The organism is Shimwellia pseudoproteus (assembly GCF_016415625.1).
Taxonomy (GTDB): Bacteria; Pseudomonadota; Gammaproteobacteria; order Enterobacterales; family Enterobacteriaceae; genus Shimwellia; species Shimwellia pseudoproteus.
In genome coordinates, this window is sequence record NZ_WBXP01000019.1 from 1 (window position 1) to 56,094 (window position 56,094).

Consider the following 56,094-nt stretch of genomic DNA (forward strand, 5'->3'; position numbering starts at 1 on the left):
ACGAAAGCAGGTATGCCTGAAAGTGTGCGTATTGCCTGAAAACACAACCCGCTACGGGGGAGACTTACCCGAAATCTGATTTATTCAACAAAGCCCCGGTGAATACCCCGCCGCTGACATTGTCGCGATCAAAATCATAATTCGGCGCTTTGCCGGCACTGTGACTGCTGGCATCAAAATAGTGCGACCAGCCAAATTTAGCGCCGCCATACCAGGTTCCCACATCAGCAGCGGCGAAAGCGGTTGATGCGTTACATGTATTTAAAATGATCAGTGCGATGAGCGTCTTTTTCATTATAGATCCTGTTATTCATCATCCTGGATAATAGAAGCCAGATGTATAGGAATTGGAAACAGGTCTACAATATCTATATTTTTTGATGAGGGTGATATTTTAGTTGTTTAAATTTAAATTATAGATTCGGGCGCTGAGGGGGATATTTGATATGGCCGGGTGGACGGCCATTAGAAATTTTCTGGTAATAGTTTTATTTCTACTAAATATCCACCACGGACAAAATCAATATATTCACCTTTTTTAAGGGCCGACAACACATTGAGAATACTACTGCGTGATAAATGTGTCCGGGCCTGGATATAGTCAAGAATTGTCATCTTCCTGCGGGTGTCTTCCGGCAGCAGCATCATATCCAGCAGGTGGTTGCGGATTACTGCGTAGGTTCGTTGCTGTAACACCAGCGTATCCCGGTAGCTCATATAAGCCGTGTGATAGGCCAGTACCTGGGTCGCGGACATCCACAGATTTTTAGCGGTGAAAATATCAGCGGCGCGCTCGGCATCAATACGCCATAACTCGGAAGGGGCCTCTGCCCGCAAAATATGCGCCCGCAGGGGCTGGAATATTTCAGCCACCCCGAAAACATGCGGTTCATGGACTGTCACAGTAACTAGCCGATCTGATGATCGCAGCAGTGATAATGCGCCTTGTTTAAATAAATATAGCTGGGTCTTATTTTTATAATCCCAGAGGATATTCTTACGGGGGACAACATTTACAGGTTCAGCATCAGGCGACAGTGCACTGATTAGCTGCTCCATAATGTCCGCCGGACGTTCTGGTGGGGTACTGTGCATAAGATCCTCGTGAATAAGCAACTGATATACTGAGGTATAAATATAGCCTGAACCAATAAATATAACTGCAAATCGCACGGAATGGCTATTCGCAGGGATATAACACAGGGCGGGGATCAAAAAGGCCCGGCGGGTGCCGGGCCAGTAACGCGGATTATTTCTCTTTGTTGTCCAGGCCTTCTACCTGGGGCAGACCCGTCGCGGTGGACGCAGACAGCAGCCCTGTTTTGGCGTAGACATTAAACAGCTTATCGCGGGTATCGGTGATATCCAGGTTACGCATGGTCAACTGGCCGATACGATCATCCGGCGAGAATACCGAATCGCCTTTCTCCATGGTCAGGCGTTCAGCCTGATAGGTCAGATTGTCAGACACGGTGTTCAGGATTGAATAGTCATTACCGCGACGCAACTCCAGCGTCACTTCACCGGTAATGGCACTGGCCACCCAGCGCTGTAAAGAGTCACGCAGCATCAGTGCCTGGGAATCAAACCAGCGGCCCTGATAGAGCAGGCGCCCCAGTTGACGGCCCATGGCGTGGTACTGTTCGATGGTGTCCTCGTTATGGATACCGGTCAGCAGACGCTCATAGGCAATGTGCAGCAGCGCCATCCCCGGGGCTTCGTAAATACCGCGGCTTTTGGCTTCGATGATCCGGTTTTCAATCTGGTCGCTCATGCCCAGACCGTGGCGCCCGCCAATGCGGTTAGCTTCCAGCATCAGTTCGACATCGTCGCTGAAGGTTTTGCCGTTCAGCGCCACCGGGTGGCCCTGCTCGAAACGTACGGTGACCGCTTCCGCGGCAATTTTTACGTTTTCATCCCAGAACTTCACGCCCATGATCGGGTTAACTATCTTGACGCTGGAATTGAGGAACTCAAGGTCTTTTGCTTCGTGGGTGGCACCCAGCATATTCGAGTCGGTGGAGTAGGCCTTTTCGACTGACATTTTGTAGTCGAAGCCGCAGGCAATCATAAACTCTGACATTTCCTGGCGGCCGCCCAGCTCGTCGATAAAGTCGGTGTCCAGCCACGGTTTGTAAATTTTCAGCTCAGCGTTAGTCAGCAGACCATAACGATAAAAACGTTCGATATCGTTGCCTTTATAGGTGCTGCCGTCGCCCCAGATGTTAACGCCGTCTTCTTTCATGGCGGCAACCAGCATGGTACCGGTAACCGCACGGCCCAGCGGTGTGGTGTTGAAATAGGTCAGCCCGCCGGTGGTATTGTGAAAAGCACCGCACTGAATAGCGGCAATACCTTCGGCAACCAGCTGTTTACGGCAATCGATCAGGCGGGCATTTTCTGCACCGTACTCCATGGCGCGGCGGGGGATCGCGTCATAGTCGTCCTCATCCGGCTGCCCCAGATTCGCTGTATATGCATAAGGGACGGCGCCTTTTTTTCGCATCCACAGCAGCGCGGCGCTGGTATCCAGACCGCCAGAAAATGCGATGCCAATACGTTGACCAACCGGAAGATGCTTAAGAATCGTCGTCATAAAATAAAACCCTGCCTGATTGACTAATATAGAGTGAGTGCTTTCTGCTCGTATTGCATGATTATGCAAAATAAGTGAGTTTTCATTTAAGCATCTTTTGCAGGTGACCGGAAGCATTTGCGCAATTTTTTGTAAAATTGTCCGCACGTATTGTTGCTGAGTATCCCGGCGCGCAATATGGGGTGAGGGCAGTGGTTGACAGCATGCGATAGCTAACACTATACTACAGGCCGATTTTACGTCCCGTCCTCGGTACCAAATCCCAGCATTATTTGCATTTTTTACTCAATACGAGTAAAATCTGCCACGTTTCGGACGCGGGGTGGAGCAGCCTGGTAGCTCGTCGGGCTCATAACCCGAAGGTCGTCGGTTCAAATCCGGCCCCCGCAACCACTTTCCCTTGGTGTTCTTTTTCAAATATACTAGTAAATAGTATGTCATCGCCCGGCGATGTATTTGGAAGAAAATTCACCGGAAGGTGCTCTGGCCGCGCGTTGCGGCATATAGGTTCAGTTATATAAAACCTCGATTTTTCGGGGTTTTTTGTTATCTGGCAGTAATATAACTGGGCTTTACGCCCTTTTTTTATGTCCTGGAGGTGGCGTTGTCCACATTAGAACAAAAGTTAACAGAGATGATTACGGCACCGGTCGAGGCACTGGGCTTTGAGCTTGTCGGCATCGAATTCGTTCGGGGTCGCACATCCACGCTGCGCATCTATATTGATAGTGAAGATGGCATCACTGTTGATAATTGTGCTGATGTCAGCCACCAGGTGAGCGCCGTGATGGATGTTGAAGATCCGATCACCGTGGCTTACAACCTGGAAGTCTCCTCACCTGGCCTCGATCGTCCCTTGTTTACCGCAGAGCATTACATCCGTTTCTTGGGTGAGGAAGTGACCCTCGTATTGCGTATGGCGGTACAGAACCGTCGCAAATGGCAGGGCATTATCAAGGCCGTAGACGGCGAGATGATTACAGTCACGGTCGAAGGCAAAGATGAAGTGTTCGCGCTGAGCAATGTCCAGAAAGCGAACCTGGTTCCCCACTTTTAACAGTCTGGATTGAGGCGAAGCCCAGGATGAACAAAGAAATTTTGGCTGTTGTTGAAGCTGTTTCTAACGAAAAAGCCGTTCCGCGTGAAAAGATTTTCGAAGCGCTCGAAACCGCTCTGGCTACAGCAACCAAGAAAAAATATGAGCAAGAGATCGATGTCCGCGTGGCTATCGATCGCAAAAGTGGTGATTTTGACACCTTCCGTCGTTGGTTAGTGGTTGAAGAAGTGACCCAGCCGACCCGTGAAATCACCTTAGATGCGGCACAGTTTGAAGATCCGTCACTGAACGCTGGCGACTACGTTGAAGATCAGATCGAATCTGTGACTTTCGACCGTATCACCACCCAGACCGCAAAACAGGTTATCGTGCAGAAAGTACGTGAAGCCGAGCGCGCGATGGTGGTTGATCAGTTCCGCGAACATGAAGGTGAGATAATCACCGGTGTAGTGAAAAAAGTTAACCGCGACAATATCACCCTTGATCTGGGAAGCAACGCGGAAGCCGTTATTCTGCGTGAAGATATGCTGCCGCGCGAAAACTTCCGCCCGGGTGACCGTATTCGCGGCGTGCTGTATGCCGTGCGTCCGGAAGCACGTGGTGCTCAGCTGTTTGTGACCCGTTCCAAACCGGAAATGCTGATTGAGCTGTTCCGCATTGAAGTGCCGGAAATTGGCGAAGAAGTGATTGAGATTAAAGCCGCAGCCCGTGATCCTGGGTCGCGCGCTAAAATCGCCGTGAAGACCAACGACAAACGCATCGACCCGGTTGGTGCTTGTGTTGGGATGCGCGGTGCCCGCGTTCAGGCCGTCTCTACCGAACTGGGTGGCGAGCGTATTGATATCGTGCTGTGGGATGACAATCCGGCACAGTTCGTTATCAACGCTATGGCCCCGGCAGACGTTGCCTCTATCGTGGTTGATGAAGATAAACACACCATGGATATCGCTGTTGAAGCCGGAAACCTGGCTCAGGCGATTGGTCGTAATGGTCAGAACGTGCGTCTGGCCTCTCAGCTGAGCGGTTGGGAACTCAACGTGATGACCGTTGATGACCTGCAGGCGAAGCATCAGGCGGAAGCCCACGCAGCGATTGAAACCTTTACCAAACACCTTGGCATTGACGAAGAATTCGCCACTGTCCTGGTTGAAGAAGGTTTCTCCTCCCTTGAAGAACTGGCCTACGTGCCAATGAACGAGCTGCTGGAAGTGGACGGCCTTGATGAGCCAACCGTTGAAGCGTTACGCGAGCGCGCTAAAAATGCGCTCACCACGCTGGCATTAGCCGAAGAAGAGAGCCTCGGTGATAACAAACCGCAGGACGATCTGTTGAACCTCGAAGGTATGGATCGCCCGCTGGCCCTTAAACTGGCTGCCCGTGGTGTATGCTCACTGGAAGATCTCGCCGAACAGGGCGTAGATGACCTATCTGATATTGAAGGGCTTTCCTCTGAGAAAGCGGCCGAACTGATTATGGCTGCCCGTAATATCTGCTGGTTCAGTGACGAGGCGTAATAAACTGTAGCAGGAAGGAACAGCATGACAGATGTAACCGTAAAATCACTGGCTGCAGAGATCCAGACTTCCGTGGACCGCCTGGTACAGCAGTTTGCTGACGCTGGCATCCAGAAGTCAGTGGATGACTCTGTAACCGCACAAGAGAAGCAGACTTTACTGGCGCACCTGAATCGCGAACACCACTCAGGGCCGGATAAGTTGACTTTACAGCGCAAAACGCGCAGTACTTTAAGCATTCCGGGTACCGGCGGGAAGAGTAAGTCGGTACAAATTGAAGTCCGCAAAAAACGCACCTTTGTAAAACGTGATCCGCAAGAAGCTGAACGTCTTGCCGCGGAAGAACAAGCGAAGCGTGAAGCGGAAGAGAAGGCCCAGCGTGAAGCAGAGGAAACTGCTAAACGTCAGGCGCAAGAAAAAGCGCAACGTGAAGCTGAAGAACAGGCAAAACGTGAAGCCGCTGAAAAAGCAAAACGTGAAGCTGCGGAAAAAGACAAAGTGAGCAATAAACAATCTGACGAAGTAAACCAGAGCGCCAACAACAATGAAAAGGCGCGTCGCGAAGCAGAAGCAGCAGAGCTGAAACGTAAATCGGAAGAAGAAGCTCGTCGCAAACTGGAAGAAGAAGCCCGCCGCGTTGCTGAAGAAGCCCGCCGCATGGCCGAAGCAAACTCCGCGACCTGGACTGAAACCCCTGAACCTGCGGTTGAAGAGTCTGGCGACTACCACGTCACCACCTCTCAGCACGCCCGTCAGGCAGAAGACGACAACGACCGTGAAGTGGAAGGCGGACGTAGCCGTACCCGTAACACCAAAGCGCCGCGTCCGAAGAAAGGCAACAAGCACTCTGAGTCCAAAGCCGATCGCGAAGAAGCCCGCGCCGCAGTACGCGGTGGTAAAGGCGGCAAACGTAAAGGTAGCGCACTGCAACAGGGCTTCCAGAAGCCTGCGCAGGCCGTTAACCGTGACGTGATTATCGGTGAAACCATCACCGTTGCCGAACTGGCCAACAAAATGGCGGTGAAAGGCTCCCAGGTCATCAAAGCGATGATGAAAATGGGCGCCATGGCCACCATTAACCAGGTTATCGATCAGGAAACCGCGCAGCTGGTTGCTGAAGAACTGGGCCACAAAGTTATCCTGCGTCGTGAAAACGAACTGGAAGAAGCGTTAATGAGCGACCGCGATATGGGTGCTCAGGCTGAACCGCGTGCGCCGGTTGTGACCATCATGGGTCACGTTGACCACGGTAAAACCTCGCTGCTGGACTACATTCGCTCAACGAAAGTGGCCTCTGGCGAAGCGGGTGGTATTACCCAGCATATCGGTGCGTACCACGTACAGACCGATAACGGCATGATCACCTTCCTGGATACCCCGGGGCACGCCGCGTTTACCGCCATGCGTGCACGTGGTGCTCAGGCAACGGACATCGTGGTTCTGGTTGTTGCGGCGGACGACGGCGTGATGCCGCAGACCATCGAAGCTATCCAGCACGCCAAAGCGGCCAAAGTGCCGGTTGTGGTTGCGGTGAACAAGATTGATAAACCTGAAGCCGATCCGGATCGCGTTAAAAACGAACTGGCACAGTACGGCATCATCCCGGAAGAGTGGGGCGGCGAAAGCCAGTTTGTCCACGTTTCCGCGAAAGCCGGTACCGGTATCGACGAACTGCTGGATGCTATCCTGCTGCAGTCCGAAGTCCTGGAGCTGAAAGCCGTACGCAGCGGCATGGCCAGCGGCGTGGTTATCGAATCCTTCCTGGATAAAGGGCGTGGTCCGGTAGCCACTGTGCTGGTACGTGAAGGTACTCTGCATAAAGGCGACATCGTACTGTGCGGTTTCGAATACGGTCGCGTGCGTGCGATGCGTAACGAACTGAACCAGGAAGTCACCGAAGCAGGCCCGTCCATCCCGGTAGAAATCCTCGGTATGTCCGGTGTGCCGGCTGCGGGTGATGAAGTTACCGTGGTACGTGACGAGAAGAAAGCCCGTGAAGTTGCGCTGTACCGTCAGGGTAAATTCCGCGAAGTGAAACTGGCTCGCCAGCAGAAATCGAAACTGGAAAACATGTTTGCCAACATGACCGAAGGTGACGTATCTGAAGTGAACATCGTCCTGAAAGGGGATGTTCAGGGCTCTGTGGAAGCGATCACTGATTCGCTGCTGAAACTGTCTACTGACGAAGTTAAAGTGCGGATTATTGGTTCTGGTGTGGGCGGTATTACTGAAACCGACGCCACTCTGGCCGCAGCGTCTAACGCCATTCTGGTGGGCTTTAACGTCCGTGCTGATGCCTCCGCACGTCGCGTTATTGAAGCAGAAAGCCTGGATCTGCGTTACTACTCCGTCATCTATAATCTGATTGACGAAGTGAAAGCCGCCATGAGCGGGATGCTGGCTCCAGAGTACAAACAGGAAATTATCGGCCTGGCTGAAGTTCGTGATGTGTTCAAATCACCGAAATTTGGCGCTATCGCAGGTTGTATGGTTACCGAAGGCGTGGTCAAACGTCACAACCCGATCCGCGTACTGCGCGACAACGTGGTTATCTATGAAGGCGAGCTGGAGTCCCTGCGCCGCTTCAAAGATGACGTTAACGAAGTCCGCAACGGTATGGAATGTGGTATCGGCGTGAAGAACTACAACGACGTTCGCACTGGCGATATGATCGAAGTGTTCGAAGTTATCGAAATTCAGCGTACCATTGCCTGATATTAGCGAATACTGCTAATGAAAAGGGGGGCCATGTGCCCCCCTGTTAGTCTGGAGAAAATATTATGGCGAAAGAATTTGGCCGTCCGCAGCGTGTATCCCAGGAAATGCAGAAAGAAATCGCAATCATTCTGCAGCGCGAAATCAAAGATCCGCGCCTCGGGCTAATGACCACGGTGTCCGGTGTCGAAATGTCCCGGGATCTGGCGTATGCAAAAGTGTTCGTCACCTTCCTGAACGATAATGACGAAAACGCCGTTAAAAACGGCCTTAAAGCCTTGCAGGATGCGTCTGGTTATATTCGCACCCTACTGGGTAAAGCGATGCGCCTGCGCATTGTGCCTGAGCTGACCTTCTTCTACGACAACTCCCTGGTGGAAGGGATGCGGATGTCGAACCTGGTCACCAGCGTGGTGAAGCATGACGACGAACGTCGTGTAAACCCGGACGACAGCAAGGAGGACTAATGAGTCGTCCTCGTCGTCGCGGCCGCGATATCCACGGCGTGTTATTGCTGGACAAACCCCAGGGTGCGTCCAGCAATGATGTGCTGCAAAAAGTAAAACGTATTTATAACGCTAACCGGGCCGGTCATACCGGCGCGCTGGACCCGCTGGCCACCGGCATGTTGCCTATCTGCCTCGGGGAAGCGACCAAGTTTTCCCGCTATTTGCTGGACTCCGACAAGCGTTACCGGGTGATTGCCAAATTAGGCCAGCGCACCGATACCTCGGATGCCGATGGACAGATTGTGCAAGAGCGCCCGGTGAATTTCAGTGCTCAGCAGCTTGCTGAGGCGCTGGACAGTTTTCGTGGCGATACCCTGCAGGTACCGTCCATGTTTTCTGCCCTGAAATACCAGGGCCGCAAGCTGTATGAATATGCCCGTGAAGGTATTGACGTCCCCCGGGAGGCTCGCCCGATCACGGTGTATGAGCTATTGTTTATTCGCCACGACGGGGATGAACTTGAGCTGGAAATCCACTGCTCCAAAGGCACCTATATTCGCTCAATTATTGACGATTTAGGAGAAAAGCTGGGGTGCGGGGCGCATGTGATTTATCTGCGCCGTCTGGCCGTCAGTAAGTACCCGGCAGAGCGGATGGTAACCCTGGAGCAACTTAACGCTCTGGTGGCGCAGGCTCAGCAGCAGGAGATTGATCCGGCAACCTTGCTGGACCCGTTACTGATGCCGATGGACAGCCCGGCAGTGGATTTCCCGGCGGTAAATATCCCTCCGGCAACGGCGGCATATTTTAAAAATGGCCAGCCAGTGCGCGCATCTGGTGCGCCTGCTGATGGCCTGGTGCGGGTTACCGAAGGTGACCAGCACGACTTTATCGGTATGGGTGAAATCGACGATCAGGGCCGTGTAGCTCCCCGCCGTTTGGTGGTTGAGTATCCGGCGTGATGGCGGTTACCTTGCGATAAAAGACGGCGACAGGTAGAATGTCCCGGCTTTATATTGGGGTGGCTGAATTAGAGATCGGCGCCCTGTCTTATTATCTATAATTTTGGAGTCAAAAATGTCTCTAAGCGTTGAAGCTAAAGCTCAAATCGTTTCTGAGTTCGGTCGTGGTGCTAACGACAGCGGTTCTACTGAAGTTCAGGTTGCTCTGCTGACTGCACAGATCAACCACCTGCAGGGTCACTTTGCAGAGCACAAAAAAGATCACCACAGCCGTCGTGGTCTGCTGCGCATGGTTTCTCAGCGTCGTAAACTGCTGGACTACCTGAAACGTAAAGATGTTGCACGTTATACTCAGCTGATCGAGCGTCTGGGTCTGCGTCGCTAATTCTGGCGAGTTTCTGAAAAAGGGGCCTTTACAAAAGGCCCCTTTTTTCAACCAAACGGCAGCAATTTGATACAAACTCATGTATTGTTGCCAAGTATGGATCTCCGTTGCAGAGGTTCGCGCGGCTATTGAGAGCGTTTTTCTGCCCCCGGTCATGGGGCTGGAATAGGGTTGTCATTAGTCGCGAGGATGCAACGGAGAGTAGATCCCTGGTGACGCGCTCAGTAGCGCGGAGCCGATTTTTATATAAAGGAAATTTACTTTGCTGAATCCTATCGTTCGTAAATTCCAGTACGGTCAACACACTGTGACCCTGGAAACCGGGATGATGGCTCGCCAGGCTTCTGCAGCCGTGATGGTGAGCATGGACGACACTGCGGTATTCGTTACCGTTGTTGGCCAGAAAAAAGCGAAACCGGGACAAGACTTTTTCCCGCTGACGGTTAACTATCAGGAGCGTACTTACGCTGCTGGCCGTATCCCGGGTAGCTTCTTCCGCCGTGAAGGCCGCCCGAGCGAAGGCGAAACCCTGACCGCGCGTCTGATTGACCGCCCGATTCGTCCGCTGTTCCCGGAAGGGTTCGTGAACGAGGTTCAGGTTATCGCTACCGTGGTATCCGTAAACCCGCAGGTTAACCCGGACATCGTTGCGATGATCGGTGCCTCTGCTGCGCTGTCCTTGTCCGGTATTCCGTTCAACGGCCCGATCGGTTGTGCGCGCGTAGGTTACATCAACGATCAGTACGTACTGAACCCGACCGCTGACGAACTGAAGACCAGTAAACTGGATCTGGTGGTTGCCGGTACTGAAGGTGCGGTACTGATGGTGGAATCCGAAGCAGACCTGCTGAGCGAAGATCAGATGCTGGGCGCCGTGGTATTTGGCCACGACCAGCAGCAGGTTGTTATCGAAAACATCAAAGCGCTGGTTGCCGAAGCCGGTAAACCTCGCTGGGACTGGCAGCCGGAAGCCGTCAACGACGCGCTGAACGCCCGCGTTGCTGCCCTGGCCGAATCCCGTCTGAGCGATGCTTACCGCATCACTGACAAACAGGAACGTTATGCTCAGGTTGATCTGATCAAATCTGAAACTATCGCTACCCTGAAAGCAGAAGACGAAGCCCTGGACGAAAACGAACTGGGTGAAATCCTGCACGCTATCGAGAAAAACGTGGTGCGTAGCCGCGTACTGGCCGGCGAGCCGCGTATCGATGGCCGCGAAAAAGACATGATCCGTGGTCTGGACGTGCGTACTGGTGTTCTGCCGCGTACTCACGGCTCTGCACTGTTCACCCGTGGTGAAACTCAGGCGCTGGTAACGGCTACCCTGGGGACTGCCCGTGATGCACAGACCCTGGACGAACTGATGGGCGAACGTACTGATACGTTCCTGTTCCATTACAACTTCCCTCCGTACTCTGTGGGCGAAACCGGTATGGTTGGCTCCCCGAAACGTCGTGAAATCGGTCATGGTCGTCTGGCAAAACGCGGTGTTCTGGCCGTGATGCCGACCATGGAAGAATTCCCGTACACCGTACGTGTGGTGTCTGAAATCACTGAATCCAACGGCTCCTCTTCCATGGCGTCCGTATGTGGTGCTTCTCTGGCGCTGATGGATGCTGGTGTGCCGGTGAAAGCCGCTGTTGCGGGTATCGCAATGGGCCTGGTGAAAGAAGGCGACAACTTCGTTGTGCTGTCTGACATCCTGGGTGACGAAGATCACCTTGGCGATATGGACTTTAAAGTAGCCGGTTCCCGCGACGGTATCACTGCACTGCAGATGGATATCAAAATCGAAGGGATCACCCGTGAAATCATGCAGGTTGCGCTGAACCAGGCCAAAGGTGCCCGTATGCACATCCTGGGCGTGATGGAACAGGCTATCAACGCACCGCGTGGGGATATCTCCCAGTTCGCACCGCGTATCTACACCATGAAGATCAGCTCCGATAAAATTAAGGATGTGATCGGTAAAGGTGGTTCTGTGATCCGCGCCCTGACTGAAGAAACCGGCACCACTATCGAAATCGAAGATGACGGTACCATCAAGATTGCGGCGACCGACGGTGAGAAAGCAAAACATGCTATTCGCCGTATCGAAGAGATCACTGCAGAAATCGAAGTTGGCCGTATCTACAACGGTAAAGTGACCCGTATTGTCGACTTTGGCGCATTTGTTGCTATTGGCGGCGGTAAAGAAGGTCTGGTACATATTTCTCAGATCGCCGATAAACGCGTTGAGAAAGTGACCGATTACCTGCATATGGGCCAGGAAGTTCCGGTTAAAGTGCTGGAAGTGGACCGCCAGGGGCGCGTTCGTCTGAGCATGAAAGAAGCCGTAGAACAGGCTCCGGCAGCTGATGCTGCAGCTCCAGCTGCACCGGCAGCAGAGTAAGCCCAGCCGTTTCAGCTCTCCACGGTTGCCGTGGGGAGCTGTTTGTTACGGGGCTGGATGCTCTGTATTACAACCGGGGGACCAGGACGTTCATCCAATTGTTGTCTTCGGGAGTGGGAAATGAAGCCTTTTTTGCGCTGGTGTTTTGTTGCGACAGCTATTACGCTGGCCGGCTGCAGCAACAACTCTGCCTGGCGTAAGAACGAAGTCCTCGCAGTGCCATTGCAACCGACATTGCAGCAGGAAGTGATTCTGGCGCGCATGGAGCAAATTCTTGCCAGTCGGGCTTTAACCGATGACGAACGCGCACAGCTTTTATATGAGCGCGGAGTGTTGTATGATAGCCTCGGTCTACGGGCACTGGCGCGGAATGATTTTTCACAAGCGCTGGCTATCCGACCCGATATGCCTGAAGTATTCAATTACTTAGGCATTTATTTAACGCAGGCGGGCAACTTTGATGCCGCCTATGAAGCGTTTGATTCTGTACTTGAGCTTGATCCAACTTACAATTATGCGCATCTGAATCGCGGTATCGCCCTCTATTACGGTGGACGTTATCGGTTAGCGCAAGATGATCTGCTGGCGTTTTATCAAGACGATCCCAATGATCCATTCCGTAGCCTGTGGCTTTACGTTGTAGAACGTAAGCTGGACGAGAAGCAGGCGAAAGACGCTCTACGTACCCGGTTTAATAAATCGGACAAAGAGCAGTGGGGATGGAACATTGTCGAATTCTACCTGGGCGACATTAGTGAGCAATCACTGATGGAACGTCTCAAGGCGGATGCTACGGATAACACCTCGCTCGCTGAGCATCTCAGTGAAACCAACTTCTATTTAGGTAAGTACTACCTAAGTCTGGGGGATAAGGACAGCGCTTCGGCACTGTTCAAACTGGCGGTTGCTAACAACGTTCATAACTTTGTTGAGCACCGATATGCATTGTTGGAATTAGCGCTCTTGGGCCAGGAGCAAGATGACCTGGCAGAATCGGACCAGCAATAGCTGACGAACACACATCAGCCCACAGTTTTTTTACTGCCATCACCTTCGCGGGTGAGGGCGTTGTTGTTCGTTAATACACCTACTTTGAGCCGGTTCACACTTTTCAATGAAAATTGCAGATCAATTTCACGATGAGTTATGTAGACTGGCCGCCAATAATTTTGAGGCACACGTACTACATGGCTGAATTCGAAACCACTTTTTCAGATCTGGGCCTGAAGGCTCCTATCCTTGAAGCCCTTAACGATCTGGGTTACGAAAAACCATCTCCAATCCAGGCAGAGTGTATCCCACATCTGCTGAGCGGCCGCGACGTGCTGGGTATGGCCCAGACCGGTAGCGGCAAAACCGCAGCGTTCTCCTTACCGCTGCTGAATAACCTTGATCCTGAGCTGAAAGCACCGCAAATCCTGGTGCTGGCCCCGACCCGCGAACTGGCGGTTCAGGTTGCTGAAGCCATGACGGATTTCTCTAAACATATGCGTGGCGTGAACGTGGTTGCCCTGTACGGCGGCCAGCGTTATGACGTGCAGTTACGCGCCCTGCGTCAGGGGCCGCAGATTGTGGTGGGTACGCCTGGCCGTCTGCTGGATCACCTGAAACGTGGCACCCTGAATCTGTCCAGCCTGCACGGCCTGGTACTGGATGAAGCCGATGAAATGCTGCGTATGGGCTTCATCGAAGACGTTGAAACCATCATGGCGCAGATCCCGGCTGAACATCAGACCGCGCTGTTCTCTGCTACCATGCCGGAAGCGATTCGTCGCATTACCCGTCGCTTTATGCAGGACCCGCAGGAAGTACGTATCCAGTCCAGCGTGACCACTCGCCCGGACATCAGCCAGAGCTACTGGACTGCCTACGGGATGCGTAAAAACGAAGCACTGGTTCGCTTCCTGGAAGCAGAAGACTTTGATGCTGCTATCATCTTTGTGCGCACCAAAAACGCCACCCTGGAAGTGGCTGAAGCCCTGGAACGTAGCGGCTACAGCTCTGCTGCCCTGAACGGCGACATGAACCAGGCCCTGCGTGAGCAGACACTGGAACGCCTGAAAGATGGCCGCCTGGATATTCTGATCGCCACTGACGTTGCGGCCCGTGGCCTGGACGTTGAACGCATCAGCCTGGTCGTTAACTACGACATCCCGATGGATGCGGAATCTTATGTTCACCGTATCGGCCGTACTGGTCGTGCCGGTCGTGCTGGTCGCGCGCTGCTGTTTGTTGAAAACCGCGAACGCCGCCTGCTGCGTAACATTGAACGCACCATGAAACTGACCATTCCGGAAGTAGAACTGCCGAACGCAGAACTGCTGGGTAAACGCCGTCTGGAAAAATTCGCCGCCAAAGTTCAGCAGCAGCTGGAAAGCAGCGATCTGGATCAGTACCGCGCACTGCTGACTAAAATGCAGCCGGAAGCCGCAGAAGGTGAACTGGATATTGAAACCCTGGCCGCAGCACTGCTGAAAATGGCTCAGGGTGAACGTCCGCTGATCCTGCCGCCGGATGCCCCGATGCGCCCGCGTCGCGAATTCCGCGATCGCGATGACCGTCGTGATGATCGTCGCGGTGAACGTGGCGAACGCCGTGAAGGTGGCGAACGTCCGCGTCGTGAACGTCGTGACGTTGGCGATATGCAGCTGTACCGCATTGAAGTTGGCCGTGATGACGGTGTTGAAGTGCGTCATATTGTGGGCGCCATCGCCAATGAAGGCGACATCAGCAGCCGTTACATTGGTAACATCAAACTGTTTGGTACTCACTCTACCATCGAGCTGCCGAAAGGCATGCCGGGCGATGTACTGCAGCACTTCACCCGCACGCGTATTCTCAACAAACCGATGAATATGCAATTAATCGGTGATGCACAGCCGCGTCCTGACCGCGGTGCCCGCAGCTTCGGCGGTGGTGAGCGTCGTGGCGGTGAACGTCGTGAAGGCGGTCGCGGTGGCTTTGGTGGCGAACGCCGCGAAGGTGGCCGTGGTGATGGTCGTCGTTTCAGCGGTGAACGCCGTGACGGCAACCGTGCCCCGCGTCGCGATGACGCAGCGGCACCGCGCCCTGCACGTCGTTTCGGCGGTGATGCTTCCTGATTGGCGCAATTTGTGCCATTAGAAACGCACTGACCCAGTGATAAAAGTCCCGGCATCAATTGCCGGGATTTTTTTGTTCTTTTTTGTACTCGTGTACTGGTACAATAGCAACATGACAGCGCCACGGTGGCGCAACGAAGGTGAATTGGTTATGGCAACAGTGGCAACAACAACCCGCAATGCTGCCCCGTTACTGGGCGGTGTAGTGATAATCGCAGGGACCATTATCGGGGCGGGGATGTTCTCTCTGCCGGTTGTTATGTCAGGGGCGTGGTTCTTCTGGTCCCTGGCGGCGCTGGTCTTCACCTGGTTCTGTATGCTGCATTCCGGGCTGATGATCCTTGAGGCCAACCTCAATTACCGGATTGGCGCCAGCTTTGATACCATCACCAGAGATCTGCTCGGCAAAGGCTGGAACCTGGTTAACGGTATCTCGATTGCGTTCGTGCTGTATATCCTGACCTACGCCTATATTTCTGCCAGCGGCTCGATTCTGCATCACACCTTTAGCGAGATGTCCCTGTCGGTGCCGCCCCGGGTCGCCGGCGGAGGATTCGCCCTGTTGGTGGGGTTTATTGTCTGGCTGAGCACCCGAGCCGTGGGCCGTATGACCGCCATTGTACTGGGGGCGAAGGTTATCACCTTCTTCCTGACCTTTGGCAGCCTGCTGGGCCATGTTACACCGGCCACACTGCTCAATACCGCCGAGGTAAATCCCAGTTACGCCCCTTATTTGCTGATGACACTGCCGTTCTGCCTGGCGTCTTTTGGCTACCACGGTAATGTCCCCAGCCTGGTGAAATTTTACGGTAAAGATCCACGCACCATTGTGCGCTGCCTGGTGTTGGGCACTCTGATTGCCCTGGGGCTGTATGCCATATGGTTGCTGGGCACCATGGGCAATATCCCGCGCCATGACTTTATCGCCATTGCCGATAAAGGCGGCAATATTGACGTGCTGGTTCAGGCCCTGAGCGGGGTGCTGAACAGTAAGGGTCTGGAGCTGTTGCTGGTTATCTTCTCTAACTTTGCGGTGGCCAGTTCTTTCCTCGGGGTAACGCTGGGGTTGTTTGATTACCTGGCGGACCTGTTTAAATTTGATGATGCCCCGCTGGGCCGGTTTAAAACGGCGTTAATTACCTTCCTGCCGCCGGTTATTGGTGCCATGGTGTGGCCGGACGGCTTCCTGTATGCCATTGGTTATGCGGGCCTGGCGGCGACAGTCTGGGCGGCAATTGTTCCAGCCCTGCTGGCCCGAGCCTCCCGTAAGCGTTTTGGTAGCCCGCTTTTCCGGGTATGGGGCGGCAATACGATGATTATCCTGGTACTGATCTTCGGCGTCGGAAATGCGCTGATGCATATCCTTTCCAGCCTGAATCTGTTACCGGTTTATCACTGATCGCCGGTCACCGGCAGTGATACAAAGGCCATGCGGGGCATCCCGGTGGCCTTTGTGCTTTTCTGCCTCCCGATAGGGGGGCGTGGGATTATTGCGTAATGTCCCGCAGGAACCGATCGCGCTGCTGGTCGCCCGCAGGAGGAGTGGTACTGTCGGGCTCTTTAGTGGATCTATTTGATGCGCCATGCACCGGGGGAGCGGAGGATGACTGACAGCAAAACGGGCAGCGGGCATGCCGCCAGCGTGACCCCGCATGATCTGGTGTTTAAACAGTTTCTTACCCACCCGGCGACGGCCCGGGACTTTATGGAATTGCACCTTCCTCCGGCGCTCCGGGCACTCTGTGATTTCAGGACGCTGCGTCTGGAGTCCGGCAGTTTTGTGGAAGAACAACTGCGGCCTTATTTCAGCGATGTGCTCTATAGCCTGAAAACCCGTAACGGCGCCAGCGGATATATTCACGTATTGATTGAGCATCAATCCACGCCGGACAGGCATATGGCCTTTCGGTTGATGCGTTATGCAGTGGCGGCGATGAAACGCCATCTGGATGCTGGCCATAAGACGCTGCCGCTGGTGATACCGGTATTGTTTTATACCGGCAAGCGCAGCCCTTATCCCTGGTCGACCCGCTGGCTGGACGGATTTGATACACCAGACCTGGCAGAGCAACTCTACTGTGGGGATTTTCCACTGGTGGATATCACCGTCATTTCTGATGATGAGATCATGGGGCACCGCAGTATGGCTGCCCTGACATTACTGCAAAAGCATATTCACCGGCGTGATCTGATGGCCTTACTGGACCGGCTGGCGACGGTGCTTTTAAAGGAATTCACGACAGAACAGCAGTTGGCTTCACTGATAAACTACCTTGTGCAGGTTGGTGAGACCACCAATGCGAAAACCTTTGTTCATACCCTGGCACAGCGGGTGCCACAACACGGAGGCACACTGATGACAATTGCGCAGCAACTGGAACAGGAAGGGATTGATATCGGTAAACGTACGGCGCTACTCAATGTCGCCCGGGCAATGCTGGATAGCGGTTTTGATCATGAGGTCGTGATGGCAATGACCGGGCTGACTGCGGACGATATTGCCCAGCTTCTCTGCTGATACCACCACCAATGCGAAAACCTTTGTTCGTACCCTGGCACAGCGGGTGCCACAACACGGAGGCACACTGATGACAATTGCGCAGCAACTGGAACAGGAAGGGATTGATATCGGGATTGGGAAAGGAATTGAGCAAGGCATTGAGCAAGGCATTGAGCAAGGTATTGATATCGGTAAACAGACGGCACTACGCAATGTCGCCAAAGCAATGCTGGATAGCGGTTTTGAGCTTGAGGTCGTGATGACGATTACCGGGCTGACCGCAGATCAAATCAAATCGCTCTGCTGATCGCAACCCGCGACACAATACCTCAAACCATATCTCAAACAATACCCCGCAGCACCTGCTGGCGGGGTATTGTTTTATCCACACGATTGTAGGCTCAGCGGTGGGTTTACGGTGCCAGCGCATCAGCGGCCAGATTAACCCTCAGGGTACCGCTGTAGCGCCCGGCAGTTTTACTGGCTTTGGCAAAGGGCAGCACTGTCAGATCTAGCGGCGTGGGGGTGCAGATTACCGGTACCCGAAAACCGGGGAGCGTTACTGGGCGGATCAGCGCGGTATTAACCCCGGTCAGGGTTATCGGTTTTTTATTTTCCACCTGTAGCGGCTGGCCGTTGTAGCGCATTGCCACCCGGTAATCGATACGGTTACGGGGATCGGTGGCGGTACTGCCGGTTTTGACCACCGAGAACAGATCCGCCGGGCGAGTCGGGGCATTGGCAGTATCGGACAGGGTTACCTGTAGCCACGGGCTGTTGCTGTTGTAGCCGTCATACAGGGCAGGTATCGATGGTTGTGCTGCCGCTCACCTCGCCGCCTGGAGCTGTGCTCAGCGGTGTCGTGCGCAGGTTCAGATCCACTAAGGCATCGGCTGTGCCAAAGGCGGGCAGATAGATAGCCCCGTTGTTGCGGTCGGTCACGTCAAGGGTGATTTGGGCGGTCCAGTCGGCGACATGTATATTGGGTGACCACTGGCGTTGTTCGATAATTAAATTTCCTTCCCATATCCCGCCGGCGGGGATTTTTCCCAGGTCCTCTGCTGTCAGATAAATCAAGAGTTTTTTCGCTGTGGTGCCTTGCGTCGATATTCCATCCTGTATTTGCTTATATGCGCCCGTTTCGGAAGACAAAATAGAGCAAGAGACTGAAGTAACGTAACGGCAGGCCGCATTTTGGCCTTTCAGAGGGATATCAACGGTAATTTTGCTTCTCTTTTCAGTAAAGCGGAGGTTTAGGTTGCTGACCACATATCCTCCACCCCATATCCACGCACGGGAGCAGGCGCCGGTGGCAGTGTTCGTGCTTGATTTACAGCGAAACCAGTCCCTGTTACGCAATGCGGGATTATCCCGACTATACCCGTTAGCGATGTCGTTCCAGATAATATATCTGGCCGGTGGGGCACTTCTGTCATATGAGATGGTGACTGCAGTGTTCATATCTACTGGTAGTAAGGCGTCGGCACGGGCGGTGTTACTGAGCAGAAGCAGACCGCAAAGTAGCGCAGCGGCCAGGGCACACGAAATAGAAAGCCAGCGGAAATGAAAAATACGGTGAAATAGCGATAATCTATATCGACTTAAGAAATATAACCTATTGTATTTTTGGTTTATTTTATTATCACACTGCGATTCAGTGATGCTGCAAACCATATCTGTATCCTTCCTGATGAAATCCTATTCTCCATTGCCCGCGAGCCTCCCGGGCTACGCTCCGGGCGGAAAATACTGGCAGAGGTACTGGCGAATAACCGCCAGCTACCAGACCATATCCCGCCCTTAAGGCCCAACTTAATTGATCTCAGCCATTCTTAATTTATGTGAGTATTGCTTGGGAAGAGAAGGGATGGCGTACGGTCAGCGCGGGCACAGGCCGCCCTCAGGGGACGAGGGCGTCCGCTGCCAGCACAATGCGCAGCGTGCCGGAATAGTGGCCGGGATTTTTGATGCTGGGGTTAAAGGGGGCGACGGTCAACGTCAGCGGGGCGGGAATACAGGCCACCGGCTGGGGAATGCCCGGCAGCGTGACGCTGTGCACCGGTGCACGGTCGGCATTGGCTAACAGCAGCGGCCGTCCGTTCAGCACGGACTGTTGCCTGCCGCCATAGTCCAGCGCGACCCGGTAATCGATACGGTTACTGGCGCTGGCAGGGCTGTGGCCGCGATGCACCACTGAAAATGTCGCTGCGCCGCGGCCTGTGGCGGGCAATGCGTCAGACAGCGTGACACTCAGCCAGGGACTATTAGCGTTATAGCCATCATACAGGCAGGTATCAACCACCTGCTGCCCGGCAACCAGATCCCGGTGGCCCGTCGGGTGCAGCCCCAGAGTGATCAGCGGCTGCGCGGTATCCATTCCCGGCAGGTAAATCGCGCCATTATGTTTATCCGTCACTTCCAGCGTTATGTTGGCCGCCCACAGGGCAACCTGGCTGGCGGATGACCAGGCGTGCTGCTGTAGCACTAACTGTGCCTGCCAGCGGCCGCCAAAGGGCAGGCGGGCAATCTGGTCTGCCGTTAGCGTCACCGACAGTACCTTGCCGTTGTAATACTTTACCGCCAGCCCGTCTTCACAGCCCAGCAACGACACCTGATTAATCGCTGTCGTTCGGCTGACCGTCGCGCAGTGGTGGGCGGGATCGGCATAGAATGCGCTACTGGCCGTCAGTGTCAGTACCGCTGTTGCCCCGCTGTGTTGCTCGGTAAAGGTGAGTGAAATCGGCGTGGTTGTTCCCCAGCGATAAGCCCACTCCAGATCGGTCGGACAGGCGCCGTGGCGCGGATCGCGCCGGGACAGGCACACCCAGCCATCGGTGCCGTGGCGGGAGGGATCTGCATCACTGCCGCCCCGGGCCTGGGCCCATATCGACAGCGCCGCCGGAGCTGCTTTATCCGTGCGGTGCTGCAGGGTGATAGTGTTATCCTGGGCGCCGCTGTCGGCGCGGGCCCGGGGGATAAAACACAGCAGGGGAATGCCCACCACGATTAACAGGCACGCCAGAAACCGCAGGCGGCCTGGGGCTGTATGGCAGGGGGCGTAAAACAGCGTGTGGGGTGGTGCGAAGGAGTGGGCCATTGTCACCGTTACGCAAAGTAATAGTTTGATATTCTGGTTTTATTTGTTGTTATCGGTGATGGTGCCACTATTCAGGTAAACGGCAGTGAAATTAACTAATTATTACGTTTTTTTTAGTCAATAAATCATAAGCGCGGGCCGGGGGATGGCCCGCGCAGGGGATCAGGCAAACAGGCTGCGGTGGATTTGCTGTGTCAGCGTAAAGGAGTACAGCCGCGCCTGGTGATCAAAGACCGGGCTGTTGATCATCAGCTCATCGGCCCGGGTCTGGTGCAGGATGCTTTCCAGCCCGTGGGTCACTTTGGCTTTGTCGCCCACCACGGACATCGCGAGGGCCCGCTCAACGGAATATTTCTCCGCCGGGTTCCAGTAGCTGTCCATGTCCTGAATCGGCGGCGGCAGTTGCACGCTGCCGTCCCGCCGCAGACGGGTCGATGCCTGCTGATGAGAGGTGAACAGGAATTCGGCATCCCGGTTGCTGTCCGCCACAATCACATTGATGCACACCATTGCATAGGGGGCCGCCAGACGAGCCGAGGGCCGGAACTGCGCCCGGTATAGCTCCAGCGCCTGGAGCAACATATCCGGGGCAAAATGGGAGGCAAACGCAAAGGGCAGGCCAAGCTGTGCCGCCAACTGGGCGCTATACAGGCTGGAGCCCAGTAGCCATACCGGGACCCTGGTGCCATAGCCCGGTACCGGGCGCACGGCGGGGTCGGGGTCTGCGGCATCGAACCAGTTAATCAGATCGTTGACGTCACCCGGAAAATTATCAATATCGCCGCTCATATGGCGGCGCAGGGCCATCATGGTGCGCTGGTCACTGCCTGGCGCCCGGCCCAGCCCGAGGTCAATACGCCCGGGGTAGAGGGTTTCCAGGGTGCCGAACTGTTCGGCAATCACCAGCGGGGCGTGATTGGGGAGCATCACACCGCCAGAGCCCAGCCGCAGAGTGGTGGTGTTTGCCGCCAGGTAGCCAATCAGCACTGAGGTGGCGGCGCTGGCGATCCCTTTCATATTGTGGTGCTCTGCCAGCCAGTAGCGGTGGTAACCCAGTTGCTCCGCTAAACAGGCCAGCTCACGGGAACGGTGAAACGCATCGGCAGCGCTGGCGCCTTCCGGGATCGGGGCGAGATCCAGCACGGAAAAAGGAACGGGGGAAATCTCAGACATATTGGCTCACTTTACCTACTTATCGTCCGGTTGAAGGTCGGCTTCTGGCCCGCGATGTGCTGGCCAGAATATTGGTTTTTAATAGTGCATTAAAGATTACCGATATTGATTAACATTGCGAGCCTTTGTGTTGCGCTCGGGGCGGATAAGCAGGCGTGGGATGAGGGCAATAAAAAAGAGGCCGTAGCCTCTTTGAGAGTGGTGAATAGCCGCCGGGGTCTACACCTCCAGTGCCAGCCCGGCCAGGCGCTTCCAGTAACCGTTGCAGTCACTGTGAGCCGCCAGCGGCAGAGGCGCAGCCCCTTGTTCGTTCGCGCGGAACTGTTCCACCAGATCCAGAGTCTCTTGGCCCATCGGTGACAGGCGCACAATATCGACCAGCCCCTGCATGCTGTTCAGCTCGTTGCCGAGGTTATACACATACCCGCTCATGGTCTGGATGCCGTTCAGCACAAACACCTGTTGATCTTCCTGGGAGCGCATGCTGCGGCCGGTGGGGTACTTAATGCAGCAGGTTTCGCACTCGTCTTTGGGCCTATCTTCCGAACGGGCAGTAAAGCAGCGCGCGGAGTAGGCCAGCGGCAGATGGCCGTAGCTCAGGACTTCTACCTCAAATTTGTCGCGGATCCCCAATTCTTCACACTGGGTTAGCACATTGGCCAGCCAGTCCCGGGAAAGCTCCACTGGCATACACCAGCGCACCATGCCCTGCTTTTGCAGCAGGCGCAGCGCCACGGCGTTGTAGCAGTTAAGGGCGTGGCCCGCCACAAACGGTAATTTGCGGTCGGCGGCGAGGTTTACGGTGCCGAGGTCGTTCGCTTCAATCAGGAAATCGCCGTTTTCCACATAGCGTTTGACTTCATTTAGCTCTGAGGATGCCTGGACCAGCGCCAGGGTCGACAGCACCACCTGTTTGCCGCTGGCGGCCAGGGACTTTGCCATATCCAGCCAGTCTGCCACTTTGGTGGCCCGGCGCTTGCTGCACACCGCTTCACCCAGGTAGACAATCTCTGCACTGCTGGCGGCGGCCTGATAAAACTGTTCCAGGGTCTCTTTTGGCCAGTAATACAGCACCGGCCCTAACGAATATTTCATGGTAATTCCTGACTGGTTATTGCCATTTACGGTGGTACGCACCGAGGGTTGTCTGGGTGCCTTCGGCCATAGAGCCCAGGGTTTCCATCCAGGTGCTCTGCGGGCTGTAGCTGGCGGGATCGGCGATGCAGCGATCGATAGCCTGGCGCCACACTTTCGCCACCTGGCTTACATAGGCCGGGCTGCGCTGGCGCCCTTCGATTTTCACCGAGGCAATCTTCGCCGCCAGCAGCTCCGGCAGCAGCTCCAGCGTGTTGAGGCTGGTGGGCTCTTCCAGGGCATGGTACGGACGATCATCAACCAGGTAGCGCCCTTTACACAGGGTGGGGTACCCGGCGTTTTCACCGTCTTTGTAGCGGTCAATCAGCACATCATTAAGCCGTGACTCCAGCCCTTGTGGGGTCTGCTGCCAGCGCACAAAGCGAGCCGGGGAACAGGCGCCCACAGTATTGGGGGATTCACCGGTCAAATAAGAAGAGAGGTAGCAGCGGCCCTCAGCCATAATGCACAGGCTGCCGAAGGCGAATACTTCCAGCGGCACCGGTGTCACTTTGGCTAGCTGTTTTACCTGGTGGATGGACAGTACCCGGGGGAGAACCACCCGGGCGACGTCGAAGTGGCGCTGGTAGAAGCGAATGGCTTCTTCGTTGGTGGCCGATGCCTGTACGGAGACGTGGCGCTCGATGTGGGGATATTTTTCGGCGGCATATTCCAGCATGGCCAGATCCGCCAGAATCAGGGCGTCTGCGCCCAGCTGCGCCGCCATATCCACGGCGCGCTGCCAGCGCTGGTAGCCGTCCGGATGGGCGAAGGTGTTAATGGCGATATGTAATTTGCGACGATGTTTATGGACGAAGTCCACCGCTTCCAGTAGCTTTTTCTCGGTGAAGTTGAGCCCGGCAAAGTGGCGCGCGTTGGTATCGTCTTTCAGTCCGATGTAGACCGCATCAGCACCGTTTTCGATGGCGGCCTTTAAAGCCGGTAGATTACCGGCGGGGCAAAGCAGCTCCATAATATATCCTGGTTATCCGGGCTGGTGCCCGTGCCGGGCCATAATGGACCAGCGTAATTATTAACGAACAGCGATTTTAATTAACCGGTTGATGGCAATTTTTGATTTGGGGCAGCTAATGACGTATTGGTACTCTGAAAATCGCATGATTAGACTATGTTATTAACCGTATCAATTTTGATTTTGAGCCAGCCGACAACATGATGTCTGTGGCACAATGTCGGGGATTATCTATTTCAGGGAGTAAAGTACGTGTTGGATAAACTGCGTTCGCGTCTTGTCCGTCTGGGCCCGTCATTCATTAGCACCCCCGTCCGCCTGGCGCCCTTTGCTCTGAAGCGCCACGTGCTGGAGCAGGTGCTGTCCTGGCAGTTTCGCCAGGCGCTGGAGGATGGCGATCTCGATTTTCTTGACGGCCGTTGGCTAAGTATTTCGGTGCGTGATATTGGCCTGGCGTGGTTTACCTCCGTTCAGGATGGCAAGCTGGTGGTGCGTGAACACGCCACGGCAGACGTGAGCTTCAGCGCTGATGCTAACGATCTGCTATTAATTGCCGCGCGTAAGCAGGACCCGGATACGCTCTTCTTCCAGCGCCGTCTGGTGATTGAAGGGGATACCGAACTGGGCCTGTACGTTAAAAACTTAATGGATGCCATTGAACTGGATGCGATGCCAAAACCGTTGCGTATCCTGCTTCTGCAACTGGCCGAATTCGTTGAGGCGGGGTTAAAAACAGCGCCCGCCGGGCGTGAACATTCAGTAGGTGAACCATGCTAATTCGAGTCGAAATTCCGATTGATGCACCGGGGATCGATGCGCTGTTGCGCCGTGCATTCCCTGGGGAAGGTGAAGCCCGTCTGGTACACGACTTACGTGAAGATGGCTTACTCACGCTGGGTGTCGTCGCCACCGATGACGACGGCCAGGTGATCGGCTATGCCGCGTTTAGCCCGGTCAGCGTGGCGGGTGAAGAGCTTCAGTGGGTCGGTCTGGCGCCACTGGCAGTAGATGACGCCTGGCGCGGCCAGGGTCTGGGGCGCCAGCTGGTCTACGAAGGGCTGGATTCTCTCAATGAATTTGGCTATGCCGCCGTGGTTACCCTTGGCGATCCGGCCTTGTATAGCCGCCTGGGCTTTGAACCGGCCGCACGCTACGATTTACGCTGCCGCTGGCCGGATTGCGAAGCCGCTTTCCAGGTACACCGCCTGGCGGATGACGCCCTGGACGGGGTGCATGGTCTGGTGGAATACGCCGATCACTTTAACCGCCTGTAATATCCTGCGTTTGGAGATCGGCAAACAGATCTTCAAACGCGACTTCCCCGCTGACCAGCTGTTCTTTCTGGCTTTTCTTTAGTTGCTTCATCCGGTACTCAAGGCGCAGCGCCCGCCCGTGATCCCCCACTTCGGTACTGAATACCAGCAGCAGGTTAGTTTTTCCGCGCAGCGCTTTGGCCCCTTTACCGGACTGGTGCTGTTTAACACGGCGGGGAACATCTGTGGTAATGCCGGTGTATAGGGCGTTATCCGGGCTGCGAATCATATATAAAAACCAGGGCGTCATGGTGGTGGCGTTATCAGAAAACATCGCCGCACCATACCATGTTGCACAGCGGGTTGCACCGCTGGTGGCCCCCGGCGAAAGGGGTTACCCTCAGGGGAGAGCATTTGAAAGGTAAATTCTTATGAGTGAGTCCCTTGCAGCGATCAGCCGCTGGCTCGGTAAACAACATGTGGTGACCTATTGTGTGGCCCGCGGTGACCAGCCCTGGTGCGCCAGTGCATTTTATGTTTATGACCCGCAGCGGGTGGCGCTGTACCTGTTAACCGATCCCGGCTCGCGGCATGGCCAGATTGCCGGGGCCTGCTGCCCGGTTGCCGGTACAGTCAGCGGGCAGAATAAAACCGTGGCTTTGATCCGCGGGGGTGCAGTTTGCCGGTGAGCTGCGCTTGCTGGAAGGGGAGCAGGCCCGGCAGCAACGCGCGCGTTATTGCCGACGCTTCCCGGTGGCGCTGGCCATGCCCATGCCGGTGTGGGAAATCCGCATGGATGAACTAAAATTTACCGATAACACCCTCGGATTTGGCAAAAAACTGTACTGGACGCGAGACGGGGAATAGCCCGAAAACCCACCACGGAGCCGTTGTTGTGAATAATGTACTGATTACCGGTGCCACCGGTCTGATCGGGAGTGATCTGCTGCGCCAGCTGGTGATTGCGCCGTCGGTGACCACCATTTATGCCCCTACCCGCCGCCCGCTGGAGGCGCAGCCCGGGGTGATCAACCCCTGTGATCCACAATTACTGGATGCGCTGAACACGCTGGATCAACCGGTCGACACGGTGTTTTGTTGCCTGGGCACCACCCGGCGGGAAGCCGGCAGTAAAGCGGCGTTTGTTCAGGCGGACTACACCCTGGTGCTGGAGACGGGCCAGGCGGGGCTGAGGCTGGGCGCCCGCCAGATGATCGTGGTCAGCGCCATGGGGGCGAACCCGCACTCACTGTTTTTCTATAACAAGGTCAAAGGCCGGATGGAGCAGGGGCTGATGGCGCAGGGCTGGCCGCAACTAACCGTGTGCCGCCCTTCAATGTTGCTGGGCGATCGCGGTAAGCCGCGGCTGAATGAGTCGATCATGGCGCCGCTGTTTGGGATCTTGCCGGATCGCTGGCGATCGATTCCGGCCAGGGATGTTGCCCGGGCTATGGTGCTGAGCGCCATGACCCCACCCACCGCGCCGGTGGCCATTCTTAATAATAGCCAGTTACGGGCCCTGGCCCTGGGGCAGGGATAACCCGGCGAGCGGTAAAAAAAGCGGACGCCGTGGCATCCGCTTGGTGGTGACTGACCCGGTTACTTGAGAAAGAGATTACTTGAGATAAGTAAACGCCGTGGTCACGTGTTTAACACCGCTCACCCGGCTGGCCATATCGGCGGCAGCCTTGCCTTCGGTAGGGGTCACCAGGCCGAGCAGGAACACTTCGCCGTTCTCGGTAGTGACTTTCACGTTAGAGGATTTGACCTGATCGCTGGCCAACAGCTGCGAGCGGATCTTGGTGGTTATCCAGGTATCGCTGGAGGCGACACCCAGGCCAATCGGCGCCCCCTGGCGGATTTCGTTATAGACCTCGGTCACGCCGTCGGTCCCCATGGCTATCTGTTTCGCATGGGCGCTCAGATCGGTGGTCGGGGCCTGGCCAGTTAGCAGCACTTTCCCCTGGTAGGCGGTAACGCTGACCCGGGCCTGTTTCTTCAGCTGTTCATCTTTCGCCAGGTTTTTATTGACCCGCAGCTCCAGCGTGCCATCGTCCACCTGAGTACCGACGGTACGTGGATCGGTAGCGGTTTTGGTGGCTACTGCGGCACTGCCGACAACGGCAGTCGCGATACACCCCTGAAGGAGCAATGCGGTTGCAAGAACTGCCAGCGGCTTGGTCGCCTTCATAAGTACTCCTTTTAATCGTCCTGATGTGGAAAAAGCGTGTTATCGATCAGGTCGCACAGGCAATTTACCGTCAACATGTGCATTTCCTGGATACGCGCGCTGCGATGCGACGGAATGCGGATTTCAACATCCTGCGGGCCAAGTAGCCCGGCCAGCTCACCACCGTCATACCCTGTTAAAGCGACAATCGTCATATCCCGGGTAACGGCCGCTTCTACGGCCTTGACGATATCACGGCTATTCCCTCGGGTGGATATGGCAAGCAGTACGTCACCGGCCTGGCCAAGTGCGCGCACCTGTTTGGCATAGATTTCTTCATGCAAACGGTCGTTCGAAATCGCAGTGAGGACCACATTATCAGCGCTGAGCGCAATCGCAGGTAAACCCGGGCGTTCGGTCTCAAAACGGTTGATCATGCTGGCGGCAAAATGCTGGGCATTTGCCGCAGAGGTTCCGTTCCCGCAACTGAGAATTTTATTGCCATTCAACAGGGAATGAACCATGGTCATCGCTGCGCGGGAAATGGCATCAGGCAGCGCTTCCGCCGCAGCTATCTGGGTCTGGATGCTTTCGGTAAAGCAGGCTTTGATTCTCTCGAGCACAATAATCCTTAAAATTAACCACCAGCCGGGCTAGCAGGGTCACTCAGATGAAAACGCATTGGTTAGCCATTCAATGTTATCGCCGGTGAAGGCTACCACATCAAATCGACAATCCACAGTATCAAAGCTCCCATTCTGGCGGGCAAGCCACCAGCTGGCGGTCTGGCGTATTTTTAATTGTTTGCGAGGTGTCACGCTAGCGGCCGCCCCGCCGAAGGCCCCGGACTTACGGTAGCGCACCTCAATAAACACCAGGGTCGTGGCCTGGTGCATAATCAGATCTATCTCACCATAGCGGCTGGTGACATTGGCCGCGATAAACACCAGCCCCTGTCGTTCCAGCCAGCGACGGGCCCGTAATTCATAGTCCGAGCCCTGCTGGCGGCGATTTACCGGGCGGAGACTATCTGCCCACTCTGGTAACGGAGCCATGTTAGTTTCCGGTCAATCACACAGTTATGATCTGCGCTCAGTTCACCGGTATTACCACTAATGTGGAAGCCCGGCACCTGGCGCATCTGGGCAAAGTTGTTGGCCAGGGTCCAGGCATCGGCCCCCATGGCGTACAAACGCGCCCGGTTGTAGTCATTGCTGGTGGTGCTCAGCACGCGTTGCATCAGGCCGATATTCTCCCCGGCCAGAAGCGGGATTTCACTGTATTGCAGCCCTTCCATTTCGAGGCGGAAGTCCGCGCCAGATCCACCCTGGGCGCTGCGCGAGCTGGCGTAGAGCACCGCGCTGTTCTGGCTACCGGTGCGCATGGCAATCATCGGTTTTATCAGCGCAACTTCCGGCTGGGTGGCAACAATATAGGCGGCATCGACGCTGCCGTCACTCGCGCTGGTGTCCCCGTAAGAGGGGCTACTGTTACCGGCGAGCGATACCGGGGTGCCGCTCAGGGCAATACCGGCACCGCTATTAATATTGCCGCGCAGTTCGGCCACGCTGCCAAAGCGCTGCTGGAGCACGGTACCGCCGCCCAGCTGGACCCACTTACTGGTGAAGGCCTGAATAACCCGGTTGCCTAAATCCCCATTAGGAACAAGGAGCAGCGGGCTGCGCTGGCCCGCCTGCCAGATACGATCGGCCGCATTGCGGGCTTCATCTTCTGGCGACAGGGCGAAGTAGCAAATGTTCGGGCGATTCTCGATTTTCCCCGGCTGGTTCAGGGCCAGAACATTAAGCGGTGTATTGCTGGCCATCACTTGTTCGACCTGGTTTTTCAACAGCGGGCCAACCACCAGAGAAACACCGTCGCGCTGCGCCTGTTCGAGGATCTGCGCCAGCGGCTGGCTGTTGGTGTCATACACTTTTACTTCGGCGACCGGGCCCGATGGTGCGGCGCTGCTGGCGACAGGCTGCGGGCTGGTGGGCTGGCTATCAGGGGTGCTGACACTCACCTGGGGGGTAACAGCGCGCTGGATCGGTGCCGGGTCGGCCACCTGAGGTTGCGCCGGGGCCGGGGTGTCTGGCTGGTCCCCGGTTAAGTCGGAGACTGAGGCCGCCGCCGGGCTGGCAACGGTATTGTCGTTAGTGGTCAGGGCGGTGATGCTGCTGGCCTGAGCATATTGCTGAGTGTCCCCGCTGATGTTACTGCCACCGGTGGCGGTATCGCTGGTTGGGCTACTCACCGGCTGGGGGCTGAGGCTACCGCTGCGGGCGGCCATAAACCCTTGCTGAATCGTCTGGCCGAAGACGCCTGCCTGGCCACTTAACGGGAGCAGCAGGGCGATTTTTGTGGTTGCCGACGGGGTGAATTTTTGCACATTAACCAGTTGCGTTGGCAGCATGGTGGCCCCCGGGTTCTGCGGGTAGCGGGTCTGCCAGTCTTTAATGGCTGCTTTCATCATGTCGGGATCGCTGCGGTTGATAAACCAGGTATGCTGTAGATCCAGCCAGCCCTGCAGGGTATTTTCATCGGCATTGATCACCAGGGCGTCCGCCTGTTGCTGGGTCATCTGTGCCAGCGTCTGCCAGGTGGCATCGTGGTTTTTCTGCTTCTCTGCCGCCGGGAGTAACGTCTCCAGGGCAATCAGCGCCCGCAGGCGATCCAGCGACGCCCGGCCCTCTGTGGTGGCCACCTGAGCACGCCAGTAGCGGGCCTGTTGATTCTGGGTGAGGGCCTGGGGGCTGATATTGGCCAGCAGCTTGCTGGCCGTGCCCCGATCGCCCAGGGCCAGCTTGATTTCCACATTGAGCAGCGCGGCTTCTTGCTGCTGATCGGTGGTGAGGGGGCTGGGTAATTGCTGGAAGAGCGTTACCGCCTGCTGGGTTTTCCCCTCGTTAAGCAGTGCACGAATGGCGAGTAATTGCCAGGTGGTCTTGGTATCATTCGTGCTTTGCTGCATTTGTTGCAGGTAATAACCAGAGTTAGCCTGCGCCTGGCCCTGCAGGTGCGCGGTGCTTTCGTCAGTGGTACGGGTGCCGCAGCCGGCAAAAACGAGTGCGGCCAGTAAAACAGGCACGCAGCGCCCGGCTTTAGAACGTGAAAAGTTTGACGGTACCATACTGTATCCAGTGTTATTTTTTACATGTGTTCAATTTTAAATCGGCAATACGGATGAAACAATGAAACAACTCGATTCGGCGGTGATATCTCCCAGCACGCTCTACATCGTTCCAACCCCGATCGGTAATCTGGGTGATATCACCCAACGGGCATTGTCTGTATTGCAATCCGTTGATCTTATTGCAGCAGAAGATACCAGACACACCGGCATACTTCTGCAGCATTTTGCGATAAACGCCCGGCTTTTTGCCCTTCATGACCATAATGAGCAGCAAAAATCAGAGACCTTGCTGGCAAAATTACGGGAAGGCCAGAGCATTGCCCTGGTGTCCGATGCGGGTACGCCGCTGATTAACGATCCCGGTTACCACCTGGTGCGTACCTGCCGGGAGGCCGGTATCACGGTGGTGCCACTCCCCGGAGCCTGTGCCGCCATTACCGCCCTGAGCGCCGCGGGCTTGCCTTCCGACCGTTTCTGTTATGAAGGCTTCCTGCCGGCGAAATCCAAAAGCCGCTGTGACACCTTAAAATCCCTTGAGCGGGAAACGCGGACGATTATTTTCTACGAATCGACCCATCGCCTGTTAGATAGCCTGGCAGATATTGAAGCAGTGTTGGGGGGAGAGCGCTACGTGGTGCTGGCCCGGGAGCTGACCAAGACCTGGGAATCCATTTACGGCGCACCGGTGGCCGAACTGCTGGCGTGGGTAAAAGAAGACGAAAACCGCCGCAAAGGCGAGATGGTGCTGATTGTCGAAGGCTTTAAGGCCCAGGAAGATACGCTCCCGGCGGATGCGCTGCGTACCCTGGCGCTCCTCCAGGCGGAGTTACCGCTTAAGAAGGCCGCGGCCCTGGCGGCGGAAATCCACGGTGTGAAGAAAAACGCCCTGTACAAATATGCCCTTGAGCAGCAGGGTAACTAATCTCAGTGGCCTTCGGGGCGGCCGGGAACGCCGCCCCGTCACCCCGTAGCAAAGATAACCTCAATTAACCTCAGGCCCTTTCGGGCCGCGCCGGCGGTGTGTTTTGCACTGACGGTGCCCGCGCTCCTCCTGATTACCGCGCCCGCCCTCGGTTAACCGCATCCGTGAACTGTGCACCAGCGCCCATGAAAATGGGCGAATGTTGATAAAATCTGCGGTTTATGGCGGCAAGCTTGTGCGTGTGCACAATGCCAGTGCGCCGGTGACTGATTATAATTTCATCCAGATAAATACACGGCGCAGCGGGCCACCACGCGCAATCTAAGGGTAATCTCATGAATAGCAACGTATTTCCTAATAAGTTTAAGGCAGCGCTTGGCGCCCATCAAACCCAGATTGGTTGCTGGTCTGCGCTGGCAAGCCCGATATCAATGGAAGTGCTGGGCCTGGCGGGGTTTGACTGGATCGTGCTGGATGGCGAACACGCGCCCAATGATTTAACCACTTTTATTCCGCAACTGATGGCGCTTAACGGCAGCCACAGCGCGCCCGTTGTCCGGGTGCCCACCAATGAACCCATTATCATCAAGCGGATGCTGGATATCGGGTTTTACAACTTCCTGATCCCGTTTGTGGAGAGCGCTGATGATGCCCGGCAGGCGGTGGCGTCCACGCGCTATCCGCCCGAGGGCATTCGCGGGGTGTCGGTTTCTCACCGCAGTAATGGCTATGGCACGGTGCCGGACTATTTTCAGCAGGTGAATAACAACATCACCCTCCTGGTACAGATAGAAAGCCAGCTGGGGGTGGACAACATTGATGCGATTGCCGCAACGGACGGGGTAGACGGGATTTTTGTCGGCCCGGGGGATCTGTCGGCGGCGCTGGGGTATTTGGGTAACCCGTCTCACCCGGACGTGCAGCAGTGTATTCAGCATCTTTTTGCGCGGGCCAGGGCGCACGGCAAGCCTGTTGGTATCCTCGCCCCGGTAGAAGCCGATGCGCGGCGGTATCTGGCGTGGGGGGCTAATTTTGTCGCGGTGGGAAGTGATTTGGGGATTTTCCGCAATGCGACGCAGACGTTGTGTGACCAGTTTAAAAAGTAGTCGTCAACTGCATTGAGAAAGGAACACGCTATGACAATGAAAGTGGGCTTCATCGGCCTTGGGATCATGGGTAAACCGATGAGCAAGAACCTGATCAACGCCGGTTACTCGCTGGTGGTGCTGGATAATCATGCCCAGTCGGTGGCTGAGCTGACGGCCGCCGGTGCTCAGGCGCTGGCAACCCCGAAAGCAGTGGCTGAGCAGTGTGATGTGATTATTACCATGTTGCCAAATTCCCCGCAGGTGAAAGAGGTCGCCCTGGGTGAGAACGGCATTATTGACGGGGCGAAGCCGGGCCTGACGCTGATTGATATGAGCTCGATTGCGCCGCTGGCAAGCCGCGACATCAGTCAGGCCCTGCAGGCCAAAGGCGTGCATATGCTCGATGCGCCAGTCAGCGGCGGGGAGCCCAAAGCCATTGATGGCACGTTGTCGGTGATGGTGGGGGGTGATAAAGCGGTATTTGATAAGCATTATACGCTGATGAAGGCGATGGCGGGATCGGTGGTGCATACCGGCGATATCGGGGCGGGTAATGTCACCAAGCTTGCTAATCAGGTGATAGTGGCACTGAATATTGCCGCGATGTCTGAAGCGCTGGTGCTGGCCACGAAAGCGGGGGTTAACCCGGATCTGGTGTATCAGGCTATTCGCGGTGGTCTGGCGGGCAGCACGGTGCTGGATGCCAAAGCGCCGATGGTGATGGCGCGTAACTTTACGCCGGGTTTCCGTATTGATCTGCATATTAAAGATCTGGCGAATGCGCTGGATACTTCTCACGAGGTGGGGGCACAGTTGCCGCTGACGGCGGCGGTGATGGAGATGATGCAAGCGCTGCGTGCCGATGGGCAAGGGACGGCGGATCACAGTGCGCTGGCCCGCTATTACGAGAAGCTGGCCCAGTGCGAAGTCACTAAGTAATTACGCCCAATGGGCGTGACAGCTGGGGGGAAACCCTCTATACTGCGCGCCGAAGCTGACCAGACAATCGCCGCTTCGTCGTCGTCCCTCTTTGGAGGGAGACAGGCGGAGGGGAGGAAAGTCCGGGCTCCATAGGGCAGGGTGCCAGGTAACGCCTGGGGGGCGCAAGCCCACGACCAGTGCAACAGAGAGCAAACCGCCGATGGCCCGCGCAAGCGGGATCAGGTAAGGGTGAAAGGGTGCGGTAAGAGCGCACCGCGCGGCTGGCAACAGTTCGTGGCACGGTAAACTCCACCCGGAGCAAGGCCAAATAGGGGTTCATAAGGTACGGCCCGTACTGAACCCGGGTAGGCTGCTTGAGCCAGTGAGCGATTGCTGGCCTAGATGAATGATTGTCCACGACAGAACCCGGCTTACCGGTCAGCTTCAACTCATTCGACAAACCCCGCTACGGCGGGGTTTTGTTTTATCGGCTAAGCCAGAGATATGGCCCGGGCAGAATGATTGTCCACTCCGTTCTTCATGAAAGTACGCGGCTTACCGGTCAGCTTCAACGCATTCGACAAACCCCGCTGCGGCGGGGTTTTGTTTTATCGGCTAAGCCAGAGATATGGCCCGGGCAGAATGATTGTCCACTCCGTTCTTCATGAAAGCACGCGGCTTACCGGCCAGCGTCAACGCATTCGACAAACCCCGCTACGGCGGGGTTTTGTTTTATCGGCTAAGCCAGAGATATGGCCCGGGCAGAATGATTGTCCACTCCGTTCTTCATGAAAGCACGCGGCTTACCGGTCAGCTTCAACTCATTCGATAAACCCCGCTGCGGCGGGGTTTTGTTTTATCGGCTAAGCCAGAGATATGGCCCGGGCAAAATGAGTGTCCACTCCGTTCTTCATGAAAGCACGCGGCTTACCGGCCAGCGTCAACGCATTCGACAAACCCCGCTGCGGCGGGGTTTTGTTTTATCAGGCCTTTGTTTTATATAAATATGTCCAGCGTCAGCGCTGATAACTGCGGCCGGGATAAAGGGCTATTGCGGTTGTTGATCGCGGTAGTGGCGGATATCAGCCGCGGTAAGCATGGGCAGCACCAGCGAAGCAATGGCCTTGTCCTGCACGGCCTGGTGCAGTTGCTCACAGAACAGTTCCACCTGACTGACCGCGAATTGCGCGATGTCCTGGGCGGAATATTGCCACCACTGGAGCGCCAGCAGCTCCCGGACGATCTGTTCGTCAAACCGGGCGCGGATAGGCTTCGCCGGGTTACCTCCAACCACCGTATAGGGAGCAACATCCTTTACAACCAGCGCGTTCGCGGCAATAACAGCCCCATCGCCAATGGTTATCCCCTGCGCCAGGGTGACGTTCTGACCGATCCAGACGTCATTGCCTATCTGGATACGGCGCGGGGGCGATGCAAAAGCGTGAAAATGGTTTTCCCGGCCGCTGTCGCTGGCCAGCGTTGCCATGACACCGGAATGCCGGGCGTAAAATACCGGGCTGGCGCTGGCCCATTCGAGCGGGTGCCGGTCACCAAGCACCTGGAGCCGATCGGCAATCGAGGTATAGCGGCCGACCTGGATAAGCGCCGGCAGCGGGGTACGCGTATAGCTGAATGCCCCCAGCGATGCCAGGCGCTCACCGCAGCGCCCCCAATAGGTGGTGTAAGACTCGGTGGCGAGATTGTCCGGGATCTCAATGGCTAAATCATCGCGGTAAAACCCGTGGCTACAAACCAGTTTCTGACCACCTATAAAAATGCGCTGCGCCTGTAGCAGTGCCTTAATTTCACCAAATGCTATTTTCATCGGCGGTATCTTTCCTGTCCATGTTGTCCCCCGCGCGGTTGCTGGTTTGTTGCGGGGATCAGGGCGCGACGCTATTACAGCCCCAGCTCATCAAGCCCCGGGTGATCGTCCGGGCGACGGCCCTGCGGCCAGTGAAACAGGCGCTCACCGGCGCTGATCGGCATATCATTAATACAGGCGAAGCGTCTGACCATCAGCCCCTGGGGGGTAAATTCCCAGTTTTCATTGCCGTAGCTGCGAAACCAGTTAGCGGAATCATCATGCCATTCATAGGCAAAACGCACCGCAATCCGGTTGTCAGTAAAGGCCCACAGCGCCTTAATGAGCCGGTAATCCAGTTCCTGCTGCCATTTTCGCGTCAGAAAGGCGACCACCTCTTCCCGGCCGCTGACCTGCTCGCAGCGGTTGCGCCATTGGGTATCTGGTGTATACACCAGCGATACACGCTGTGGATCGCGGCTGTTCCAGGCATCTTCCGCCAGACGCACTTTTTCTCTGGCGGTTGCTTCATTAAACGGGGGGACCGGCGGGCGGATCGTCATTACTTGTTCCTCATCGATATCAACAGGCTTATCTACATATAGCCCTTTTTTCAACGCTGTGGTTGATTCATCGTTATTTTTCACTGCCCCCTGCGGGGCATAGCGTGATTCAGGGCTGATGGGCTAAACGGTAGCCAGAGGCAGGATAATAGTGTGCGCAATCATTAACGTTATGCGATAGGTTTTTGGCCGCAATAACAACTCACGGACGTAATCAATAATGCCGAATTTTCGAGGATATTAAGATTTTTCGCCGCATGAGCTGCGTAAGTTCACACTTTTTGTACCAGGATTACGTTTATCTGAAGAATATTGACAGTACGCAAGAATCGGGGCGCGGTTAGCAGGTAAACAGACCACATAAAATAACCACGAAGCGTAAGATCATGATTATCAGATTACTTATCCTTATCTTTTTATCTCTGCCTGCGACAGCGAAAGACCTTAACTTCGGCTCGACAGATCTGAAACTGAACTGCCCACAGCGGGGCAATGTGGAGATCACGCTGCACCGCTATGACCATGTTTCTGAACAGTGGGGGAAACACTTTGCGGTAGGTTCTGGCCATACCCGTCACGGTGACCTGGTATTTATTCGCTTTACCAACGGCGATATGCTGATTCACCTCGACTCCACGGATGAGTATCTGTTCCGCTATGCCGGGCAGAATAAATCCCAATACTGCCGTAAAATTTCACAGCGCCCGGCGACGGCGCTTCAGCCCGGTCGGGTTGTCTGAAAGGCGGGCAATAAAAAACCGCCAGTATCATGCTGGCGGTCAGTACGGAGAAATCAGGCAGCGCTCTCTTCAGTTTGTCGGGCCCGGACCTCGCTGACGATAGCCTCCAGCTCATTCATCATCTGTTCGAAGCTCAGTTCGCCACGGGTGATATCACTGGTTTCCGGTGTGCGGGGTTGCTCCACTGTTGTGACGGCAACGCCCGGTGCCCTGGTACGTTTAACTGCATGCTTTTTCCGATTTGGCTTCTTACTCACAGCTCACTCCCTTTTCGCTGGTTTATCTAATTACACCGGTAAATCTATCAGTAAAGCGCGCAAAGGCGAATCGGCAACGAGCGTAATGTTAGCTTCATCACTAATAAATGCCCCATCCCCACAGGTTAACGCCGCTTTCTGCTCCGCTTCCGTGGCGGCATGCACGGTACCGTGAATAGATTGCAGATAAGCCCGCGGGCCATGCAGATGAAAACGCATCTGCTCGCCTTTTGCTAATTCGATATGGTGGATCCAGACCTGCTGGCGCAGCATCAGGCTGCCGTTCTCGCCGTCCGGGGAGGCCAGCATCTGGTGGCAGTTTCCATCCAGTACCACTTTCTGTACCAGTGGATTTTCCCGTTCAGGGCAGGCGTCCAGCCAGATTTGCAGGCGGGATAGTTCCTGGTCCTTACTGAGATTCTGTTCGCAGTAGCTGACACCTTCCCGGGTGGAGACTAATACCGCCTCGCCCGTTGTGGCGCGCACGTAGTTCCCATCGCTATCCCGGTATTCCGCATGGCCATCAAGCACCAGATTGAGAATATCGACTTTAGGATAGGTCCGTGGTTTAAAACTGGCGCCCGGGGCCAGCACTTCCTGGTTCAGTGCCCGCAGCGATGCATAGCGCAATAATGTAGGATCGAAATAATGGCCGAAAGAAAAGGTGTAACGAGCCTTCAGCCATCCATAGTCTGCTTGCCCACATTGTTTGACTGTTCTCGGCGTGATCATAGGTAACCTCTCTTTGCATGCCACCATGTTAAAACGCTGGACGCTGTATTGTTAGCCAGTTAATCTGCTCTGTATGTTCAAAATTCCTGAATGAGAAAACCATGTCTAAAGAGCGAGCCTTAACGCTGGAAGCGTTGCGCGTAATGGATGCGATTGACCGCCGGGGAAGTTTTGCTGCCGCTGCTGATGAACTGGGACGAGTACCTTCCGCACTGAGCTATACCATGCAGAAGCTGGAGGAGGAGCTGGATGTGGTGCTGTTTGACCGCTCTGGGCACCGGACAAAATTTACCAACGTGGGGCGTATGCTCCTCGAACGCGGGCGCATTCTGCTGGAAGCCGCAGATAAGCTAACCGTGGACGCCGAGGCGCTGGCCCGGGGTTGGGAAACCCACCTCACCATTGTGACCGAGGCGATTGTGCCCTGCGCATTGCTGTACCCGCTGGTGGATAAACTGGCGGAAAAAGCGAACACCCAGCTGTCTATTCTGACCGAGGTGCTGGCGGGCTCCTGGGAGAGCCTTGAACAGGGCAAAGCCGATATTGTAATCGCGCCGGATCTGCACTTCCGCTCTTCCTCGGAGATAAACTCCCGCAAACTGTACAAGGTGCTGAGCGTGTATGTAGCCGCCCCGGACCACCCGATCCACCAGGAGCCGGAACCGCTGGCGGATGCCACCCGGGTAAAATACCGCGGGATTGCGGTGGCGGATACCGCCAGGGAGCGCCCTGCGGTAACTGTGTCGCTGCTGGACAAACAGCCGCGTCTGACGGTCAGCTCTCTGGATGATAAACGCCGGGCGCTGCTGCAAGGGCTGGGCATGGGCACGATGCCGTATCCGATGGTGGAAAAAGACATCGAAGAGGGCCGCCTGCGGGTCGTCAGCCCGGAAGCCACTGCCGAGATAGACATTATCATGGCCTGGCGGCGCGACAGTATGGGGGAAGCAAAGGCCTGGTGCCTGCGCGAGATCCCGAAACAGCTGATCAAGCACCACGGTTAAGCAAAGCCCTGTGCACGGCACAGGGCTTTTTTATTGGCGCATCAATTAACCCGGTAGGGGATGTGGCTAGTAAGAGTAATCTTTGGGGCTCGGCCCGTAGCGGTTAGCGCTTGAGGTACCGGCCTGGCAACTGAACGCGAGGATCACCAGCCAGCCGAGCACCGGGATCACCAGCAGTAATAGCCACCAGGCTGAGCGATCGGTGTCGTGCAGGCGGCGGAACTGTACCGCCCACCAGGGAAGGAAAATGGCTATCCCGTACAGGGTGGTGAGCAAGGCCTTGTCACCGAAAATTTTCAGCCCGAGCATGTTGTCGAGGATCCCGAGGACAGCGCTGAGAATAAAGTTCACCAGAATGAACATCCAGTATTCTTTGCGCCGTGCCCGGCCGCTAAACCCGAGATAATTACGTACTACTTTTAGATACCAGTCCATTTGTCATCCGACCTCAGTTTAACTTTTCTATCAATCACTTGTCAGGGCACTATTGTTAACAAGCGTAGCTGGGAAACGGGATGAGGTAAACCACTGATGGTGGAAAGTTTGCGCTCAGCAGTGCCACTTCTCAGTGACACTGCCGTAAAGCGTTTTTCAGGCGAACTGGCGATCCCGGCCGTGGGGCACCGTGAGATCCTGGCGTGGCCCAATGGAGATTATCCCCGTTGGGTTGATGGTTTTATGGCTGCGGAAGTAGTGGTTGCGAATATGGTCAAAATTCACGGTATCGGCGATGCCCGGCATCTGATACAGCTCACGCAGGAAACCGTATAAATTGGGGTAATCGCTGATCCGCTGCCAGTCACATTTAAAATGTGTCACATAGACGGGATCAAAGCGTACCAGGGTGGTCCACAGGCGAATATCGGCTTCGGTCAGCTGATCACCGGTCAGATAACGCTGCTTAGCAAGGATCTTCTCCACCCTATCCAGGGAGCTGAACACCTGGCGGACGGCATCATCATAAGCGTCCTGGGAGGTCGCGAACCCGGCCTTATAGACGCCATTATTGATGGTGTCGTAGATCCAGCTATTCAGTTCGTCAATCTGGCTGTGCAACTCGGTGGGATAGTAATGACCGGGTTTGGCGCCCAGATCGTCAAAGGCGGTATTGAACATGCGGATAATTTCCGATGATTCATTACTGACGATGGTCTGGTTCTTTTTATCCCACAACACCGGCACGGTCACCCGGCCACTGTAGTGCGGATCGGCTTTGAGATAGAGCTGGTATAAATAGTCCAGGTTGTAGAGGCCATCACCCGTGGCACCGGCAAAATCTGTGGCAAAGGTCCAGCCATGCTCCAGCATCAGCGGGTTAACCACTGAAACGGACACTAATGACTCAAGACCTTTGAGCTTGCGGACAATCAGGGTCCGGTGTGCCCAGGGGCAGGCCAGTGATACGTACAAATGATAGCGGTTCTTTTCTGCCATGAATCCGGATTCGCCATTCGGCCCGGAGCTGCCATCGGCAGTGAGCCAGTTGCGAAACGCCGCCGCGGAGCGCTGGAAACGCCCACCTGTTGATGCCGTATCATACCAGCGGTCTTGCCAGACACCGTCGACCAGTAATCCCATTTGCCCCTCCCGCAAAAAAGAAAATGTGAGCAGGAAAGGCTCCCGCTCACAGCATGATTCAGTATATACCTACCCGGTAACAGATGCCGTTACCAGTTCTTGTTCAGTGCCCGGTCAATGCTGAAGCGGCCCGGGCCCATCAGGAACAGTAACAGGTAGCCACCGGCGATAGTCAGGTTCTTCATGAACATGATTTGGTTAGTGGCATCCGCGAAGTTATCGTGGAACAGGAACGCGGTCAGCAGCGTGAACAGTGCGGTAATGATGGCCGTGGTACGGGTCAGCAAACCGAACAGGATCCCCAGGCCACCGCCGAATTCGAGCAGGATAGTCAGGGGCAGAAAGAACCCGGGAACGCCCATGGATTCCATATACTGTTGTGTGCCGCTATAGGCGGTGATCTTGCCCCAGCCCGCAACGATAAACAGGATAGGCATCAGAATACGCGCCACCAGAATGCCAACATCATCGAATTTTTTCATTTTATGCTCCAGGAAAACCTTATAAAGATTACGTCTGTTTATCGGGAATGCCTCAGCGATTTCAGCTAGCTAGCGGTCATGCCCTGCGATGGAATGCATAGTAGAATTATCGGCGATTGATTGTTAGCGAGAAAAACTGTCAGTTTTTTTCAAAATTACTGACGTTGTGGCAAAACGTAAAAATAGCCCATATTGCCGGGGGGCGGCGCCATAAGGAAAGCACAGGAGAAAACCGGGAGGAAGCGCCAGGAGCAACAGGGGAAATATCAGGGAGAAAGGGCGGCGATGCCGCCATAGGCAGAACGAGCGGGATACCGTGTGAGCAGGACAGGGTTTAGCGGGACAGGGTGTGCAGCGCTTTGCGCACCAGGCGCCAGCTACTCCATAAGCCAAGACCGCGCCGCAGCGTGCGGCCAAGAAAGCGAGGATGACGAATCCCCCACAGGGCAACCACGCTGCTGCCGGCCATCAGCCAGGCCCGCAGGCTTTGTAAGGTATACCAGCCACGATCGAGAGGGGCCGTCGCGTCCACCCAGTCCTGACAACTGTACTTCAGGGCCTGGCGCTGCTGGCTAACTTCCGCCAGCAGGGCGGCTTTGCGCGCTTCACGTTGCAGACGAGCACTCATTGGTTGTCTTCCAGTAAGTCACGGTCCTTTTTCAGCTCCTGGCGGGTGTGGTGCATAAACGTTGAACGTTTCGCTGCCGAGATAGTCCATAGCCCACCGGCAATGGCCAGTACGAATAATACCACTGTGGTGGCAATCAGGACGTGCAGGCGGTATTGCGGCTCCACGGCCCAGATAATCAACACCAGCAGGCTCATTAAGCCAAATGCCGTGAACAGCAGGGTTAGCCCGGTGACCAGTAGCAACTGGAAGAGGCGCGCTTTCTCCTCTTCCAGCTCAACGATAGCGAGCCTCAGGCGGGTTTCGACGGTACCGACCAGCAGCGTTAATATGCGCTGGCCAATACCCAGGACGCTTTTTCCCGGCCCCTGGGATGCGTGGGAGTCTGCCATGCTTAGCGACGGGTCAGCAGAACACCCAGTACCAGGCCGACAGCTGCGCCAATACCGACACCGGTCCACGGTTTTTCATGCACATAGTCATCAGCACGGGACGCGGCTTCGCGGGTTTGGCGGGCGATAGCATCACCGGTTTCACTCAGGCGAGTGCGGCTTTCTTTCAGGGCCCTTTGGGCGCGGGTGCGCAACTTTTCAACTTCATCTTTGGATTTTTCACTGGAGGAACTCAGCACTTCTTCCAGGGTGTCAGCCAGGGATTTCAGCTCTGCGCGCAATTGTTCTGAAGTATCTTTAGACATAATGTTCTCCGGATAGGTAAAGTGATTCCATTTACTTAGTAATCACGAGCCATTAGTGCTTTCAGTTCGTGTTCTTCTTCAGCCAGCTTTTTCTCTCGCTTTGCTATCTTGTCCTGATCGCCCTTTTTACGGGCCTCAGCCAGGTCATTCTTTCGTTGTGCAACGTCCTGACGCTTTTCGGCAATGGCTTTTTGATGATTAGCCCTGAGATTTTCATCGGTACAGTTTTTTTGTACTTCACTCAGTGCGGTTTTCAGGCCGTTAATACGACTCTGATTATTGTGCTTCTCTGCATAACCGATTTCTCGTTTAATGCTTTGCTCTTTCTCACTACAGAGTGAAGCGGCCTGCGTGGCTGTTGTCAGAGAGAGGAGCGCCAACGCCAATACTGTGCGGTAATTCATCAGAAAATGTCCATGTGCCAAAGCAATCATCGTTATTATGCTGCCGTGTATTCCGCTGCCCGCGTGGGCGGTAAACACACGATAGGTTTAAGCATAGTCAGTAAGTTGCGAAAACCCAACGCGAATTCGATCAAATCAGATAATTCACGTCCCTTATCCCAGATGGTGCGTTTCCGGTTTCAGGCGTGAAATCAAACGGTCAGTAAAGTTGTCGTTATCGTCCTGAGCAATGACATACCCCTGGGGCAACGAGCGCAGCAAAACCGCCTTCGCGGCGGAGCTTTGCTGCGGTGAATCAAATTTGATGAGCAGGGCATTCTTGTGTGGCGTAATGCTCTTAAATGCGATGCCGTGGGCATTCAAATGATGCCAGACAAAGAAACCATCCGGCGTCGTGACACCGCTCTGGGTTGAGCGGATCTCCAGAGTCGCTTCTTTGTGATGCATGACGGACCACATGGCGACGGCTGTGGCTAGGCAGAGGAATAACCAGGTCAGCTGACGTACTAAAAATCTGTTACTCATGATAGTTCAAACGTTAATCCCGGTTGTTACGATACTTTTTCTTCCATACGACCACCAGTGAGCCCACCAGGCCCACCACCAGTAAGACGACCGGCAGCAGCATCAGGCACGACATCAGCGCATCTTCATACTTCTGGAACACCGGTGTTTTGCCCAACAGATAACCGAGGGTGGTCAGTATTAGCACCCACAGCAAGCCGCTTACCCAGTTAAAAAACTGGAAACGGGCGTTGTTCAGCCCGGAGATCCCGGCGAGGGTCGGTAAAAGTGTACGTACAAACGCAATAAACCGCGCGATCAGGAGTGCTGAAAGCCCGTGTTTATGAAATAAATGATGTGATCGCTGGTGGTAGTGGGCCGGTAGATGTGACAGCCAGTTCTGCACAATCCGCGTATTGCCCAGCCAGCGGCCCTGAATATAACTTAACCAGCAACCGAGGCTGGCCGCTGCGGTTAACAGCATAATTGTGGGGATATAATCCAGTGCATCTTTTGCTATCAGTACGCCGACCAGAATAAGCAGGCTGTCACCGGGCAGAAATGCCGCGGGCAACAGGCCATTTTCCAGAAACAGAATCATGAACAGGACGCAATAAAGCATGCCAATCATTGACGGATTGGCGAGGGTTTCAAAGTCCTGGCTCCATAATGCATTAAGCAGTTGAGATAAAAGTTCCATTCATTAATCCTGGCGTAACAACCAACATACCGCCTACAAGCGGACAAATAATCCAGGCCGTACTTTCTGGCGCAGCGCCAGAAATAACCTGTTTTCAGGGCAATGGATATACCCGTAATATTCCTGGCGGCATCGTTACCGACAACCAACCATACCGCGAGTGATACCGCCGCGATACAACGTGAATAATAGTAGGTATAGCGCCAGAGTTCCGTGGATGGGCGGTCTACGTGAAACGTTTCCGCTTACCCCGCGTTGCAGAACGACATCAGCGCGTAAATGCTTCCGATTGTAACAAAACGCACTAATGAACGTCAGCGTTATTGCGTTTTATTACGACGTGATTTTTGCCCGAGGGGGGAGGGTGTGGCGAGGGGTTTTACAAAGGCTGACATAATTCATCGTTTGCTGACCCCCTGCCGGGGAATTATTTGAGGCCGTTAGCGGCGGTGTCCAGATGTACCACCGGATTTTCAGCGAACAAATAGCGATCCGCATTGAATTCGAAATCGTCGGTGGTTTCGTTAAACAGCATAATTTTTGTATTTTCAAGGTGCTGCCACATGGCAAGTTTCGCCCCGTGAGGGTCTTTGCGGATCAGCGCCTTGAGGATTTGGTCATGATCTTCGCACCAGTGGTCAACCGTGCGCTCATCAATATGCTCGTGCAGTTTTTTCCAGTACGGGTTATGGGCGCGCTGGGTCCGCATCTTTTCGACAATGGCGGCCAGTGCGGTGTTCTGGGTCGCCAGCGCCACCTGAACATGGAATTGCAAATCCCATTCTGAATCGCGAAAGCACTCTTCATGCCGCGCTTTGTCCTGGATCTCCAGCAGTTTCATGATGTCCTGCTTGGTGACCTGGGTTGCCGCAAATTCGGCAATATTGCTCTCAATGAGCTGGCGGGCCTGCAACAGCTCGAAGGGGCCATAATTGGCGAACTCCATGGCATTATTATCAGGCTGATGGTGTTTGGCGATGTTTGAAATAACGTGAATACCGGAGCCCTTACGTACCTCAACATAGCCTTCAACTTCCAGCATGATGATAGCTTCACGAACTACCGTGCGGCTGACATTTTTCTCTTCAGCAATAAAACGCTCTGCAGGTAGTTTCTCTCCCACCGGGTAGCTGCCCGCTTCGATACGGTCTTTAAGCTCAGCGGCTAATTGTTGATACAGGCGGCGGGATTCCGTGATTTCCATAGGTGGCTCCAGGTTCCGGGTAAGGCGAGGGGTCATTGATTTGTTATACCACTTTTAACAACACGTCACCACTGAAGGGCTAAAGAAAAGCCGCCCGCAGGCGGCTTTTACCATTTTTTATTAACTTTGTGTTACTGAAGTGTGTTGCTGGTGCTCTTGTTCCACTTCACTGGCCGGTTTGTTTTGCAGCACGGTCCAGATAACGACGGCACCCAGCAAATCGAACACGGCCAGCGCGGCGAACAGCGGGCTGAAGCCGATAGTATCAGCCAGCGCACCCACCACCAGAGCAAACAGGGTACTTGCTGTCCAGGCTGCCATTCCGGTCAGGCCGTTCGCCGTGGCGACTTCGTTACGACCGAACACGTCAGAGGACAGGGTAATCAGCGCGCCGGACAGTGCCTGGTGAGCAAAACCACCGATGCACAGCAGGCCGATAGCAACATATGGGCTGGTGAACATACCGATCATCCCCGGGCCAATCATCAGTACCGCACCCAGTGTCACCACCAGCTTACGGGAGACAATCAGGTTGACACCGAACCAGCGCTGGAACAGCGGCGGCAGGTAGCCACCGATAACGCAGCCCATGTCGGCGAACAGCATCGGCATCCAGGCGAACATGGCTATCTCTTTCAGGTTAAAGCCATACACTTTAAACATGAACAGCGGGATCCAGGCATTGAAGGTCCCCCAGGCGGGTTCTGCCAGGAAACGCGGCAGGGCAATACCCCAGAACTGACGGTTACGGATGATCTGGCGGGCAGACATTTTCTTACCGTTACCGGTCTGGTGCTGTGCTTCCTGGCCACTGATGATGTACTCACGTTCTTCGTCAGTCAGGTGTTTCTGGTTTTTCGGGTGTTTGTACAGCCACAGCCACAGCATCGCCCAGATAAAGCTCAGGATACCGGTCAGGATGAAGGCCCATTCCCAGCTGTGCCATACGATAGCCCACACCACCAGCGGCGGCGCAATCATTGCACCAATAGAGGAACCGACGTTGAAGTAGCCCACCGCAATAGAACGTTCTTTGGCCGGGAACCACTCAGAGCTGGCTTTCAGGCCTGCGGGGATCATCGCGGCTTCCGCTGCACCCACTGCACCACGGGCCAGCGCCAGGCCGCCCCAGCTACCCGCCAGCGCGGTGGTACCACAAAATACCGCCCACAGCACGGCAAACATGGCATAGCCCACTTTGGTGCCCAGCACATCCAGAATGTAGCCTGCAACCGGCTGCATCACGGTATAAGCCGCAGAGTAGGCCGCAATAATATAAGAATATTGCTGGGTCGTAATGTGCAGCTGTTCCTGCAGGGTTGGGGCTGCCACCGCGACAGTGTTACGCGTTAAGTAACCGAGCACGGTGCCCAGGGTCACCAGCGCGATCATATACCAGCGTAAGCCTTTAATTTTTCGCATTTCAAACCTCTGTCTTTTTTTTCATCACTGCGGCCACCAACAAAACCAGCGTGATGTTCGTAACGAGGGACCAGCAAGGGGGGGAGCCCCGGCACAGCCCGTTTGTTTGCCATTGGGTGAAACAGGTATTGAGCAAGTCCGGTATCCGTACCGCTAAAGTGCCAGTCAGCTGGCACATATCTTTCCATAGGCAGATGTGTTGCGACGGGGGCTACGATAACTTGTCATACAGCTTTAAAAGTTGAGTGCCATCACAAATGTGCTATCAACTGTATGGATATGTAAATCCAGGTATAAGGCCAGTTGTGGCGCGGTCCCTGGACGTTTTTACTAAAAAAAACGAAGGTTATTTCTCTCTGGTTTGTGAGATGCAGCACAAAAATTAGCTAAGTGAGGAGAAATTGGTGTGATAACTTTGCATCATATAGTGAATGACATCCGTATAACCCGTCCGGAGGACTACCGTAATGTCCCAGTTTATGACTGAAGATTTCCTGCTTGATACCGAGTTTGCCCGCCGTCTGTACCACGATTACGCCAAAGAACAGCCGATTTTCGACTATCACTGCCACTTACCGACGCAGCAGATTGCCGAAAATTACCGCTTTAATAACTTGTATGATATCTGGCTGAAAGGCGATCACTACAAATGGCGCGCGATGCGTTCTAACGGTGTTGCCGAGCGTCTGTGTACTGGCGATGCCACCGATCGTGAAAAATACGATGCCTGGGCCGCCACCGTACCGCACACCATTGGCAACCCGCTGTACCACTGGACCCACCTCGAACTGCGCCGCCCGTTTGGCATTACCGGCACGCTGCTTTCTCCGGCAACGGCAGACGCTATCTGGAACCAGTGCAACGAGCTGCTGGCCGGGGACAATTTCACTGCCCGCGGCATTATGGAGCAGATGAACGTTAAGATGGTCGGCACCACCGATGATCCGATTGATGATCTGAGCCACCACGCGGCAATCGCGCAGGATTCCAGCTTTGCTATCAAAGTGCTGCCGAGCTGGCGCCCGGATAAAGCCGTGAATATCGAGCTGGATAGCTTTAACGATTATCTGGCCAAACTGGCGGCAGTCTCCGATACCGATATCCGTCGTTTTGCGGATTTACGGACGGCGCTGGCTAAACGTCTCGACCACTTTGCCGCTCATGGCTGTAAGGTGTCGGACCACGGTCTGGATGTCGTGCTGTTTGCGGAAGCCGACGACGCGACCCTGGACGCCATCCTCGCCCGTCGCCTGTCCGGTGCTACCCCGTCTGAACATGAAGTCGCGCAGTTTAAAACGGCGGTACTGGTCTGGCTGGGAACCGAATATGCCCGCCGCGGCTGGGTGCAGCAGTACCATATGGGTGCACTGCGCAACAATAACCAGCGCCAGTTCAAACTGCTGGGTGCGGACGTCGGTTTTGACTCGATCAACGACCGTCCGATTGCGGAAGCATTGTCCAAATTGCTCAGCAAGCAGAATGAAGAAAACCTGCTGCCGAAAACCATCCTCTACTGCCTGAACCCGCGCGATAACGAAGTGCTGGGCACCATGATCGGTAACTTCCAGGGCGAAGGCATTGCCGGGAAAATGCAGTTTGGTTCCGGCTGGTGGTTCAACGACCAGAAAGACGGTATGGAGCGGCAGATGACGCAGCTGGCACAGCTGGGCCTGCTGAGCCGTTTCGTGGGGATGCTGACTGACAGCCGTAGTTTCCTGTCATACACCCGTCACGAATATTTCCGCCGCATCCTGTGCCAGATGATTGGCCGCTGGGTGGCTGCCGGTGAAGCGCCTGCGGATATCGAACTGCTGGGCAACATGGTGAAAAACATCAGCTTTAACAATGCCCGGGATTACTTTGGCATTGAACTGAACTAAAGCCCCACCGAGGTTGATATGCAATTTATTAAGATCCATTCGCTGGATAATGTCGCTGTCGCGCTGGAAGATATCGACCAGGGAACGACGCTCAATGTTGAGGGTGACAATGTTACCTTGCTGGCAGCGGTTGCCCGGGGCCATAAATTTGCCCTGCGCCCCCTGGCCCGCGGTGAAAATGTTATCAAATACGGATTGCCGATTGGCCACACCCTGGCTGAGGTCCAGCCGGGTGATCATCTGCATTCACACAACATGCGCACCAATCTGAGCGATCTGGATGAATACAGCTATCAACCTGATTTTCATGCGGCTGATGGTCAGCAAACCGATCGCGACATCGAGATCTATCGCCGGGCGAACGGTGACGTCGGGGTCCGTAATGAGTTATGGATCCTGCCGACTGTCGGCTGCGTGAACGGGATTGCCCGCCAGATCCAGCAGCGTTTTCTGAAGCAGCATCAGGATGCTGAAGATATTGACGGTGTCTTCCTGTTTGGTCATCAGTTTGGTTGCTCGCAGCTGGGTGATGACCACATTAATACCCGCACCATGCTGCAAAACATGGTGCGCCATCCCAATGCCGGGGCCGTGCTGGTCATCGGCCTGGGCTGTGAAAACAACCAGATCGCCGCCTTCCGGGATACCCTGGGCGATTATGATCCGGATCGCGTGCGTTTTATGGTGTGCCAGCAGCAAGATGATGAAGTCGAAGCCGGTATTGCCGAGCTGGAGCTGCTGTACCAGGCCATGCGCCACGATAAGCGGGTGCCGGGAAAACTCAGTGAGCTGAAATTTGGCCTGGAATGTGGGGGCTCTGATGGCTTGTCCGGGATCACGGCGAACCCGATGCTGGGCCGTTTCTCTGACTTTATGGCCGCCCACGGTGGCACCACGGTGCTGACGGAAGTCCCGGAGATGTTCGGTGCCGAGCGCATTCTGATGAGCCATTGCCATGATGAGCCGACCTTTGAAAAAACCGTCGCGATGGTTAATGACTTTAAACAGTATTTTATCGAGCATAACCAGCCTATCTACGAGAATCCTTCGCCGGGGAACAAGGCCGGGGGCATCACAACCCTGGAAGAGAAATCCCTTGGTTGCACCCAAAAGGCCGGCCAGAGCCAGGTGATGGATGTGCTGAAGTATGGTGAGCGCCTGAAAACCCCTGGCCTGAACCTGCTAAGTGCCCCGGGGAATGACGCCGTTGCCACCAGCGCTCTGGCGGGGGCCGGTTGCCATATGGTGCTGTTCAGTACCGGCCGCGGGACCCCTTACGGCGGTTTTGTGCCGACGCTGAAAATCGCCACCAATAGCGAGCTGGCAACCCGTAAGCCGCACTGGATCGACTTTGATGCCGGGCAACTGCTGCACGGTAAAACCATGCCCCAGGTGCTGGATCAGTTCCTTGATACGGTGGCTGAGATTGCCAGCGGCAGAAACACCTGTAATGAACGTAATGATTTCCGCGAACTGGCTATTTTCAAAAGCGGCGTCACCCTGTAATTGTTCGGGTAGCTGACAACAATAAGACGGCGTTTCATGGTGGCATGGCGCCGTTTTTTTATCGTATTAGGCAGGGAGTTGCGCGATGAATATATACTGGCTGGCGCAGGGTATTGGTGTTCTCGCTTTTGTGGTTGGCATTACCACCTTCTTTAACCGCGATGAGCGGCGCTTCAAACTGCAATTATCCCTCTATAGCGCCATCATCGGCGTACACTTCTTCTTAATGGGCTCCGCCCCGGCGGGGGCCAGCGCGATGCTTAATTCCGTACGGACGGTGATCTCGATGCGCACCCGCAGCCTGTGGGTGATGGCGCTATTTATTGTCTTAACACTCGGCATTGGCCTGGGGAAGATGGACAACGCCATGCAGTTGCTGCCGGTGGCGGGTACCGTGGCCAGTACCTGGGCGCTGTTTCGCTGCCGGGGGCTGACCACCCGCTGTGTGATGTGGTGTGCGACCGCCTGTTGGGTGGTGCATAACTTCTGGCTCGGGTCCATTGGCGGCACGCTTATCGAGGGGAGCTTTTTGCTGATTAACGCGGTGAATATTCTGCGTTTCCGGCGGATGCAAAAACGCGGTATTGATCCGTTCAGGATGGAAAAAGCACGCTCTGGCTGATGGGGTTATTGCGGGCTAAACCCAAAAGCCCCTGCGCAGCAGGGGCTTTTTTATTGCAGCACCGCGACGGCTCGCTAGCTGCGCACGGCATTACTGGCGGCGGCTTTTTCATCCTCGCGCAGGCAGACTGCGGCGGTAAACAACACGTCAGTAGAGGAGTTCAGGGCCGTCTCGCAGGAGTCCTGCAACACCCCGATAATAAAGCCCACCGCCACAACCTGCATGGCAACGTCATTGGGGATACCGAACATCCCGCAGGCCAGCGGGATCAGCAGCAGAGAGCCACCCGCCACCCCGGACGCACCGCAAGCACACAGTGATGCCACCACACTCAGCAGCAGGGCGGTGGGCAGATCTACCGGAATACCAAGGGTGGTCACCGCGGCAAGGGTCAACACGGTAGTGGTGATAGCGGCACCGGCCATATTGATGGTGGCGCCGAGCGGAATAGATACCGAATAGGTGTCGCGATCCAGTTTCAGCTTTTCACACATCGTCATATTCACCGGGATATTCGCCGCCGAGCTGCGGGTAAAGAACGCGGTGACGCCGCTTTCGCGCAGGCAGGCAAAAACCAGTGGATACGGGTTACGGCGCAGCTGCCAATACACCAGCAGTGGGTTCACCACCAGCGCCACCAGCAACATACAGCCCACCAGCACCAGCAGTAACCGGGCGTAGCCCCACAGGGTGTCAAACCCGGTTTCCGCGAGGGTAGAGGCCACCAGGCCGAAGATACCAATCGGCGCGCAGCGGATCACCACTTTTACGATAAAGGTGACCGCATCGGACATGTCGTTAATCAGATTTTTGGTGGTATCACTGCCGTGGCGCAGGGCGAAACCAAGGCCGATAGCCCAGGCCAAAATGCCGATGTAATTGCCCTTGAGCAGGGCGTCAATCGGGTTCGATACCACGCTCATCAGCAGGCCTTTCATCACTTGCGCAATACCGGAGGGGGGCACAATGTCCGCATTGCCGGTGGCCAGGTGCAATGTCGACGGGAAAATAAAGCTCAGTACCACGGCGGCCAGCGCCGCGGAAAAGGTGCCCAGCAGATACAGGATAAGGATCGGGCGGATATTGGTTTTCTGGCCTTTTTTATGGTTGGCAATCGAGGCCATCACCAGCATAAGCACCAGCACCGGGGCGACGGCCTTCAGGGCGCTGACAAACAGCGAGCCGAGCAACCCGGCCTGAATCGCGGCGTGTTTAGAGATGGTGGCGAGGATAATACCGAGCACCAGGCCCAGCAGAATTTGTTTGACCAGACTCCCCTGGGACAAACGATAAAACAGCCCGGTGGGGCGAGTTTGCTTTGTCATATGGATATTCCCTGTTGTGTGCATTCCGGCCGATATTGCACTCTTTGTTACATATATGGCTGGATGTAAAAAAGTATGTTTGCCTGGTCAGTATAAGGGAAAGCCATCAGCGGGAAAGAGGAGATTGTGTATTTTTTAATGGAAAAATGGCGAAATCGCAGTCAATTATGATGGTCAAAGGCCCCTTCGCTGGCGAAAGGGCCTGATAAATTGCTTATTTTATGCGCTGATGTTTGCGATCGTTAAGGTTATTCACCCAGCAGTTAATCAGCAGGGTCAGGGTGAGGATCCCGGCCACCACGCCAAGGGATACCGGCACCGGAATATGGTAGAGATCGACGATCAGCATCTTGGCGCCGATAAACACCAGGATAACCGCCAGGCCATATTTCAGCATCGAGAAGCGCTCCGCCACACCCGCCAGCAGGAAGTACATGGCGCGCAGGCCGAGGATAGCGAACAGGTTAGAGGTCAGCACAATAAAGGGATCGGTGGTCACCGCGAAAATGGCCGGAATACTGTCCACCGCGAAGATAACATCACTCAGTTCCACCATGATCAGCACCAGCATCAGCGGGGTGGCATACAGCAGGCCGTTTTTCCTGACGAAGAAATGTTCGTTTTCAATATTGTCGGTCATGCGCAGGTGGCCACGCAGCCAGCGTACCAGCGGCTTGTCACCCAGATCGGCGTCATCTTCTTTGGCAAAGGCCATCTTCACCCCGGTAAACAACAGGAAAGCCCCGAAGATATACAGGATCCAGTCAAACTGGGTAATCAGCCAGCTGCCGGTGAAAATCATAATGGTGCGCAACACAATCGCGCCCAGCACGCCATAGACCAGCACACGGCGCTGCAATGCCACCGGTACCGAGAAGTAGCTGAACAGCATCAGCCAGACAAAGACGTTGTCCACCGCGAGGGCTTTTTCGATGATATAGCCGGTCAGGAAGGCGAGGGCCTGGGTTTTGGCCACCTGAGGGCCGGCAGTACCGGTGAGGTGCCACCACAGACCGGCGGCGAACAGTAATGACAGGGTGACCCAGACCATTGACCAGCCCGCCGCCTGTTTCATGCTCATGGCGTGTACGCCGCGGCGGCCCTGAATCAACAGGTCGATGGCCAGCATCACCGCGACGATAGCGGCGAAGGTGCCCCACATGAGAGGTGTTCCAATACTGTGCATTGCAAATTCCTTACGCGTTCACGGGTAGGCCCGGCGGCAGCGGATAAAAACAAAAACGGCTGATATCAGAAGACATCAGCCGTTTTGCGCACCTGCAAATGGACCTGCCTTCCGGCAAGGTCTCACTTACAATGTGGTCACGGAATCTGTAGCGTTACACCGCAAACAGTGGAAACCCGTCCACATTGCCTGGTGACCGGGAACGTGCGGTTCCGTCATGACGATCAGCCAGCAATGAAGTTACTCCCCTTAGCAATGGCTAAAATATGACAATATGTTACTAACGTCAATTATCACATTGCTGCACTTTACACAGCTTTACGCAATGGTCACCGGGTCCGGCGCATCCGCCGGGAAGACCACCCCGGTTTGCTGGCGGATTGTGGTTTGCAGCCGTGAAGTGCTGCGGCTGACCTCCAGCCCCGGGTGATTAACGGCGTTATCTTCCACCAGCCGGGCAAAGGTCTCGGCCTCATACAACATGGTATTAATATGCTGCGGCTGGCTGAGATCCTGGGGTTTACCGCCCCGGGGGATAAAGGTGATCCGCTGGCATTCAGAGATCTTCTCAATCACCAGCACCCCTTCCTCGCCCTGGATTTCACTGGGTAGTGAGGAGTCACTTACTTTCGAGTGCAGCAGGGTGACATCAAAATCCCCGTAGTTCATGACCACCGTACCGTGGGCATCCACGCCGCTGTCCAGCAGGGTTGCGCTGGCCTGGACACTGTAGGGCTCGCCAAACAGCGCCATCGCCGCCGCGAGGCAATAAAAGCCGATGTCCATGATAGAGCCATTGGAGAACGCCGGGTTAAAGGTGTTAGGGTTTTCCCCGGCCAGATAGCGCGGGTAGCGGGACGAATACTGGCAGTAGTTCAGTAGCACTTTACGCAGTTTCCCGACCTTCGGCAGGGCCTGTTGCAGCGCCAGGAAGTTTGGCAAGCTGGCGGTTTTAAACGCTTCAAACAGCACGACGTTATGTTCCCTGGCGCAGGCAATTGATGCCTCCACTTCGCGAATATTTGAAGCGAGGGGCTTCTCACAAATCACGTGTTTACCGTGGCGCAGGAACAGGCAGCTCTGGCTGGCGTGCAGCACATTTGGGCTGGCAATATACACCGCATCGATCAGGTCGCTGGCGGCCAGCGTTTCCAGAGAGGTAAATATCTGCTCTACGGGATAATCACTGGCAAACGCGGCGGCGCTTTCTTCGGTGCGGGAATAAATGGCAGTGAGTACATACTTACCGCTCTCGTGGGCGGCGTCCACAAACTGGCGGGTGATCCAGTTAGTACCGATAACAGCGAAACGTATCATAAACAGGTGCGTTCTCCGTGGCTGAGTTCTTCCGCCAGCCTAGCATGTTCAGCGGATTTTCGCTGGGGTGTCACCCCCGGTTTGCAGAAAGCGCCCGGTGAGTAAGCCACAGGCGGGTATCAAACTCCAGCTGGTGATAGTCCGGCTCCATATGACAACACAACTGGTAAAACGCCTTGTTGTGGTCTTTTTCTTTCAGGTGCGCCAGCTCGTGCACCACGATCATACGCAGGAAAGGCTCCGGGGCCTGGCGGAAGAGGGTCGACACCCGAATCTCTGCTTTGGCCTTGAGCTTACCGCCCTGCACCCGTGAAATGGCGGTATGCAGCCCCAGCGCCTGCTGGATAATATTGATTTTATTATCCCAGACCACCTTATTCACCGGCGGCGCACTGCGTAAAAAGCGGTTTTTCAGATCCTGAGTATACTGCCAGAGGGCTTTATCCGAGGCGATATCGTGGCCGCCGGAGTAGCGTTTCTCCAGTACGGCGCCAAGATTTCCCTGGGCTATCAGGGCCTCTACCTGGCTGAGCAGTGCAGCAGGATAACCCTGCAAATACGTGAGTGTGGTCATCAGTTGGCCTGTTTGCGGCAAAAAGCGTTTGCGTAGTCTCCCCGAATAAGGGATAAAACGCGCGGATTCTACCATTCAGGAGGGCCGATGAGCCACGTTGATCTAGCCACACAGTTTACCCTACACCGTTTCCCGAAAATGAAGGAGGACACACCACTCCAGGCATGGGAGGCGGCAGATGAGTATCTGCTCCAGCAACTGGAGGGCGAAACCGTGGCCGACGGAGCGACCCTGATTTTTAACGACGCGTTCGGGGCGCTGACCTGTGCCCTGCATGGCCGCCAGCCGGTGTCGGTTTCCGACTCGTGGATTGCCCATCAGGCTGCCCGTCAGAACCTCGCCCTTAACCAGCTGGACTGCGAACAGGTGACCTTCCAGGACTGTTCAGCACCGTTACCGGCCGCCCCGGCGCTGGTGATCATTAAGCTGCCTAAGCAGCTGGCCCTGCTGGAGCAGCAGTTACGCGCGCTGCGCGAGGTCTGCACGGCGCAAACCCGGATTATTGCCGGGGCCAAAGCCCGGGATATTCACAGTTCCACCCTGGCGCTGTTTGAAAGCGTCCTCGGGCCAACCACCACTACACTTGCGTGGAAAAAAGCCCGCCTGGTGAATTGCAGCTTTGCGGCCCCGGCCCTGAAAGCGGCGGCCCCGCTGCTGAGCTGGCCCCTGGACGGTACTGACTGGACTATCCAGAACCATGCTAATGTCTTTTCACGCAGCAGCCTGGATATCGGGGCGCGGCTCTTTTTGCCGCACCTGCCGGAAGGGGATGCGGGCGAAATGGTCGATCTGGGGTGCGGTAATGGGGTCCTTGGCCTGGCGCTGCTGGCGCAAAACCCGGATGCCCGGGTGACCTTTATCGATGAGTCTTATATGGCGGTGGCGTCCAGTGAGCTTAATGTGCAGCACAATATGCCGGATGCTCTGGAGCGCTGTGAGTTTGTGGTCAATAACGCCATGGCCGGTATGGCGCCAGAATATTACGACGCCATCATGTGTAACCCGCCGTTCCATCAGCAGCATGCCATTACTGACCATATTGCCTGGCAGATGTTTACCGATGCCCGCCGCTGCCTGAAATTCGGCGGCGAGCTGCGTATTGTCGGCAACCGCCACCTGGGGTATTACCAGAAGCTGAAGAAAATCTTCGGTAACTGTACCACCCTCGCCACCGGCGGTAAGTTTGTGGTGCTTAAGTCAGTGAAGATGCGCAAGTCCCGTTAAAGGGTCAGCCCCAGCCGGGTGCCCTGGGCAATCGCCCGCCGGGCATCCAGTTCCGCCGCCACGTCACAACCCCCAATCAGGTGTGGGGTTATCTCCCGCTCTGTCAGGGCACTGAGCAGATCCCGGCGCGGATCCTGCCCGGCGCAAATAATTACATTATCCACGGCCAGCACCTGGTGCTGGCCATTCACCAGGATATGTAG

At 55.4% G+C, this 56,094-nt stretch carries 59 protein-coding genes, 1 tRNA gene, 1 other RNA gene and 1 pseudogene (1 of these 62 only partly in view); 28 read left to right on the plus strand and 34 right to left on the minus strand.

The features are described 5' to 3' along the window. Positions 1-64 precede the first annotated feature (64 nt). The 3 genes from F9C28_RS10250 to argG form a co-directional block, all read right to left on the minus strand. On the minus strand, positions 65-295 hold the full coding sequence (locus tag F9C28_RS10250; protein ID WP_199015138.1) for a hypothetical protein: 231 nt from the start codon (positions 293-295) through the stop codon (positions 65-67). A gap of 170 nt (positions 296-465) precedes the next feature. Then, positions 466-1,095, minus strand: a complete 630-nt coding sequence (locus F9C28_RS10255) for a winged helix-turn-helix transcriptional regulator (RefSeq protein WP_199015140.1) — start codon at positions 1,093-1,095, stop codon at positions 466-468. 154 nt (positions 1,096-1,249) lie between these two features. Continuing rightward, entirely contained in the window at positions 1,250-2,596 is a 1,347-nt protein-coding gene (argG, locus tag F9C28_RS10260) for an argininosuccinate synthase (protein ID WP_199015142.1), read from the minus strand. A gap of 316 nt (positions 2,597-2,912) precedes the next feature. On the opposite strand from argG, the gene F9C28_RS10265 reads away from it, so the two are divergent. From F9C28_RS10265 to F9C28_RS10330, 14 genes are all read left to right on the plus strand, one after another. After that, a tRNA-Met gene (locus F9C28_RS10265) sits at positions 2,913-2,989 on the plus strand. 211 nt (positions 2,990-3,200) lie between these two features. Further along, positions 3,201-3,653 (plus strand): ribosome maturation factor RimP, encoded by a 453-nt coding sequence (gene rimP, locus F9C28_RS10270; protein WP_199015144.1) that lies wholly within the window; start codon positions 3,201-3,203, stop codon positions 3,651-3,653. A 26-nt stretch (positions 3,654-3,679) separates the two neighbouring features. Beyond that, positions 3,680-5,167, plus strand: coding sequence for a transcription termination factor NusA (gene nusA / locus F9C28_RS10275; RefSeq protein WP_199015146.1), 1,488 nt, complete (start codon positions 3,680-3,682; stop codon positions 5,165-5,167). A gap of 24 nt (positions 5,168-5,191) precedes the next feature. Next, a complete protein-coding gene (gene infB / locus F9C28_RS10280) occupies positions 5,192-7,882 on the plus strand; it encodes a translation initiation factor IF-2 (protein ID WP_199015147.1) in 2,691 nt (896 codons plus the stop codon). A gap of 65 nt (positions 7,883-7,947) precedes the next feature. After that, a complete protein-coding gene (rbfA, locus tag F9C28_RS10285; RefSeq protein ID WP_199015149.1) occupies positions 7,948-8,349 on the plus strand; it encodes a 30S ribosome-binding factor RbfA in 402 nt (133 codons plus the stop codon). Then, the gene (gene truB / locus F9C28_RS10290) at positions 8,349-9,293 is read left to right on the plus strand and encodes a tRNA pseudouridine(55) synthase TruB (protein WP_199015151.1); all 945 of its coding nucleotides are present in this window, start codon (positions 8,349-8,351) and stop codon (positions 9,291-9,293) included. The genes rbfA and truB overlap by 1 nt, the downstream gene beginning before the upstream one ends. Positions 9,294-9,408: 115 nt before the next feature. Continuing rightward, positions 9,409-9,678, plus strand: coding sequence for a 30S ribosomal protein S15 (rpsO, locus tag F9C28_RS10295; protein WP_002441973.1), 270 nt, complete (start codon positions 9,409-9,411; stop codon positions 9,676-9,678). 262 nt (positions 9,679-9,940) lie between these two features. Next, positions 9,941-12,073, plus strand: a complete 2,133-nt coding sequence (gene pnp / locus F9C28_RS10300; RefSeq protein ID WP_199015153.1) for a polyribonucleotide nucleotidyltransferase — start codon at positions 9,941-9,943, stop codon at positions 12,071-12,073. Positions 12,074-12,193: 120 nt separating this feature from the next. Next, the gene (gene nlpI, locus F9C28_RS10305; RefSeq protein WP_199015156.1) at positions 12,194-13,081 is read left to right on the plus strand and encodes a lipoprotein NlpI; all 888 of its coding nucleotides are present in this window, start codon (positions 12,194-12,196) and stop codon (positions 13,079-13,081) included. Between the two features lie 106 nt (positions 13,082-13,187). After that, positions 13,188-13,268 carry a protein YrbN gene (gene yrbN, locus F9C28_RS10310; protein WP_199015265.1) on the plus strand — a complete coding sequence of 27 codons (81 nt, stop codon included), beginning with the start codon at positions 13,188-13,190 and terminating at the stop codon, positions 13,266-13,268. Then, a complete protein-coding gene (locus tag F9C28_RS10315) occupies positions 13,261-15,174 on the plus strand; it encodes a DEAD/DEAH family ATP-dependent RNA helicase (protein WP_199015158.1) in 1,914 nt (637 codons plus the stop codon). Before yrbN ends, F9C28_RS10315 begins: the two co-directional genes overlap by 8 nt. A gap of 151 nt (positions 15,175-15,325) precedes the next feature. After that, positions 15,326-16,573, plus strand: a complete 1,248-nt coding sequence (gene mtr / locus F9C28_RS10320; protein ID WP_199015160.1) for a tryptophan permease — start codon at positions 15,326-15,328, stop codon at positions 16,571-16,573. Between the two features lie 204 nt (positions 16,574-16,777). Continuing rightward, positions 16,778-17,692, plus strand: coding sequence for an Rpn family recombination-promoting nuclease/putative transposase (locus F9C28_RS10325; protein WP_199015161.1), 915 nt, complete (start codon positions 16,778-16,780; stop codon positions 17,690-17,692). A gap of 70 nt (positions 17,693-17,762) precedes the next feature. Then, positions 17,763-17,981: an RpnC/YadD family protein gene (locus F9C28_RS10330; RefSeq protein WP_199015163.1), complete on the plus strand. Its 219-nt coding sequence runs from the start codon at positions 17,763-17,765 to the stop codon at positions 17,979-17,981. Between the two features lie 106 nt (positions 17,982-18,087). Here the strand turns inward: F9C28_RS10330 and F9C28_RS20120 are convergent, their stop codons facing one another. From F9C28_RS20120 to ubiU, 6 genes are all read right to left on the minus strand, one after another. Continuing rightward, a complete protein-coding gene (locus tag F9C28_RS20120; RefSeq protein ID WP_332909411.1) occupies positions 18,088-18,483 on the minus strand; it encodes a CfaE/CblD family pilus tip adhesin in 396 nt (131 codons plus the stop codon). Beyond that, positions 18,467-19,348, minus strand: coding sequence for a CfaE/CblD family pilus tip adhesin (locus F9C28_RS20125; RefSeq protein ID WP_233149018.1), 882 nt, complete (start codon positions 19,346-19,348; stop codon positions 18,467-18,469). Before F9C28_RS20125 ends, F9C28_RS20120 begins: the two co-directional genes overlap by 17 nt. 226 nt (positions 19,349-19,574) lie before the next feature. Next, positions 19,575-20,771 (minus strand): CfaE/CblD family pilus tip adhesin, encoded by a 1,197-nt coding sequence (locus F9C28_RS10340; RefSeq protein WP_199015165.1) that lies wholly within the window; start codon positions 20,769-20,771, stop codon positions 19,575-19,577. Between the two features lie 162 nt (positions 20,772-20,933). Next, a complete protein-coding gene (locus tag F9C28_RS10345; protein WP_199015166.1) occupies positions 20,934-21,944 on the minus strand; it encodes a luciferase-like monooxygenase in 1,011 nt (336 codons plus the stop codon). A 219-nt stretch (positions 21,945-22,163) separates the two neighbouring features. Then, entirely contained in the window at positions 22,164-23,039 is an 876-nt protein-coding gene (locus F9C28_RS10350) for a U32 family peptidase (protein ID WP_199015168.1), read from the minus strand. 16 nt (positions 23,040-23,055) lie between these two features. Continuing rightward, on the minus strand, positions 23,056-24,051 hold the full coding sequence (gene ubiU, locus F9C28_RS10355) for a ubiquinone anaerobic biosynthesis protein UbiU (protein ID WP_199015170.1): 996 nt from the start codon (positions 24,049-24,051) through the stop codon (positions 23,056-23,058). A gap of 252 nt (positions 24,052-24,303) precedes the next feature. On the opposite strand from ubiU, the gene ubiT reads away from it, so the two are divergent. After that, positions 24,304-24,828, plus strand: coding sequence for a ubiquinone anaerobic biosynthesis accessory factor UbiT (gene ubiT, locus F9C28_RS10360; RefSeq protein WP_199015172.1), 525 nt, complete (start codon positions 24,304-24,306; stop codon positions 24,826-24,828). Next, positions 24,822-25,325 (plus strand): GNAT family N-acetyltransferase, encoded by a 504-nt coding sequence (locus F9C28_RS10365; RefSeq protein WP_199015174.1) that lies wholly within the window; start codon positions 24,822-24,824, stop codon positions 25,323-25,325. The genes ubiT and F9C28_RS10365 overlap by 7 nt, the downstream gene beginning before the upstream one ends. Here F9C28_RS10365 and F9C28_RS10370 read toward each other — a convergent pair. Further along, complete coding sequence (locus F9C28_RS10370; protein ID WP_199015267.1) at positions 25,312-25,614, minus strand: GIY-YIG nuclease family protein; 303 nt, start codon at positions 25,612-25,614, stop codon at positions 25,312-25,314. The genes F9C28_RS10365 and F9C28_RS10370 overlap by 14 nt on opposite strands. A gap of 121 nt (positions 25,615-25,735) precedes the next feature. On the opposite strand from F9C28_RS10370, the pseudogene F9C28_RS10375 reads away from it, so the two are divergent. Together F9C28_RS10375 and F9C28_RS10380 are read left to right on the plus strand one after the other, a co-directional pair. Beyond that, positions 25,736-26,171: pseudogene (locus tag F9C28_RS10375) on the plus strand (YhbP family protein). A gap of 28 nt (positions 26,172-26,199) precedes the next feature. Continuing rightward, the gene (locus F9C28_RS10380; RefSeq protein ID WP_199015175.1) at positions 26,200-26,844 is read left to right on the plus strand and encodes an NAD-dependent epimerase/dehydratase family protein; all 645 of its coding nucleotides are present in this window, start codon (positions 26,200-26,202) and stop codon (positions 26,842-26,844) included. Positions 26,845-26,919: 75 nt separating this feature from the next. Here the strand turns inward: F9C28_RS10380 and dolP are convergent, their stop codons facing one another. Genes dolP through F9C28_RS10400 form a run of 4 tightly spaced genes read right to left on the minus strand, consistent with a single transcriptional unit; the run spans position 26,920 to position 30,604 of the window. After that, complete coding sequence (dolP, locus tag F9C28_RS10385) at positions 26,920-27,495, minus strand: division/outer membrane stress-associated lipid-binding lipoprotein (RefSeq protein ID WP_199015177.1); 576 nt, start codon at positions 27,493-27,495, stop codon at positions 26,920-26,922. 11 nt (positions 27,496-27,506) lie between these two features. Beyond that, a complete protein-coding gene (gene diaA, locus F9C28_RS10390) occupies positions 27,507-28,097 on the minus strand; it encodes a DnaA initiator-associating protein DiaA (protein WP_199015179.1) in 591 nt (196 codons plus the stop codon). 39 nt (positions 28,098-28,136) lie between these two features. Further along, positions 28,137-28,529, minus strand: a complete 393-nt coding sequence (locus tag F9C28_RS10395) for a YraN family protein (RefSeq protein ID WP_199015181.1) — start codon at positions 28,527-28,529, stop codon at positions 28,137-28,139. Further along, positions 28,487-30,604 carry a penicillin-binding protein activator gene (locus F9C28_RS10400; protein ID WP_199015183.1) on the minus strand — a complete coding sequence of 706 codons (2,118 nt, stop codon included), beginning with the start codon at positions 30,602-30,604 and terminating at the stop codon, positions 28,487-28,489. Before F9C28_RS10400 ends, F9C28_RS10395 begins: the two co-directional genes overlap by 43 nt. Positions 30,605-30,665: 61 nt before the next feature. On the opposite strand from F9C28_RS10400, the gene rsmI reads away from it, so the two are divergent. The 4 genes from rsmI (at position 30,666) to rnpB (ending at position 33,988) form a co-directional block, all read left to right on the plus strand. Beyond that, a complete protein-coding gene (gene rsmI, locus F9C28_RS10405) occupies positions 30,666-31,529 on the plus strand; it encodes a 16S rRNA (cytidine(1402)-2'-O)-methyltransferase (protein ID WP_199015185.1) in 864 nt (287 codons plus the stop codon). A 335-nt stretch (positions 31,530-31,864) separates the two neighbouring features. Next, positions 31,865-32,635, plus strand: coding sequence for a 2-dehydro-3-deoxyglucarate aldolase (gene garL, locus F9C28_RS10410; protein ID WP_199015187.1), 771 nt, complete (start codon positions 31,865-31,867; stop codon positions 32,633-32,635). A gap of 30 nt (positions 32,636-32,665) precedes the next feature. Continuing rightward, positions 32,666-33,556 (plus strand): 2-hydroxy-3-oxopropionate reductase, encoded by an 891-nt coding sequence (gene garR, locus F9C28_RS10415; protein ID WP_199015189.1) that lies wholly within the window; start codon positions 32,666-32,668, stop codon positions 33,554-33,556. 51 nt (positions 33,557-33,607) lie between these two features. Continuing rightward, positions 33,608-33,988: RNase P RNA component class A (gene rnpB, locus F9C28_RS10420), an RNA gene on the plus strand. A 598-nt stretch (positions 33,989-34,586) separates the two neighbouring features. Here rnpB and F9C28_RS20340 read toward each other — a convergent pair. Next, positions 34,587-35,363: a CatB-related O-acetyltransferase gene (locus F9C28_RS20340; RefSeq protein ID WP_199015191.1), complete on the minus strand. Its 777-nt coding sequence runs from the start codon at positions 35,361-35,363 to the stop codon at positions 34,587-34,589. Positions 35,364-35,437: 74 nt separating this feature from the next. Beyond that, the gene (locus F9C28_RS10430) at positions 35,438-35,905 is read right to left on the minus strand and encodes a nuclear transport factor 2 family protein (RefSeq protein ID WP_199015193.1); all 468 of its coding nucleotides are present in this window, start codon (positions 35,903-35,905) and stop codon (positions 35,438-35,440) included. Between the two features lie 386 nt (positions 35,906-36,291). Here F9C28_RS10430 and F9C28_RS10435 point away from each other — a divergent pair, with 386 nt between their 5' ends. Continuing rightward, the gene (locus tag F9C28_RS10435; RefSeq protein WP_199015194.1) at positions 36,292-36,645 is read left to right on the plus strand and encodes a hypothetical protein; all 354 of its coding nucleotides are present in this window, start codon (positions 36,292-36,294) and stop codon (positions 36,643-36,645) included. A 53-nt stretch (positions 36,646-36,698) separates the two neighbouring features. On the opposite strand, the gene F9C28_RS10440 is transcribed toward F9C28_RS10435, so the two are convergent. Together F9C28_RS10440 and F9C28_RS10445 are read right to left on the minus strand one after the other, a co-directional pair. Continuing rightward, positions 36,699-36,902 (minus strand): hypothetical protein, encoded by a 204-nt coding sequence (locus F9C28_RS10440; protein WP_199015196.1) that lies wholly within the window; start codon positions 36,900-36,902, stop codon positions 36,699-36,701. Positions 36,903-36,932: 30 nt separating this feature from the next. Next, a complete protein-coding gene (locus F9C28_RS10445) occupies positions 36,933-37,634 on the minus strand; it encodes a pirin family protein (protein WP_199015198.1) in 702 nt (233 codons plus the stop codon). A gap of 101 nt (positions 37,635-37,735) precedes the next feature. On the opposite strand from F9C28_RS10445, the gene F9C28_RS10450 reads away from it, so the two are divergent. Further along, the gene (locus F9C28_RS10450) at positions 37,736-38,638 is read left to right on the plus strand and encodes a LysR family transcriptional regulator (RefSeq protein ID WP_199015200.1); all 903 of its coding nucleotides are present in this window, start codon (positions 37,736-37,738) and stop codon (positions 38,636-38,638) included. A gap of 66 nt (positions 38,639-38,704) precedes the next feature. Here the strand turns inward: F9C28_RS10450 and F9C28_RS10455 are convergent, their stop codons facing one another. From F9C28_RS10455 to F9C28_RS10505, 11 genes are all read right to left on the minus strand, one after another. Next, entirely contained in the window at positions 38,705-39,073 is a 369-nt protein-coding gene (locus tag F9C28_RS10455; RefSeq protein WP_199015202.1) for a DUF805 domain-containing protein, read from the minus strand. 156 nt (positions 39,074-39,229) lie between these two features. Beyond that, complete coding sequence (locus F9C28_RS10460) at positions 39,230-40,216, minus strand: glutathione S-transferase family protein (protein WP_199015204.1); 987 nt, start codon at positions 40,214-40,216, stop codon at positions 39,230-39,232. A gap of 89 nt (positions 40,217-40,305) precedes the next feature. Further along, positions 40,306-40,698, minus strand: coding sequence for a DoxX family protein (locus F9C28_RS10465; RefSeq protein WP_199015206.1), 393 nt, complete (start codon positions 40,696-40,698; stop codon positions 40,306-40,308). 334 nt (positions 40,699-41,032) lie between these two features. Continuing rightward, complete coding sequence (locus F9C28_RS10470; protein ID WP_199015207.1) at positions 41,033-41,326, minus strand: YqjK-like family protein; 294 nt, start codon at positions 41,324-41,326, stop codon at positions 41,033-41,035. After that, positions 41,323-41,718 (minus strand): phage holin family protein, encoded by a 396-nt coding sequence (locus tag F9C28_RS10475; RefSeq protein WP_199015209.1) that lies wholly within the window; start codon positions 41,716-41,718, stop codon positions 41,323-41,325. Before F9C28_RS10475 ends, F9C28_RS10470 begins: the two co-directional genes overlap by 4 nt. Before the next feature lie 2 nt (positions 41,719-41,720). Next, on the minus strand, positions 41,721-42,023 hold the full coding sequence (locus tag F9C28_RS10480) for a DUF883 family protein (RefSeq protein ID WP_199015211.1): 303 nt from the start codon (positions 42,021-42,023) through the stop codon (positions 41,721-41,723). 35 nt (positions 42,024-42,058) lie between these two features. Beyond that, on the minus strand, positions 42,059-42,427 hold the full coding sequence (locus tag F9C28_RS10485) for a DUF1090 domain-containing protein (RefSeq protein WP_199015269.1): 369 nt from the start codon (positions 42,425-42,427) through the stop codon (positions 42,059-42,061). Positions 42,428-42,580: 153 nt separating this feature from the next. Beyond that, entirely contained in the window at positions 42,581-42,955 is a 375-nt protein-coding gene (gene mzrA / locus F9C28_RS10490) for an EnvZ/OmpR regulon moderator MzrA (protein WP_408641513.1), read from the minus strand. Positions 42,956-42,965: 10 nt separating this feature from the next. Then, the gene (gene yqjA, locus F9C28_RS10495) at positions 42,966-43,631 is read right to left on the minus strand and encodes a DedA family general envelope maintenance protein YqjA (protein WP_199015215.1); all 666 of its coding nucleotides are present in this window, start codon (positions 43,629-43,631) and stop codon (positions 42,966-42,968) included. A gap of 427 nt (positions 43,632-44,058) precedes the next feature. Then, a complete protein-coding gene (gene exuR / locus F9C28_RS10500; RefSeq protein ID WP_199015217.1) occupies positions 44,059-44,835 on the minus strand; it encodes a transcriptional regulator ExuR in 777 nt (258 codons plus the stop codon). Between the two features lie 120 nt (positions 44,836-44,955). Further along, on the minus strand, positions 44,956-46,257 hold the full coding sequence (locus tag F9C28_RS10505; protein WP_199015219.1) for an MFS transporter: 1,302 nt from the start codon (positions 46,255-46,257) through the stop codon (positions 44,956-44,958). A gap of 467 nt (positions 46,258-46,724) precedes the next feature. On the opposite strand from F9C28_RS10505, the gene uxaC reads away from it, so the two are divergent. The 3 genes from uxaC (at position 46,725) to F9C28_RS10520 (ending at position 50,265) form a co-directional block, all read left to right on the plus strand. Then, positions 46,725-48,137, plus strand: coding sequence for a glucuronate isomerase (uxaC, locus tag F9C28_RS10510; RefSeq protein WP_199015221.1), 1,413 nt, complete (start codon positions 46,725-46,727; stop codon positions 48,135-48,137). 18 nt (positions 48,138-48,155) lie between these two features. Beyond that, complete coding sequence (locus F9C28_RS10515) at positions 48,156-49,643, plus strand: UxaA family hydrolase (RefSeq protein WP_199015223.1); 1,488 nt, start codon at positions 48,156-48,158, stop codon at positions 49,641-49,643. Positions 49,644-49,728: 85 nt separating this feature from the next. Further along, positions 49,729-50,265 carry a YgjV family protein gene (locus tag F9C28_RS10520; protein WP_199015225.1) on the plus strand — a complete coding sequence of 179 codons (537 nt, stop codon included), beginning with the start codon at positions 49,729-49,731 and terminating at the stop codon, positions 50,263-50,265. A gap of 74 nt (positions 50,266-50,339) precedes the next feature. On the opposite strand, the gene sstT is transcribed toward F9C28_RS10520, so the two are convergent. The 4 genes from sstT to F9C28_RS10540 form a co-directional block, all read right to left on the minus strand. Next, entirely contained in the window at positions 50,340-51,590 is a 1,251-nt protein-coding gene (gene sstT / locus F9C28_RS10525; RefSeq protein WP_199015226.1) for a serine/threonine transporter SstT, read from the minus strand. Between the two features lie 214 nt (positions 51,591-51,804). Further along, a complete protein-coding gene (locus F9C28_RS10530; protein ID WP_199015228.1) occupies positions 51,805-52,776 on the minus strand; it encodes a TerC family protein in 972 nt (323 codons plus the stop codon). A gap of 318 nt (positions 52,777-53,094) precedes the next feature. Next, a complete protein-coding gene (locus F9C28_RS10535; protein WP_199015230.1) occupies positions 53,095-54,093 on the minus strand; it encodes a Gfo/Idh/MocA family protein in 999 nt (332 codons plus the stop codon). 70 nt (positions 54,094-54,163) lie between these two features. Beyond that, entirely contained in the window at positions 54,164-54,667 is a 504-nt protein-coding gene (locus tag F9C28_RS10540) for a M48 family metallopeptidase (protein WP_199015232.1), read from the minus strand. An 87-nt stretch (positions 54,668-54,754) separates the two neighbouring features. Here F9C28_RS10540 and rlmG point away from each other — a divergent pair, with 87 nt between their 5' ends. Beyond that, positions 54,755-55,891 (plus strand): 23S rRNA (guanine(1835)-N(2))-methyltransferase RlmG, encoded by a 1,137-nt coding sequence (gene rlmG / locus F9C28_RS10545; RefSeq protein ID WP_199015234.1) that lies wholly within the window; start codon positions 54,755-54,757, stop codon positions 55,889-55,891. Here the strand turns inward: rlmG and F9C28_RS10550 are convergent. Next, on the minus strand, positions 55,888-56,094 hold the 3' end of the coding sequence (locus tag F9C28_RS10550; RefSeq protein ID WP_199015236.1) for an FAD-dependent oxidoreductase. Its footprint extends 1,812 nt past the window's final position; 207 of the gene's 2,019 nt are visible here — the last part of the coding sequence; its start codon lies off the right edge, out of view; the stop codon is at positions 55,888-55,890. The two genes, rlmG and F9C28_RS10550, sit on opposite strands and share 4 nt — an antisense overlap.

What these genes read in the sequence shown, in the direction of transcription:
- truB (WP_199015151.1), top strand. Translation starts at nt 8,349, where the DNA reads ATGAGTCGTCCTCGTCGTCGCGGCCGCGATATCCACGGCGTGTTATTG.
- argG (WP_199015142.1), bottom strand. Translation starts at nt 2,596, where the DNA reads ATGACGACGATTCTTAAGCATCTTCCGGTTGGTCAACGTATTGGCATC.
- F9C28_RS10330 (WP_199015163.1), top strand. Translation starts at nt 17,763, where the DNA reads ATGACAATTGCGCAGCAACTGGAACAGGAAGGGATTGATATCGGGATT.
- F9C28_RS10445 (WP_199015198.1), bottom strand. Translation starts at nt 37,634, where the DNA reads ATGATCACGCCGAGAACAGTCAAACAATGTGGGCAAGCAGACTATGGA.
- ubiU (WP_199015170.1), bottom strand. Translation starts at nt 24,051, where the DNA reads ATGGAGCTGCTTTGCCCCGCCGGTAATCTACCGGCTTTAAAGGCCGCC.
- nusA (WP_199015146.1), top strand. Translation starts at nt 3,680, where the DNA reads ATGAACAAAGAAATTTTGGCTGTTGTTGAAGCTGTTTCTAACGAAAAA.
- F9C28_RS10325 (WP_199015161.1), top strand. Translation starts at nt 16,778, where the DNA reads ATGACTGACAGCAAAACGGGCAGCGGGCATGCCGCCAGCGTGACCCCG.
- yrbN (WP_199015265.1), top strand. Translation starts at nt 13,188, where the DNA reads ATGAAAATTGCAGATCAATTTCACGATGAGTTATGTAGACTGGCCGCC.
- infB (WP_199015147.1), top strand. Translation starts at nt 5,192, where the DNA reads ATGACAGATGTAACCGTAAAATCACTGGCTGCAGAGATCCAGACTTCC.
- F9C28_RS10435 (WP_199015194.1), top strand. Translation starts at nt 36,292, where the DNA reads ATGATTATCAGATTACTTATCCTTATCTTTTTATCTCTGCCTGCGACA.
- exuR (WP_199015217.1), bottom strand. Translation starts at nt 44,835, where the DNA reads ATGGAAATCACGGAATCCCGCCGCCTGTATCAACAATTAGCCGCTGAG.
- F9C28_RS10540 (WP_199015232.1), bottom strand. Translation starts at nt 54,667, where the DNA reads ATGACCACACTCACGTATTTGCAGGGTTATCCTGCTGCACTGCTCAGC.
- rpsO (WP_002441973.1), top strand. Translation starts at nt 9,409, where the DNA reads ATGTCTCTAAGCGTTGAAGCTAAAGCTCAAATCGTTTCTGAGTTCGGT.
- F9C28_RS10530 (WP_199015228.1), bottom strand. Translation starts at nt 52,776, where the DNA reads ATGCACAGTATTGGAACACCTCTCATGTGGGGCACCTTCGCCGCTATC.
- rbfA (WP_199015149.1), top strand. Translation starts at nt 7,948, where the DNA reads ATGGCGAAAGAATTTGGCCGTCCGCAGCGTGTATCCCAGGAAATGCAG.
- yqjA (WP_199015215.1), bottom strand. Translation starts at nt 43,631, where the DNA reads ATGGAACTTTTATCTCAACTGCTTAATGCATTATGGAGCCAGGACTTT.
- F9C28_RS10250 (WP_199015138.1), bottom strand. Translation starts at nt 295, where the DNA reads ATGAAAAAGACGCTCATCGCACTGATCATTTTAAATACATGTAACGCA.
- F9C28_RS10370 (WP_199015267.1), bottom strand. Translation starts at nt 25,614, where the DNA reads ATGACGCCCTGGTTTTTATATATGATTCGCAGCCCGGATAACGCCCTA.
- F9C28_RS10340 (WP_199015165.1), bottom strand. Translation starts at nt 20,771, where the DNA reads ATGGCCCACTCCTTCGCACCACCCCACACGCTGTTTTACGCCCCCTGC.
- uxaC (WP_199015221.1), top strand. Translation starts at nt 46,725, where the DNA reads ATGTCCCAGTTTATGACTGAAGATTTCCTGCTTGATACCGAGTTTGCC.
- F9C28_RS10535 (WP_199015230.1), bottom strand. Translation starts at nt 54,093, where the DNA reads ATGATACGTTTCGCTGTTATCGGTACTAACTGGATCACCCGCCAGTTT.
- F9C28_RS10460 (WP_199015204.1), bottom strand. Translation starts at nt 40,216, where the DNA reads ATGGGATTACTGGTCGACGGTGTCTGGCAAGACCGCTGGTATGATACG.
- F9C28_RS10430 (WP_199015193.1), bottom strand. Translation starts at nt 35,905, where the DNA reads ATGACGATCCGCCCGCCGGTCCCCCCGTTTAATGAAGCAACCGCCAGA.
- F9C28_RS10485 (WP_199015269.1), bottom strand. Translation starts at nt 42,427, where the DNA reads ATGAATTACCGCACAGTATTGGCGTTGGCGCTCCTCTCTCTGACAACA.
- garR (WP_199015189.1), top strand. Translation starts at nt 32,666, where the DNA reads ATGACAATGAAAGTGGGCTTCATCGGCCTTGGGATCATGGGTAAACCG.
- F9C28_RS10400 (WP_199015183.1), bottom strand. Translation starts at nt 30,604, where the DNA reads ATGGTACCGTCAAACTTTTCACGTTCTAAAGCCGGGCGCTGCGTGCCT.
- F9C28_RS10515 (WP_199015223.1), top strand. Translation starts at nt 48,156, where the DNA reads ATGCAATTTATTAAGATCCATTCGCTGGATAATGTCGCTGTCGCGCTG.
- F9C28_RS10395 (WP_199015181.1), bottom strand. Translation starts at nt 28,529, where the DNA reads ATGGCTCCGTTACCAGAGTGGGCAGATAGTCTCCGCCCGGTAAATCGC.
- F9C28_RS10450 (WP_199015200.1), top strand. Translation starts at nt 37,736, where the DNA reads ATGTCTAAAGAGCGAGCCTTAACGCTGGAAGCGTTGCGCGTAATGGAT.
- F9C28_RS10520 (WP_199015225.1), top strand. Translation starts at nt 49,729, where the DNA reads ATGAATATATACTGGCTGGCGCAGGGTATTGGTGTTCTCGCTTTTGTG.
- rlmG (WP_199015234.1), top strand. Translation starts at nt 54,755, where the DNA reads ATGAGCCACGTTGATCTAGCCACACAGTTTACCCTACACCGTTTCCCG.
- F9C28_RS10255 (WP_199015140.1), bottom strand. Translation starts at nt 1,095, where the DNA reads ATGCACAGTACCCCACCAGAACGTCCGGCGGACATTATGGAGCAGCTA.
- F9C28_RS10345 (WP_199015166.1), bottom strand. Translation starts at nt 21,944, where the DNA reads ATGTCTGAGATTTCCCCCGTTCCTTTTTCCGTGCTGGATCTCGCCCCG.
- F9C28_RS20125 (WP_233149018.1), bottom strand. Translation starts at nt 19,348, where the DNA reads ATGGTTTGCAGCATCACTGAATCGCAGTGTGATAATAAAATAAACCAA.
- F9C28_RS10350 (WP_199015168.1), bottom strand. Translation starts at nt 23,039, where the DNA reads ATGAAATATTCGTTAGGGCCGGTGCTGTATTACTGGCCAAAAGAGACC.
- nlpI (WP_199015156.1), top strand. Translation starts at nt 12,194, where the DNA reads ATGAAGCCTTTTTTGCGCTGGTGTTTTGTTGCGACAGCTATTACGCTG.
- F9C28_RS20340 (WP_199015191.1), bottom strand. Translation starts at nt 35,363, where the DNA reads ATGAAAATAGCATTTGGTGAAATTAAGGCACTGCTACAGGCGCAGCGC.
- dolP (WP_199015177.1), bottom strand. Translation starts at nt 27,495, where the DNA reads ATGAAGGCGACCAAGCCGCTGGCAGTTCTTGCAACCGCATTGCTCCTT.
- F9C28_RS10480 (WP_199015211.1), bottom strand. Translation starts at nt 42,023, where the DNA reads ATGTCTAAAGATACTTCAGAACAATTGCGCGCAGAGCTGAAATCCCTG.
- mtr (WP_199015160.1), top strand. Translation starts at nt 15,326, where the DNA reads ATGGCAACAGTGGCAACAACAACCCGCAATGCTGCCCCGTTACTGGGC.
- F9C28_RS10475 (WP_199015209.1), bottom strand. Translation starts at nt 41,718, where the DNA reads ATGGCAGACTCCCACGCATCCCAGGGGCCGGGAAAAAGCGTCCTGGGT.
- F9C28_RS10465 (WP_199015206.1), bottom strand. Translation starts at nt 40,698, where the DNA reads ATGAAAAAATTCGATGATGTTGGCATTCTGGTGGCGCGTATTCTGATG.
- garL (WP_199015187.1), top strand. Translation starts at nt 31,865, where the DNA reads ATGAATAGCAACGTATTTCCTAATAAGTTTAAGGCAGCGCTTGGCGCC.
- F9C28_RS10455 (WP_199015202.1), bottom strand. Translation starts at nt 39,073, where the DNA reads ATGGACTGGTATCTAAAAGTAGTACGTAATTATCTCGGGTTTAGCGGC.
- F9C28_RS10505 (WP_199015219.1), bottom strand. Translation starts at nt 46,257, where the DNA reads ATGCGAAAAATTAAAGGCTTACGCTGGTATATGATCGCGCTGGTGACC.
- F9C28_RS10365 (WP_199015174.1), top strand. Translation starts at nt 24,822, where the DNA reads ATGCTAATTCGAGTCGAAATTCCGATTGATGCACCGGGGATCGATGCG.
- F9C28_RS10470 (WP_199015207.1), bottom strand. Translation starts at nt 41,326, where the DNA reads ATGAGTGCTCGTCTGCAACGTGAAGCGCGCAAAGCCGCCCTGCTGGCG.
- F9C28_RS10315 (WP_199015158.1), top strand. Translation starts at nt 13,261, where the DNA reads ATGGCTGAATTCGAAACCACTTTTTCAGATCTGGGCCTGAAGGCTCCT.
- rsmI (WP_199015185.1), top strand. Translation starts at nt 30,666, where the DNA reads ATGAAACAACTCGATTCGGCGGTGATATCTCCCAGCACGCTCTACATC.
- sstT (WP_199015226.1), bottom strand. Translation starts at nt 51,590, where the DNA reads ATGACAAAGCAAACTCGCCCCACCGGGCTGTTTTATCGTTTGTCCCAG.